Source organism: Streptomyces sp. NPDC086989, from assembly GCF_044745505.1.
In the GTDB taxonomy this organism is placed as follows: Bacteria; Actinomycetota; Actinomycetes; order Streptomycetales; family Streptomycetaceae; genus Streptomyces.
On sequence record NZ_JBIVAL010000001.1, the window covers coordinates 54,613 to 109,093 of the forward strand.

The 54,481-nt window shown below is 71.6% G+C and carries 56 protein-coding genes, 1 tRNA gene and 1 riboswitch (1 of these 58 cut by a window edge); of the genes, 32 read left to right on the top strand and 25 right to left on the bottom strand.

What is annotated here, in order from left to right:
• The first annotated feature begins 98 nt into the window (after positions 1–98).
• The 5 genes from ACIPK4_RS00290 (at position 99) to ACIPK4_RS00310 (ending at position 2,685) form a co-directional block, all read left to right on the top strand.
• The gene (locus tag ACIPK4_RS00290; RefSeq protein ID WP_402307921.1) at positions 99–542 is read left to right on the top strand and encodes a helix-turn-helix transcriptional regulator; all 444 of its coding nucleotides are present in this window, start codon (positions 99–101) and stop codon (positions 540–542) included.
• A 174-nt stretch (positions 543–716) separates the two neighbouring features.
• Positions 717–1,133 carry a VOC family protein gene (locus ACIPK4_RS00295; protein ID WP_402307925.1) on the top strand — a complete coding sequence of 139 codons (417 nt, stop codon included), beginning with the start codon at positions 717–719 and terminating at the stop codon, positions 1,131–1,133.
• A gap of 80 nt (positions 1,134–1,213) precedes the next feature.
• Positions 1,214–1,606: a helix-turn-helix domain-containing protein gene (locus tag ACIPK4_RS00300; protein WP_054225774.1), complete on the top strand. Its 393-nt coding sequence runs from the start codon at positions 1,214–1,216 to the stop codon at positions 1,604–1,606.
• A gap of 25 nt (positions 1,607–1,631) precedes the next feature.
• Entirely contained in the window at positions 1,632–2,213 is a 582-nt protein-coding gene (locus ACIPK4_RS00305; protein ID WP_402307928.1) for a hypothetical protein, read from the top strand.
• Between the two features lie 124 nt (positions 2,214–2,337).
• The gene (locus ACIPK4_RS00310) at positions 2,338–2,685 is read left to right on the top strand and encodes a DUF2516 family protein (protein WP_054225772.1); all 348 of its coding nucleotides are present in this window, start codon (positions 2,338–2,340) and stop codon (positions 2,683–2,685) included.
• A gap of 39 nt (positions 2,686–2,724) precedes the next feature.
• Here the strand turns inward: ACIPK4_RS00310 and ACIPK4_RS00315 are convergent, their stop codons facing one another.
• The 3 genes from ACIPK4_RS00315 to ACIPK4_RS00325 all read right to left on the bottom strand — a co-directional run bounded on the left by ACIPK4_RS00315 (position 2,725) and on the right by ACIPK4_RS00325 (position 6,446).
• Complete coding sequence (locus ACIPK4_RS00315) at positions 2,725–4,077, bottom strand: PP2C family protein-serine/threonine phosphatase (RefSeq protein ID WP_402307931.1); 1,353 nt, start codon at positions 4,075–4,077, stop codon at positions 2,725–2,727.
• Between the two features lie 265 nt (positions 4,078–4,342).
• The gene (locus tag ACIPK4_RS00320; protein WP_402307934.1) at positions 4,343–5,434 is read right to left on the bottom strand and encodes an NlpC/P60 family protein; all 1,092 of its coding nucleotides are present in this window, start codon (positions 5,432–5,434) and stop codon (positions 4,343–4,345) included.
• A 202-nt stretch (positions 5,435–5,636) separates the two neighbouring features.
• Positions 5,637–6,446 (bottom strand): class I SAM-dependent methyltransferase, encoded by an 810-nt coding sequence (locus tag ACIPK4_RS00325; protein WP_376202372.1) that lies wholly within the window; start codon positions 6,444–6,446, stop codon positions 5,637–5,639.
• A 182-nt stretch (positions 6,447–6,628) separates the two neighbouring features.
• On the opposite strand from ACIPK4_RS00325, the gene mshA reads away from it, so the two are divergent.
• The 3 genes from mshA (at position 6,629) to ACIPK4_RS00340 (ending at position 10,064) form a co-directional block, all read left to right on the top strand.
• The gene (mshA, locus tag ACIPK4_RS00330) at positions 6,629–8,011 is read left to right on the top strand and encodes a D-inositol-3-phosphate glycosyltransferase (protein WP_402307937.1); all 1,383 of its coding nucleotides are present in this window, start codon (positions 6,629–6,631) and stop codon (positions 8,009–8,011) included.
• Complete coding sequence (locus ACIPK4_RS00335; protein WP_402307940.1) at positions 8,004–8,492, top strand: YbjN domain-containing protein; 489 nt, start codon at positions 8,004–8,006, stop codon at positions 8,490–8,492. Before mshA ends, ACIPK4_RS00335 begins: the two co-directional genes overlap by 8 nt.
• 111 nt (positions 8,493–8,603) lie before the next feature.
• The gene (locus ACIPK4_RS00340; RefSeq protein ID WP_402307943.1) at positions 8,604–10,064 is read left to right on the top strand and encodes a hypothetical protein; all 1,461 of its coding nucleotides are present in this window, start codon (positions 8,604–8,606) and stop codon (positions 10,062–10,064) included.
• A gap of 94 nt (positions 10,065–10,158) precedes the next feature.
• Here the strand turns inward: ACIPK4_RS00340 and ACIPK4_RS00345 are convergent, their stop codons facing one another.
• A complete protein-coding gene (locus ACIPK4_RS00345) occupies positions 10,159–11,442 on the bottom strand; it encodes an MDR family MFS transporter (protein ID WP_402307946.1) in 1,284 nt (427 codons plus the stop codon).
• Between the two features lie 152 nt (positions 11,443–11,594).
• Here ACIPK4_RS00345 and ACIPK4_RS00350 point away from each other — a divergent pair, with 152 nt between their 5' ends.
• Complete coding sequence (locus tag ACIPK4_RS00350; RefSeq protein WP_402307948.1) at positions 11,595–12,356, top strand: phosphoglyceromutase; 762 nt, start codon at positions 11,595–11,597, stop codon at positions 12,354–12,356.
• Positions 12,357–12,459: 103 nt separating this feature from the next.
• Here ACIPK4_RS00350 and ACIPK4_RS00355 read toward each other — a convergent pair whose 3' ends face one another.
• From ACIPK4_RS00355 to phoU, 3 genes are all read right to left on the bottom strand, one after another.
• Positions 12,460–12,669 carry a hypothetical protein gene (locus tag ACIPK4_RS00355; RefSeq protein WP_402307950.1) on the bottom strand — a complete coding sequence of 70 codons (210 nt, stop codon included), beginning with the start codon at positions 12,667–12,669 and terminating at the stop codon, positions 12,460–12,462.
• A 249-nt stretch (positions 12,670–12,918) separates the two neighbouring features.
• Positions 12,919–13,068, bottom strand: a complete 150-nt coding sequence (locus ACIPK4_RS00360; RefSeq protein ID WP_376202382.1) for a hypothetical protein — start codon at positions 13,066–13,068, stop codon at positions 12,919–12,921.
• A gap of 117 nt (positions 13,069–13,185) precedes the next feature.
• Positions 13,186–13,863: a phosphate signaling complex protein PhoU gene (gene phoU / locus ACIPK4_RS00365; RefSeq protein WP_402307953.1), complete on the bottom strand. Its 678-nt coding sequence runs from the start codon at positions 13,861–13,863 to the stop codon at positions 13,186–13,188.
• Positions 13,864–14,076: 213 nt separating this feature from the next.
• On the opposite strand from phoU, the gene ACIPK4_RS00370 reads away from it, so the two are divergent.
• Both ACIPK4_RS00370 and ACIPK4_RS00375 read left to right on the top strand, forming a co-directional pair.
• Complete coding sequence (locus ACIPK4_RS00370) at positions 14,077–15,303, top strand: cell wall metabolism sensor histidine kinase WalK (RefSeq protein ID WP_054225762.1); 1,227 nt, start codon at positions 14,077–14,079, stop codon at positions 15,301–15,303.
• Between the two features lie 52 nt (positions 15,304–15,355).
• Positions 15,356–16,036, top strand: coding sequence for a response regulator transcription factor (locus tag ACIPK4_RS00375; RefSeq protein WP_007265514.1), 681 nt, complete (start codon positions 15,356–15,358; stop codon positions 16,034–16,036).
• 160 nt (positions 16,037–16,196) lie between these two features.
• On the opposite strand, the gene ACIPK4_RS00380 is transcribed toward ACIPK4_RS00375, so the two are convergent.
• The gene (locus ACIPK4_RS00380; RefSeq protein WP_402307955.1) at positions 16,197–16,886 is read right to left on the bottom strand and encodes a DUF461 domain-containing protein; all 690 of its coding nucleotides are present in this window, start codon (positions 16,884–16,886) and stop codon (positions 16,197–16,199) included.
• 625 nt (positions 16,887–17,511) lie between these two features.
• On the opposite strand from ACIPK4_RS00380, the gene ACIPK4_RS00385 reads away from it, so the two are divergent.
• From ACIPK4_RS00385 to ACIPK4_RS00410, 6 genes are all read left to right on the top strand, one after another.
• Positions 17,512–17,994, top strand: coding sequence for a CarD family transcriptional regulator (locus ACIPK4_RS00385; RefSeq protein WP_003953493.1), 483 nt, complete (start codon positions 17,512–17,514; stop codon positions 17,992–17,994).
• A gap of 243 nt (positions 17,995–18,237) precedes the next feature.
• Positions 18,238–18,984, top strand: a complete 747-nt coding sequence (ispD, locus tag ACIPK4_RS00390) for a 2-C-methyl-D-erythritol 4-phosphate cytidylyltransferase (protein WP_054225760.1) — start codon at positions 18,238–18,240, stop codon at positions 18,982–18,984.
• On the top strand, positions 18,974–19,507 hold the full coding sequence (gene ispF / locus ACIPK4_RS00395; RefSeq protein WP_402307957.1) for a 2-C-methyl-D-erythritol 2,4-cyclodiphosphate synthase: 534 nt from the start codon (positions 18,974–18,976) through the stop codon (positions 19,505–19,507). The genes ispD and ispF overlap by 11 nt, the downstream gene beginning before the upstream one ends.
• Before the next feature lie 117 nt (positions 19,508–19,624).
• On the top strand, positions 19,625–21,025 hold the full coding sequence (gene cysS, locus ACIPK4_RS00400; RefSeq protein ID WP_402307958.1) for a cysteine--tRNA ligase: 1,401 nt from the start codon (positions 19,625–19,627) through the stop codon (positions 21,023–21,025).
• Between the two features lie 95 nt (positions 21,026–21,120).
• On the top strand, positions 21,121–22,092 hold the full coding sequence (gene rlmB, locus ACIPK4_RS00405; protein WP_376204655.1) for a 23S rRNA (guanosine(2251)-2'-O)-methyltransferase RlmB: 972 nt from the start codon (positions 21,121–21,123) through the stop codon (positions 22,090–22,092).
• A gap of 155 nt (positions 22,093–22,247) precedes the next feature.
• Positions 22,248–23,843: a DoxX family protein gene (locus tag ACIPK4_RS00410; RefSeq protein ID WP_402307960.1), complete on the top strand. Its 1,596-nt coding sequence runs from the start codon at positions 22,248–22,250 to the stop codon at positions 23,841–23,843.
• Positions 23,844–23,946: 103 nt separating this feature from the next.
• On the opposite strand, the gene ACIPK4_RS00415 is transcribed toward ACIPK4_RS00410, so the two are convergent.
• From ACIPK4_RS00415 to ACIPK4_RS00425, 3 genes are all read right to left on the bottom strand, one after another.
• Positions 23,947–24,726, bottom strand: coding sequence for an NDP-sugar synthase (locus tag ACIPK4_RS00415; protein ID WP_402307962.1), 780 nt, complete (start codon positions 24,724–24,726; stop codon positions 23,947–23,949).
• Between the two features lie 47 nt (positions 24,727–24,773).
• Positions 24,774–25,187, bottom strand: a complete 414-nt coding sequence (locus tag ACIPK4_RS00420) for a hypothetical protein (protein ID WP_054225754.1) — start codon at positions 25,185–25,187, stop codon at positions 24,774–24,776.
• 198 nt (positions 25,188–25,385) lie between these two features.
• The gene (locus tag ACIPK4_RS00425; protein WP_402307964.1) at positions 25,386–26,474 is read right to left on the bottom strand and encodes an ABC transporter ATP-binding protein; all 1,089 of its coding nucleotides are present in this window, start codon (positions 26,472–26,474) and stop codon (positions 25,386–25,388) included.
• A gap of 230 nt (positions 26,475–26,704) precedes the next feature.
• Between ACIPK4_RS00425 and ACIPK4_RS00430 the strand changes: the two genes are divergently transcribed.
• A tRNA-Thr gene (locus tag ACIPK4_RS00430) sits at positions 26,705–26,781 on the top strand.
• A gap of 84 nt (positions 26,782–26,865) precedes the next feature.
• Here ACIPK4_RS00430 and ACIPK4_RS00435 read toward each other — a convergent pair.
• On the bottom strand, positions 26,866–28,245 hold the full coding sequence (locus ACIPK4_RS00435; protein ID WP_402307966.1) for an NAD(P)/FAD-dependent oxidoreductase: 1,380 nt from the start codon (positions 28,243–28,245) through the stop codon (positions 26,866–26,868).
• 152 nt (positions 28,246–28,397) lie between these two features.
• On the opposite strand from ACIPK4_RS00435, the gene ACIPK4_RS00440 reads away from it, so the two are divergent.
• The gene (locus ACIPK4_RS00440) at positions 28,398–28,877 is read left to right on the top strand and encodes a GNAT family N-acetyltransferase (RefSeq protein ID WP_402307968.1); all 480 of its coding nucleotides are present in this window, start codon (positions 28,398–28,400) and stop codon (positions 28,875–28,877) included.
• Positions 28,878–29,014: 137 nt separating this feature from the next.
• On the opposite strand, the gene ACIPK4_RS00445 is transcribed toward ACIPK4_RS00440, so the two are convergent.
• On the bottom strand, positions 29,015–29,518 hold the full coding sequence (locus tag ACIPK4_RS00445) for an FBP domain-containing protein (RefSeq protein WP_402307970.1): 504 nt from the start codon (positions 29,516–29,518) through the stop codon (positions 29,015–29,017).
• 61 nt (positions 29,519–29,579) lie between these two features.
• Positions 29,580–30,572, bottom strand: a complete 993-nt coding sequence (locus ACIPK4_RS00450; protein WP_402309039.1) for a zinc-binding dehydrogenase — start codon at positions 30,570–30,572, stop codon at positions 29,580–29,582.
• A 100-nt stretch (positions 30,573–30,672) separates the two neighbouring features.
• On the opposite strand from ACIPK4_RS00450, the gene ACIPK4_RS00455 reads away from it, so the two are divergent.
• Positions 30,673–31,347, top strand: coding sequence for a pentapeptide repeat-containing protein (locus ACIPK4_RS00455; RefSeq protein ID WP_402307973.1), 675 nt, complete (start codon positions 30,673–30,675; stop codon positions 31,345–31,347).
• Between the two features lie 36 nt (positions 31,348–31,383).
• On the opposite strand, the gene ACIPK4_RS00460 is transcribed toward ACIPK4_RS00455, so the two are convergent.
• The 3 genes from ACIPK4_RS00460 to ACIPK4_RS00470 form a co-directional block, all read right to left on the bottom strand.
• Positions 31,384–31,887: a hypothetical protein gene (locus tag ACIPK4_RS00460; protein WP_054225793.1), complete on the bottom strand. Its 504-nt coding sequence runs from the start codon at positions 31,885–31,887 to the stop codon at positions 31,384–31,386.
• 110 nt (positions 31,888–31,997) lie between these two features.
• Positions 31,998–32,621: a response regulator gene (locus ACIPK4_RS00465; RefSeq protein WP_402307977.1), complete on the bottom strand. Its 624-nt coding sequence runs from the start codon at positions 32,619–32,621 to the stop codon at positions 31,998–32,000.
• A complete protein-coding gene (locus ACIPK4_RS00470) occupies positions 32,618–33,739 on the bottom strand; it encodes a sensor histidine kinase (RefSeq protein ID WP_402307980.1) in 1,122 nt (373 codons plus the stop codon). Before ACIPK4_RS00470 ends, ACIPK4_RS00465 begins: the two co-directional genes overlap by 4 nt.
• A gap of 523 nt (positions 33,740–34,262) precedes the next feature.
• On the opposite strand from ACIPK4_RS00470, the gene ACIPK4_RS00475 reads away from it, so the two are divergent.
• Together ACIPK4_RS00475 and ACIPK4_RS00480 are read left to right on the top strand one after the other, a co-directional pair.
• Positions 34,263–34,820, top strand: coding sequence for a heme-binding protein (locus ACIPK4_RS00475; protein ID WP_054225746.1), 558 nt, complete (start codon positions 34,263–34,265; stop codon positions 34,818–34,820).
• Between the two features lie 91 nt (positions 34,821–34,911).
• Complete coding sequence (locus tag ACIPK4_RS00480) at positions 34,912–36,345, top strand: M1 family metallopeptidase (RefSeq protein ID WP_402307983.1); 1,434 nt, start codon at positions 34,912–34,914, stop codon at positions 36,343–36,345.
• Here ACIPK4_RS00480 and ACIPK4_RS00485 read toward each other — a convergent pair.
• Positions 36,342–36,857 carry a GNAT family N-acetyltransferase gene (locus ACIPK4_RS00485; protein WP_402307986.1) on the bottom strand — a complete coding sequence of 172 codons (516 nt, stop codon included), beginning with the start codon at positions 36,855–36,857 and terminating at the stop codon, positions 36,342–36,344. The genes ACIPK4_RS00480 and ACIPK4_RS00485 overlap by 4 nt on opposite strands.
• Before the next feature lie 341 nt (positions 36,858–37,198).
• A complete protein-coding gene (locus ACIPK4_RS00490) occupies positions 37,199–37,774 on the bottom strand; it encodes a TerD family protein (RefSeq protein ID WP_054225743.1) in 576 nt (191 codons plus the stop codon).
• Between the two features lie 168 nt (positions 37,775–37,942).
• On the opposite strand from ACIPK4_RS00490, the gene arfB reads away from it, so the two are divergent.
• Complete coding sequence (arfB, locus tag ACIPK4_RS00495) at positions 37,943–38,368, top strand: alternative ribosome rescue aminoacyl-tRNA hydrolase ArfB (protein WP_402307989.1); 426 nt, start codon at positions 37,943–37,945, stop codon at positions 38,366–38,368.
• A gap of 23 nt (positions 38,369–38,391) precedes the next feature.
• On the opposite strand, the gene ACIPK4_RS00500 is transcribed toward arfB, so the two are convergent.
• Positions 38,392–38,961, bottom strand: a complete 570-nt coding sequence (locus ACIPK4_RS00500) for a flavin reductase family protein (protein ID WP_402307991.1) — start codon at positions 38,959–38,961, stop codon at positions 38,392–38,394.
• A 314-nt stretch (positions 38,962–39,275) separates the two neighbouring features.
• Here ACIPK4_RS00500 and cdgB point away from each other — a divergent pair, with 314 nt between their 5' ends.
• Both cdgB and ACIPK4_RS00510 read left to right on the top strand, forming a co-directional pair.
• Positions 39,276–40,991 (top strand): diguanylate cyclase CdgB, encoded by a 1,716-nt coding sequence (gene cdgB, locus ACIPK4_RS00505; RefSeq protein ID WP_402307994.1) that lies wholly within the window; start codon positions 39,276–39,278, stop codon positions 40,989–40,991.
• Between the two features lie 68 nt (positions 40,992–41,059).
• Positions 41,060–42,067 (top strand): CBM35 domain-containing protein, encoded by a 1,008-nt coding sequence (locus tag ACIPK4_RS00510; RefSeq protein ID WP_402307996.1) that lies wholly within the window; start codon positions 41,060–41,062, stop codon positions 42,065–42,067.
• A 13-nt stretch (positions 42,068–42,080) separates the two neighbouring features.
• Here the strand turns inward: ACIPK4_RS00510 and ACIPK4_RS00515 are convergent, their stop codons facing one another.
• From ACIPK4_RS00515 to ACIPK4_RS00525, 3 genes are all read right to left on the bottom strand, one after another.
• The gene (locus tag ACIPK4_RS00515) at positions 42,081–42,998 is read right to left on the bottom strand and encodes a 1-phosphofructokinase family hexose kinase (protein ID WP_402307999.1); all 918 of its coding nucleotides are present in this window, start codon (positions 42,996–42,998) and stop codon (positions 42,081–42,083) included.
• 93 nt (positions 42,999–43,091) lie between these two features.
• A complete protein-coding gene (nagA, locus tag ACIPK4_RS00520; protein WP_402308002.1) occupies positions 43,092–44,243 on the bottom strand; it encodes an N-acetylglucosamine-6-phosphate deacetylase in 1,152 nt (383 codons plus the stop codon).
• Positions 44,243–45,175, bottom strand: a complete 933-nt coding sequence (locus ACIPK4_RS00525; RefSeq protein WP_402309041.1) for an ROK family protein — start codon at positions 45,173–45,175, stop codon at positions 44,243–44,245. Before ACIPK4_RS00525 ends, nagA begins: the two co-directional genes overlap by 1 nt.
• A 199-nt stretch (positions 45,176–45,374) precedes the next feature.
• Here ACIPK4_RS00525 and ACIPK4_RS00530 point away from each other — a divergent pair, with 199 nt between their 5' ends.
• The 3 genes from ACIPK4_RS00530 to otsB all read left to right on the top strand — a co-directional run bounded on the left by ACIPK4_RS00530 (position 45,375) and on the right by otsB (position 47,922).
• Entirely contained in the window at positions 45,375–46,676 is a 1,302-nt protein-coding gene (locus tag ACIPK4_RS00530; protein WP_402308005.1) for an extracellular solute-binding protein, read from the top strand.
• Positions 46,677–46,737: 61 nt separating this feature from the next.
• Positions 46,738–46,974 (top strand): DUF3263 domain-containing protein, encoded by a 237-nt coding sequence (locus ACIPK4_RS00535; RefSeq protein ID WP_402308008.1) that lies wholly within the window; start codon positions 46,738–46,740, stop codon positions 46,972–46,974.
• A 99-nt stretch (positions 46,975–47,073) separates the two neighbouring features.
• A complete protein-coding gene (otsB, locus tag ACIPK4_RS00540; protein WP_402308011.1) occupies positions 47,074–47,922 on the top strand; it encodes a trehalose-phosphatase in 849 nt (282 codons plus the stop codon).
• 68 nt (positions 47,923–47,990) lie between these two features.
• Here otsB and ACIPK4_RS00545 read toward each other — a convergent pair whose 3' ends face one another.
• Together ACIPK4_RS00545 and ACIPK4_RS00550 are read right to left on the bottom strand one after the other, a co-directional pair.
• A complete protein-coding gene (locus ACIPK4_RS00545) occupies positions 47,991–49,457 on the bottom strand; it encodes a trehalose-6-phosphate synthase (RefSeq protein WP_402308014.1) in 1,467 nt (488 codons plus the stop codon).
• A 45-nt stretch (positions 49,458–49,502) separates the two neighbouring features.
• Positions 49,503–50,480 (bottom strand): glucosyl-3-phosphoglycerate synthase, encoded by a 978-nt coding sequence (locus tag ACIPK4_RS00550; protein ID WP_402308017.1) that lies wholly within the window; start codon positions 50,478–50,480, stop codon positions 49,503–49,505.
• A 195-nt stretch (positions 50,481–50,675) separates the two neighbouring features.
• Positions 50,676–50,825, top strand: a riboswitch (SAM riboswitch).
• Between the two features lie 17 nt (positions 50,826–50,842).
• Here ACIPK4_RS00550 and thrC point away from each other — a divergent pair.
• From thrC to groL, 4 genes are all read left to right on the top strand, one after another.
• On the top strand, positions 50,843–52,132 hold the full coding sequence (gene thrC, locus ACIPK4_RS00555) for a threonine synthase (protein ID WP_402308020.1): 1,290 nt from the start codon (positions 50,843–50,845) through the stop codon (positions 52,130–52,132).
• Between the two features lie 36 nt (positions 52,133–52,168).
• On the top strand, positions 52,169–52,447 hold the full coding sequence (locus tag ACIPK4_RS00560; RefSeq protein WP_054225731.1) for a MoaD/ThiS family protein: 279 nt from the start codon (positions 52,169–52,171) through the stop codon (positions 52,445–52,447).
• Between the two features lie 380 nt (positions 52,448–52,827).
• Positions 52,828–53,031 (top strand): cold-shock protein, encoded by a 204-nt coding sequence (locus ACIPK4_RS00565; protein WP_005315736.1) that lies wholly within the window; start codon positions 52,828–52,830, stop codon positions 53,029–53,031.
• A 343-nt stretch (positions 53,032–53,374) separates the two neighbouring features.
• A protein-coding gene (gene groL, locus ACIPK4_RS00570; protein ID WP_376197820.1) for a chaperonin GroEL crosses the window boundary here: on the top strand, positions 53,375–54,481 show its 5' portion. 516 nt of this gene lie beyond the right edge of the window; 1,107 of the gene's 1,623 nt are visible here — the first part of the coding sequence; its start codon is at positions 53,375–53,377; its stop codon lies beyond the right edge, outside the window.

Consider the following 54,481-nt stretch of genomic DNA (forward strand, 5'->3'; position numbering starts at 1 on the left):
CCGACGGCCGTTTCCGGCGGCGGCGACGGGGTCCCGCCGCCGCCGGAAACGGCCGCGACGGGGTCCCGCCGCCGTCGTCGGCGGCTTACGCTGGCCGGGTGACGCTCGACGACCTCCGGCGGCTGCGCCGTGCCCGGGACACGATGGACCGCGACTACGCGCAGCCCCTGGACGTCGCGGCGCTGGCGCGCGTCGCGCTGATGTCGCCGGGGCACTTCTCCCGCAGCTTCCGGGCCGCCTTCGGGGAGACCCCGTACAGCTACCTGATGACCCGGCGCGTCGAGCGGGCGAAGGCGCTGCTGCGGCGGGGCGACCTCAGCGTCACCGAGGTCTGCTTCGAGGTCGGCTGCACCTCGCTGGGCTCCTTCAGCTCGCGCTTCACCGAGCTGGTCGGTGAGAGCCCGAGCGCGTACCGGGCCCGCAGCCATGAACCGGGTGCGGCCATTCCGGCGTGCGTCGCCAAGATCCTCACGCGGCCGGTCAGGAACGGACCGACCGAGAGCGGTCCCGGCGCAGGAGCGGAGACCGCCGGCCGCGCTTAAGGGCTGTCCCGTAATCCCCGGCGGGCGCGCGACGCCGGCCACGGCACCTCGCCGCGTTGTCGGAACGCCCGGATACGCCCAGTATGCGGACGTCCCTCCGCCGTGCGGTGCACCGCATCCGACACCGCGCGCTGATCCACCGGGGATCACGGGACAGCCCTTAGCGTCGGACGCATGGAAATCAAGCTGTCCCAGTGCTTCATCGCCGTAGCCGACCACGACGCGGCACTGGCCTTCTACCGTGACGCCCTCGGCCTGGAGGTCCGCAACGACGTCTCGTTCGAGGGCATGCGCTGGGTGACCGTCGGCTCGCCCGCGCAACCGGACGTGGAGATCGTCCTCGAACCGCCGGCCGCGAACCCGAACGCCGCGCCCGCCGACCGGCAGGCGATGGCAGAGCTGCTGGCCAAGGGGATGCTGCGCGGCGTGATCTTCTCCACCGACGACGTCGACGCCGCGTTCGAGCGCATCCGGGCCGCGGGCGGCGAGGTGCTCCAGGAGCCGGCCGACCAGCCGTACGGCGTCCGCGACTGCGCCTTCCGCGACCCGGCCGGCAACATGCTGCGCTTCAACCAGCCGCGAGCCCGGTGAACCGGCCCGGCGGAACCCGCCATGGGTGATTTTGCAAGCAGGCGCTTGCAATAGTTAGCAAGGTCCGGCAGGATCGGGGCATGGCATCGCTCAACGTCGGAAATCTCGGCGAATACCTCCGTGAACAGCGGCGGCAGGCGCAGCTCTCGCTGCGGCAGCTCGCCGATGCGGCGGGGGTGTCGAATCCGTACCTGAGCCAGATCGAACGCGGGCTGCGCAAGCCGAGCGCGGACATCCTCCAGCAGCTCGCCAAGGCGCTGCGGATCTCCGCGGAGACGCTCTACGTGCAGGCCGGGATCCTCGACGAGCGCGATCGCGACGAGGTCGAGACGCGGGCCGTCATACTCGGCGACCCGTCGATCAACGAGCGGCAGAAGCAGGTGCTGCTCCAGATCTACGACTCGTTCCGCAAGGAGAACGCGACCGAGGCCGACCCGGCCGGCGCGGACGACGAGATGCACCCTACGAACTGAACTGTGATCCGGGAGGACCAGCCACATGGCCATCGCCGATGACCTGAAGAAGACCCTCACCGACCCGACTCCGCTCTACTTCGCCGCCGGCACCGCCGACCTCGCGGTGCAGCAGGCCAAGAAGGTGCCCGGGCTGATCGAGCAGCTGCGCGCCGAGGCCCCCGCGCGCATCGAGGCCGTGAAGAACACCGACCCGAAGATCGTCCAGGAGAAGGCCAAGGAGGCGCAGGAGGCGGTCACCGCCAAGTTCGCCGAGGTGCTGACCGCGATCGACCCGAAGAAGCTCGGGGAGACCGCCCAGGACCTGGCGCTGCGCGGGGTCGGCGTGGCCGCCGAGTACGCCGTGCGCGCCAAGGAGACCTACGACAAGGTCGCCGAGCACGGCGAGCAGGCCGTGCGGACGTGGCGCGGCGAGGTCTCCGAGGAGATCGTCGACATCGCGGTCGCCGTCGAGCCGGCCGCCGCGACCCCGGCCGGGGCTTCGGGCGGGACGTCCGCCGAGGAGGAGGCCGCGGGCTCCGACGAGGAGAAGCCCGCCGCCCGCCGGACCGCGGTGCGCAAGAACAACACGAAGAAGGCCGCCACGGTCTCGGCCGACGAGAGCTGATGCGGTGAGGGCGGGCCGGGCACCTGCGAGGTGTCCGGCCCGTTGTTCTCGGCGAGAGCCGCTCTCCCGGTAGCGTGGGGAGCGGCGGCACCGGACGGGCGAGCGGGAAGAGGCGGTCAAGGCGATGTTGATGAACGGGTTCGACAACGGCGTGCTCCCGCTGCTCGGCTACGCCATGCTGGCCCTGGCCGTCGTGGCCCTCGTCTTCGCGCTGCTGGCGCGGGAGGACGCGTACCGGGCCGCCGACAAGCAGACCAAGACGTTCTGGCTGGTCATCCTCGGCGTCACCGTGGTCGTGGACTTCTTCCTCGGGATGCTGTTCCTGCAGATCGCCGGCCTCGTCGCGACCATCGTGTTCCTCGTGGACGTACGCCCGGCCCTCAAGCAGGTCTCGGGCGGCGGACGGGGTGGCCGCCGCAGCGGCGGCAGCAGCAGCGACGGCCCGTACGGGCCGTACAACGGCGGCCGCTGACCCCCGCCCCCCCCCGCCCTCCCGCCGGGCTGCGAGGGCCTAGCCGTCCGCGCGGGAGAGCAGGACCACGGCCACGTCGTCGGTGAGTTCGCCGCCGTTGAGGCGCCGGGCCTCGGTGACGGAGGCCTCCAGCAGTCCCTCGCCGCTCAGGCCGCGGTCGAGGTGCCGGTTGATCATCTCGACCAGGCCGTCCTGTCCGAGCCGCTCCCTGCCTTCGCCGATGCGGCCCTCGATCAGGCCGTCGGTGTACAGCATCAGGCTCCAGGCGCCGCCCAGTTCGACCTGGCGGCGCGGCCAGCGGGCCTTGGGCAGCAGCCCGAGCGCCGGGCCGCTGTTCTCGTACGGGAGCAGCTGCGCGCGGCGGCCCGGCCGGGATATCAGCGGGGCCGGATGGCCGGCCAGGCACAGGCCCGCGCGGCGGCCGTCGGGGGAGATGTCCACCGTGCACAGGGTCGCGAAGATCTCCTCGCAGGGACGCTCCACCTCCAGGACCTCCTGGAGCGTCGACAGCAGGTCGTCGCCGCACAGCCCGGCCAGGGTCAGGGCGCGCCAGGCGATGCGGAGCTCGACCCCGAGGGCGGCCTCGTCGGGGCCGTGGCCGCAGACGTCGCCGATCATGGCGTGGACGGTGCCGTCGGGGGTGCGGACGGTGTCGTAGAAGTCCCCGCCCAGCAGGGCGCGGCTGCGGCCGGGGCGGTACCGGGCGGCGAAGCGGAGGTCGGAGCCTTCGAGGAGCGGGTTGGGGAGCAGGCCGCGTTCCAGGCGGGCGTTCTCCTGGGCCCGAAGTTTCGATTCTGCAAGCTTGTACTGGGCGATGTCCGCCCGTTTTCTCTCCACCGCGTAGCGGATCGCCCGGCTGAGCAGACGGCCGTCGAGCTCGTCGCGGAAGAGGAAGTCCTGCGCGCCGACCCGTACGGCCTCGGCGGCGCGCTCGGCGTCGGCCTCGGCGGTGAGGACGAGGACGGCGTGGCGGGGCGCGATCCGGAGCACCTCGCGGAGGATGGCCAGCTGGTCGGCGGCGGCGGTGCGCGAGCCCGCACCGCCGACCGTGGCCGCACCGCCGACCGTGCCCGCACCGCCGAGGCCCGCACCGCCGAGGCCGGCGCCGGAGCCTCCCGGTGTCCCGGCGAGGGAGAGGTCGAGCAGGATGCAGTGCACGTCCTGGGTGAGCAGGCGCGCGGCCTCGGTGAGGTTGCGGGCGGTGCGGAGCCGGATGCGGTGCCCGTCGGAGTCGAGGATCTCGGGGACGGTGAGCCCACCCGCCGGGTCGTCCTCGATCACCAGCAGGGTCAGGGACGCCTGGGGCGCGGTGGCGTGCGCGACTGCAGGCGGCGTCGCCTGAGTGCTCTCCGTGGCGGGGGTGTCCCTCTGCCGCGGTACGGGTACGGCCATCGTCTCCGGTTCCTTCCCTCCCCCCGAGGGTGCGTCCGGCCGACCCTAGCGGTCGGTGGCCGCAGAGTGGAATGGCGTTCCGGGCCAGGCCACCGTCATATGCCGCTATCGCGGGGGAAAATCGGCCTCACTGCCGGACCGCTGAATGACGAACGTCACGGCGGCGGCCGTCCACGTCCCGCCTACCGAGACGTCCCGGAGCCCCCCCGGGGTTGCCCGGCCCGGTCCCCGGCGCGGCGTCGGCCCGGCGCCCGGCCCCGCCCGATCAGGCGTCGGGGCGCACCACGGCCTTGATCGGCATCGAGCCCGCGCCCGTCAGGGTGACGTTGCGGCCCGGGCGGGGGGCGTGGACGATCGCGCCGTCACCCACGTACATCCCGACGTGGCTCGCGTCGTCGAAGTAGATGATCAGGTCGCCCGGCCGCATGTCCTTGATCGCGACCTTCGGCAGCAACCGCAGCTGCTCCTGCGACGTGCGCGGGATGTTCCTGCCCGCCGCCCGCCAGGCCTGGGACGTGAGGCCGGAGCAGTCGAAGGAGTCCGGGCCCTCGGCGCCCCACACGTACGGCTTGCCCATCTGCCCGGTGGCGTACTGGACCGCCCTCTTGCCCGACTCCGACGCCGAGCTGTTGATCTCCTTCAGCACGCCCGTCGACAGCCACGCCGTCTGCGCCTTGTACTGCGCTTCCTGCTCCAGCTGGATCAGCCGGGCCTTCTCCTCGGCCTGCAGCTTGCTCTCCAGCGCCTCGGCCGTCTTGATCTTCCCCTCGATCTCCTTCTTCGCGTTCTCCTGCTTGATCCGGTTGGCTTCCAGCTTCTCCCACTGCGCGGTGGCGTCCTTCGCGTACTGCTGCAAGTCGCTCTGCGTGCGGTTCATTTCGGACAGCAGGTCCGTCGTCGCCTTCTCGCCCTGCCTGATCCGGTCCGCCCCGTCGAGGAACTGGCTCGGGGTGCCGCTCAGGGCCAGCCGCGCGCCGGCCGGCATCCCGCCCGAGCGGTACTGGGCGCGCGCGGCGGCCCCCGCGCGGTCCTTCAGCGCCGTGATCCGGTCCTGGCCGGCCACCACCTGCTTCGCGATCTCGACGATCTTGGCGGACTGGGCCTTGGCCTCGCCCTCCGCGAGGTTGTAGGCGTCCGTCGCCGTGCCCGCCTGGCGGTACAGCTCCTCGATCTCCTTGCGCACCTGCTCGAGGGACTTGGCGCCCGGCTCGGGCGCCGCCGGCGCCGCCGGCGCCGCCGGCGCCGCCTGCGCCACCCCCGTCACGCCCACCGCGCCCGACACTGCCAGCAGCGCCGCCGCACACAGCAGCGCAAGAGTGGACACGCCGCCGCGCCGCCTACGCTCCACGGTCCCCATGGTCCCCCCAAGGTGCCCCGAGTCCGATCCTCTATCAGATCTGACTATTCATCAGTAACTTTGCGCTGCCTTCGGGATGGTGCCACGAGTAGGCGAATTCCAACACCCTCACGGGACGCCCCTCGATCTTGTCCAGTCCCCCACACCGGTCCCCGCCGACTCAACGGGCCACCCCGGCGACCGGTTCCCCGCAGCGCCACATTCACCCCGCCGGGCGCAACGCCTCCCAGCGCACCGTCAGTTCGCCCTGCCGCCAACGCCCCGGCCCGTCCGCGAGCGGCCAGTCCGCAGCCAACGCCCGCGCCGTCCGGATCCAGCGCTGCCGCGCCCCGTACGAGGCGTACGGGGCCGCCGCCGCCCACGCCCGGTCGAAGTCCCGAAGGAACGCGTGCACCGGCTCCCCCGGCACATTGCGGTGGATGAGCGCCTTCGGCAGCCGCTCCGCCAGGTCCGAGGGGCGCTCCAAGGAGCCCAGCCGGGTCGCGAACGTCACCGTCCGCGCCCCCTCGGGACCCAGCGCGACCCACACGTGACGCCGCCCGATCTCGTCACAGGTCCCCTCGACGAGCAGGCCCTCCGGAGCCAGCCGCGCGCACAGCCGCTCCCAGACCGCCGCCACCTGCTCCTCGTCGTACTGACGCAGCACGTTCGCCGCCCGGATCAGCGCAGGCCGCACCCCGCCCTCCAGCGGCACCTCGAACCCGCCGTGCCGGAAGCCGAGCCCCTCCCGCTCGTACGGCTTCGCCGCCGCGACCCGCGCCGGCTCGATCTCGATGCCCACCACTCGTACCCGCGGCGCCGCCTCCCGCAGCCGGGCCAGCAGCTCCACCGCCGTCCACGGCGCCGCCCCGTAGCCGAGGTCCACCGCGACCGGCGCCTGCGCACGCCGCAGCGCCGGCCCGTGCACGGCCGCGATCCAGCGGTCCATGCGGCGCAGCCGGTTCGGGTTCGTCGTCCCGCGCGTGACCGTGCCCACAGGGCGACGCGGGGGCGGGGCGGGGCGGGAGGGCATGCGCCGAGCGTAAGCGGAGCGGCCCCGCCGGAAGAAAAGCGGACACCGGGAAAAAAGAACCCCTCCCCCCGGAATGCGGGACGCGGCCATCCGGGTTGCACTCCTAGAAGGGCGCCCCGTGCGCTCCGTCCGTCATGCCCGCCCGCGGTCCGAGAGTCGTCCGAGCGAGAGGAACTGCTCCCTTGAGCCAGTACGTGTCCCGCCTCGGCGGCAGCCTCGGCGGCCGCATCGCCGCCGCCCGCAGCACCCGCCTCGACCCGCCCCGCCTGCGCCTGCCCGCCGTCGGCCACCACCGCAAGCCGCGCCGCGTCGCCATGCTCAGCGTGCACACCTCGCCGCTGCACCAGCCCGGCACCGGCGACGCCGGCGGCATGAACGTGTACATCGTGGAGCTCGCCAAGCGCCTCGCCGCCATCAACATCGAGGTCGAGATCTTCACCCGCGCCACCGAGGGCGGCCTCCCGCCCACCGTCGAGCTGGCCCCCGGGGTCCTCGTACGGCACGTGGACGCCGGCCCGTACGAAGGCCTCGCCAAGGAGGAGCTCCCCGCCCAGCTGTGCGCCTTCACCCACGGCGTCATGCAGGCCTGGGCCGGCCACCGGCCCGGCTACTACGACCTGGTCCACTCCCATTACTGGCTCTCCGGCCACGTGGGCTGGCTGGCCGCCGAACGCTGGGGCGTCCCCCTCGTGCACGCCATGCACACCATGGCCAAGGTGAAGAACGCCGCACTGGCCGAGGGCGACACCCCGGAGCCCGCCGCCCGCGTCATCGGCGAGACCCAGATCGTCGCCGCCGCCGACCGGCTCATCGCGAACACCACCGAAGAGGCCGACGAACTCGTACGGCACTACGAAGCCGACCCCGGCAAGGTGGCGGTCGTCCACCCCGGCGTGAACCTCGACCGCTTCACCGTCGCCGACGGCCGCGCCGCCGCCCGCGCCCGCCTCGGCCTGCCGCAGGACGCCGTCATCCCCCTCTTCGCCGGCCGGATCCAGCCGCTCAAGGCCCCCGACATCCTGCTGCGCGCCGTCGCCGAGCTCGTCGACCGCGACCCCACGCTGCGCCGGCGCCTGTTCGTCCCCGTCGTCGGCGGCCCCAGCGGTAGCGGGCTGGCCAAGCCGGAGGGCCTCCACAAGCTCGCGGCCAAGCTCGGCATCGCCGACCTCGTCCACTTCCACCCGCCCGTGCGCCAGGACGCCCTGGCCGACTGGTTCCGGGCGGCGTCCGTGCTGGTCATGCCCTCGTACAGCGAGTCGTTCGGGCTCGTCGCCATCGAGGCCCAGGCCACCGGCACACCGGTGCTGGCCGCCGAGGTCGGCGGTCTGCCGGTCGCCGTCAACGACGGAGTGACGGGCATCCTCGTCCCCGGGCACGACCCGGTGGACTACGCACGGGAGCTGCGGCGCTTCGTCGACGACCCGGCCCTCGCGGACCGGATGGGCGCCGAGGCCGCGCGGCACGCGCAGTTCTTCGGCTGGGACACCGCGGCGAGCGGCACGGCGGACGTGTACACCGCGGCGATGCACGATCACCGCCGTCGCGTACGCTCCCACCATGGCTGACACCGCCGCGATCATCGAGTCCACGCTGGCCGGCGCCGAGCTGAGCTGGGAGAGCCCCGAACCGGGCTCCTACGTCGTCCAGCTCCCCGGCACCCGCAAGCTGAGCACCACCTGCTCGCTGCGCATCGGCCGGCACTCGCTGTCCGTGAACGCGTTCGTGATCCGCCACCCCGACGAGAACGAGGCGGGCGTCCACCGCTGGCTGCTGGAACGCAACCTCAAGCTGTACGGGATGGCCTACGCGGTCGACCGCCTCGGCGACGTCTACCTCACGGCCCGGCTCCCGCTGTCGGTGGTGAACCCGGAGGAACTGGACCGGCTGCTCGGCACGGTCCTGGAGGCGGCGGACGGCGCCTTCAACACCCTGCTGGAGCTGGGCTTCGCGAGCGCGATCCGCCGCGAGTACGAATGGCGCGTCTCGCGCGGCGAGCCGACGTACAACCTGGACGCCTTCAAGCACCTGACGCAGCCGTCGTCCTGAGCGGGACGGGTCCGCCTTGGTCCACGACCTCCGGTTCAGTCGAATGCAGCAGCTCTGCGTGCACATGGCGGGCGGGGAACCGAGCCTGGTCCCATGGGTATACGACCATGGGTGGTCGTCGAGCCGCCTGATCGGCGTGGTCTGCGCCGGATCACCATCCAGGACAAGACGGTCGGTAGCGCGTGGTCTCTCCGCGAGTTGCGGAAGGTACTTCGGCGCCTCGGCTACCCCGACGACATGGACCTCGAGGACCGCTCGCGTATCTACTGGCGTGGCGGCGACAGCAGCGTCTGGCCCGATGACCGAGGCCTGAGACGCCGTGTGGTCATCGCCCTCATGCTCGTGGGGCTGCTGGGCTCGCTGGCTCTGCACGCCGTCATCGGCTGGGCGGACGCCATGGGAGCACTGACTTTCGCCCAACGCCTGGTCGGAGTCCTGTTCCTGTTGGCGGCTGTCGTTCAGGGCATCGCGTTGCCTGCGGCCGTCGACTACTGGGGGCGCAGGAAGGTCAGGCATTCCGGAGCAGTGGTCCTTCTCGGCGTGCTCATGACGCTGGCCACCACGACCCTTCTCCTCTTCCTGTGGCTGCAGGAACGGGAATTCATAGTCACCGTCCTGCTTTTCCTCGCCTTGTGGATCTGGTCCCTGTGGGCCCTTCGCCTCCTCATCCACGAAAGAGTGTGGAGAGGGATACCACACCCCAGGAGGTTCGCTGCAGGGGTTACCGTAACGGCGCTCCTGACGGCGATCAGCCTGGGATACTCAAGTATCTATCAGCCCCTTGTCGAGCCCTACCACTTCGTCTTGAGAGCTACATTCGGCACACCTCAGACGGACGCCGATTCCCCCTACATTCACGTCCCCCTCAAACTCTACGCAAAGAACGACGGAGGGATTCCGGTCTACATCGTCGTCGACGACTACACGGTCTGGGGACACTTGGCCGAGTTCTCCAAGTCCGGCAAAGGGACAGAGGAATGGCGCGGCAGTGAGGAGGGCGGGTGGTGGAGAACTGATGCGGAGGCGTTCGAGAGCAAAGTGAACGACGAGGTCGTTGCGTCCGGACAGTTTCAAGGCCCTGGGTCGACACTGGACTCCGGGGAAGAATTCGGAATGGAGAGGATAATCACGCTCCCCAAGGACACCAAGTACGAGACGCTGAACGCCACTCTCCGATTCTCCATGCTGAGGCAGGATCGCGGAAAGCTCGACGACAAATTCTCTGACGCGAGACTCTCCTGGATGGCAACCGAAGGGAAATACTACTGCCCACCCAACGGGTGCGGTGAGCATCTCATTTACCACGGCCGGGTGCGCTACAACGACAACTTGATCAACATCACTCGAAAGCCGCGGTACGTTGCAGCCTTCTGGTCGCCGAAAGAGGAGCCGCAGGTCTTCATTTCCTCATTCAACTTCAAGAAGAACAAGAAAAGCGAATCGATCTACGACATATATACAGGCCTGGATGAGAAAGAAATTGATCTGGAGGCGCAGAGATACGGCCTCAGTTGGGTCTCCGCCAACTCGGAAGTTTCCGTCAAGGGGCTGCTTAAGCAGGCGAATCACTGAGTTACGCGCACGGTCCTGCTATCGGCATCTCGGGATGTATTCCGTGCGGCAGCCGCTCGCTCTCCGCGGAGCGTCAAGGAGATACGGGATGGGTCTAGGTGACGGTCGGGACCGCAGCCGGGGCCGGGCCTTCGGCCGGGGCCGCGACCGGGGTCACCGGCGGCGCGGGCTCGCTCTGCGCCAGGTTCCGCATCAGCAGCCAGTAGCCCAGCGCCGCCACGGTGCCCAGCAGCGCCACGGACGCCCACAGCCAGCCCGCGCCCCACCGGTCGATCATGAAACCGGCCATCAGCGGAGCCACCAGCGCGGCCACCGCCCACGACATCGTGTACATGCCCTGGTAGCGGCCGCGCCCGTGCACCGGCGAGAGCCGGGCGACCAGCCCCATCTGCGTGGGCGAGTTGACGATCTCGGCCAGCGTCCACACGCAGACCGTCAGCCCCAGGCTCCACACCGACCCGGCGAACTCCGTCAGCCCGAACCCGTACCCGGCCAGCAGGGCCGACACGACCAGCAGCTTCTGCGGGTCGCCCTTCTCGATGAACCGGGTGACCGGGATCTGCAGCAGCACGATCAGCACCCCGTTGACCGCGATGACCAGCCCGTAGTCCCCGGCGGAGAAACCGCCCGAGCCCATCGCCAGCGGCAGCCCGAACGACCCCTGTGTGAAGATCAGCGAGACCAGGAACGACAGTCCGACCACACCCATGAAGCGCCCGTCGCGCAGCACCGTGCCGAGCCCGGTCCCCGGCTCGGCGGCGGCCACCTCCGCGGCAGTCCGCTCCGGACGCGACTCCGGCAGCTTCACGTACACGAGCACTGCGCACAGCAGCGTCAGCGCCGCCTCGCCGAGGAACCCGGCGAGGTAGCTGTACTCGGCGACGAAGCCGGCCGCCGTCGCCGAGACGGCGAAGCCGAGGTTGATCGCCCAGTAGTTCAGCGCGAACGCCCGGACCCGGTCCTGCGGCCGCACGATGTCCGCCATCATCGCCTGCACCGCCGGCCGCGAGGCGTTCGAGGTCATGCCGACCAGCAGCGCCACCGCCGCGATCGCCGCCGGATGCTCCATGAAGCCGAGCAGCGCCACGGAGAACGCCGTCGAGGCCTGGGCCGCCAGCATCGTCGGGCGCCGGCCCAGCCGGTCGGTCATCACCCCGGCGACCAGCGAGGACACCACACCGCCGAGTCCGTGCAGGGCCACCACCAGTCCCGCGAACGAGGCCGAATAGCCCCGGTCCACGGTCAGGTACAAGGTCATGAACGTGGCGACGAAGGCCCCGAGCCGGTTCACCAGGGTGCTGGTCCACAGCCACCAGAACTCCCGGGGGAGGCCGGCCACGCTCTCGCGCGCCGCCCGTCTGAGACTGGCAACGGACATACGGAATCCCCCCGGCTATGTAAGTGGCTCTCCTGCTCACCGCACCCTACGGGCGGGGGGTCCGCGAAAGCCACCGGATTGACGCGCACCGTCAATCCACGGCCGTGGACACCCCGCGCACGCGCGCCCGCGCGTCCACTAGGCTCGTACGCATGGCCGACGCACCGTACAAGCTGATCCTCCTCCGCCACGGCGAGAGCGAATGGAACGCGAAGAACCTGTTCACCGGCTGGGTGGACGTCAATCTCAACGAGAAGGGCGAGAAGGAGGCGGTCCGCGGCGGTGAGCTGCTCAAGGACGCCGGCCTGCTCCCCGACGTCGTGCACACCTCGCTCCAGAAGCGCGCGATCCGCACCGCGCAGCTGGCGCTGGAGGCCGCCGACCGCCACTGGATCCCGGTCCACCGCTCCTGGCGCCTGAACGAGCGCCACTACGGTGCGCTCCAGGGCAAGGACAAGGCCCAGACGCTCGCCGAGTTCGGCGAGGAGCAGTTCATGCTGTGGCGCCGCTCGTACGACACCCCGCCCCCGGCCCTCGAGGACGGCACGGAGTTCTCCCAGTCCGACGACCCGCGCTACTCCACCATCCCGCCGGAGCTGCGCCCCCGGACGGAGTGCCTGAAGGACGTCGTCGTCCGCATGCTCCCGTACTGGTACGACGGCATCGTCCCGGACCTGCTGGCCGGCCGCACGGTCCTGGTCGCCGCGCACGGCAACTCCCTGCGCGCCCTGGTCAAGCACCTGGACGGCATCTCCGACGCCGACATCGCGGGCCTGAACATCCCGACCGGCATCCCGCTCGCCTACGAGCTCGACGCCGAGTTCAAGCCCCTCACCCCGGGCGGCACCTACCTCGACCCGGACGCCGCGGCGGCCGCCATCGAGGCCGTCAAGAACCAGGGCAAGAAGAAGTAAGTCTCGTGATCATGCCTCCCACCTGCGCGTATGGTGCGGGTGGGAGGCATTTTTCATGCTCGGGGGCGCCCCGCGGCGCCTGGCCGCGGGGGCGTATTGCGGGTCAGTCGATCGCCTGCCCGTCGTGCGTGCCGCCCTTGCAGACGTTGTTCGTCAGGTCGGGCGTTCCGCCGCCCTGCTTGCACTCGGAAGGGGTGACGTAGGTCGCGGCACCCTGTGTCGTGGCGGCGGTTGCGGTGGCTGCGCCTGTGAGGCCGAGTCCGGCGAGGGCTGCCGTGGCGATGACGGCGGCGAGGGTTCGTCGAATGCGCATGTGGTTTCCCTTTCACGGATTGCCTCGGTTGGGGCACTAGCCAGCCTGATCTTCACCCAAGTGGGTGGCACGTCATATTGGGCCGTTCGGGTGACAGTGGCGCCGGGTGTCGGGTCGGTGTGCGACCCCCGCAGAGCCCTCGGGTCCGGCCACGGCGAAAGGCCCCCTGCGCGCGGATCTCCGCGGACAGAGGGCCTCTCCTCGTTCCTGGGTGCCGTGACGGCCGGGCCGCCGAGCCGGTCGGCGGGGTCAGCCGCCGCACTGGCAGGGCGCGCCGGACTGGCAGCCGCAGCCGCAGCCCGAGCCGCAGCCGCAGGCCGCGAGCAGCGGGAGCCGCAGCGGTTCAGGCCGGGGCTGCTGCTCCTGGTCCGGGGTGATGGGAACGGGGGAATCGGGCATGGGTCCTCCTCGCAGGCGGCGTGCGTGGCGCTGTACGGACTTCTTGCCTCTTACTGCCTTCGCCTCATTCATGCCCAGCCGGACCGGCGCGTCAACGGCGCACTGGGGCAGAACGGCTCAGGCGCCGTCGACCTGCGTGGGCGCCTGCAGCTCGTCCGCGTGCTCGCCCGTCACCAGGTACACCACGCGCTTGGCCACGGACACCGCGTGGTCCGCGAAACGCTCGTAGTAGCGGCCCAGCAGCGTCACGTCCACCGCGGTCTCGATGCCGTGCTTCCAACGGTCGTCCATCAGGTGCTGGAACAGCGTGCGGTGCAGCTGGTCCATCTCGTCGTCGTCGTGCTCCAGCTGGAGCGCGAGGTCGACGTCCTTCGTGATGATGACCTCCGCCGCCTTCGCCATCAGGCGCTGCGCCAGCTGCCCCATCTCCAGGATGGTCGCGTGCAGGTCGCGCGGAACCGCCGTGTCCGGGAAACGCAGCCGGGCCAGCTTCGCCACGTGCTGCGCCAGGTCACCCGAGCGCTCCAGGTCCGCGGACATGCGCAGCGAGGTCACCACGATGCGCAGGTCGGTGGCGACCGGCTGCTGGCGGGCCAGCAGTGCGATGGCGCGGGCCTCCAGGTCGTGCTGGAGGTCGTCGACCTTCTGGTCGGCGGCGATGACGCTCTCGGCGAGCTTCAGGTCGGCGTCGAGCATGGAGGTCGTGGCCCGCCCGATCGCGGAACCGACCAGCCGGGCCATCTCGACCAGGCCTTCCCCGATCGAGTCCAGTTCCTCGTGGTACGCGTCACGCATGGGTTGTCCCTCTCTTGCCTACAGCCTCTACTGCCCGTGGGCCGGGCCTGGCGGCCTCATGCCCCCACGTTGACACGGTGGGCCGCGAACGCGTCGGTCTCCGGCACCACAAGTGAATCAACCCCGTCGCCACGGTGAACTCTGGGCGACGACTGTTCGAGGTGCCACCCGAACGGCTGTGGAAGTGCCGTCGTGCCTGCTTAACCTGGATCCATGGACGTGAACGCGGCGGTCGCCGCAGCTGCAGCGATCGCCGGTCTGTGCACCGGTGTGATCGCGATGCTGGCGTTCCGCTGGAGCGAGCGCGACCAGGCCCGCCCCACCCGGAGCTCCATGCGCCCCGACATCAACGCGGTGCTCCCGCCCGGCGTGGACACCGTCCTCTCCGTACTGCGCTCCTCCGCCGTCGTGCTCGACGAGGGCGACGCGGTGGTCAAGGCCAGCTCGGCGGCCTACGCCCTCGGACTGGTCCGCGGCGGCAAGCTGGCCGTCGAGCCCATGCTCCACATGGCCCGCGACACCCGCCGCGACGGGGAGATACGCCAGGTCGAGCTCGACCTGCCCCGGCGCGGCACCGGCCGCGGCGAGGCCCTCGCGGTCTCGGCGCGCGTCGCCCCGCTCGGCTCCCGGCTCGTCCTGCTCCTCGTCGAGGACCTCACCGAAGCCCGCCGCATCGAAGCGGTGCGCCGCGACTTCGTCGCGAACGTCTCGCACGAGCTGAAGACACCGGTCGGGGCGATCTCCCTGCTGTCCGAGGCCGTCATGGACGCCTCGGACGACCCCGAGGCGGTCAGCCGCTTCGCCGGCCGCATGCAGATCGAGGCCACCCGCCTGATCAACCTCGTACAGGAGCTCATCGACCTCTCCCGGGTACAGAACGACGACCCGCTGGAAGACGCCGAGCCCGTACGCGTGGACACGCTGGTGGCCGAGGCGATCGACCGCTGCCGCCACACCGCGTCCTCCAAGCAGATCACCATGGCCGCCGGCGGCACCGCCGACCTGCGCGTCTGGGGCCACCGCGGACAGCTCGCGGCGGCCCTGGGCAACCTCGTCGAGAACGCCGTCAACTACAGCCCCGCCCGCACCCGCGTCGGCATAGCCGGGCGCAGGGTCGCGGCCCCCGGGGGAGACTTGATCGAGATCGCCGTGACCGACCAGGGCATCGGCATCCCGGAAAAGGACCGCGAGCGCATCTTCGAGCGCTTCTACCGCGTGGACCCGGCCCGCTCCCGCGCCACGGGAGGCACCGGCCTCGGACTTGCGATCGTGAAGCACGTAGCGGCCTCGCACGGCGGGGAGGTGTCCGTGTGGAGCTCCGAGGGTCAGGGCTCGACGTTCACCCTGCGCCTGCCGGAAGCAGCCGCTCCGGCCCAGGCTCCCGCGGCCGCCCCGGCCGCCGGACCCGCCACCGAACCCAGCCACCCCACCCCTGCCTGAACCCCGCTTCCCCAAGAACCACGCCAGCCATCCCTGCCCCGGAGGTCCTTCCGTGACCCGAGTGCTCGTCGTCGAGGATGAGGAATCCTTCAGCGACGCCCTGTCCTACATGCTCCGCAAGGAGGGCTTCGAGGTCGCGATCGCCGCGACAGGCCCCGACGGGCTCGACGAGTTCGAGCGCAACGGCGCCGACCTCGTCCTCCTCGACCTGATGCTGCCCGGCCTGCCCGGCACCGAGGTCTGCCGGCAGCTGCGCGGCCGCTCCAACGTGCCCGTCATCATGGTGACGGCCAAGGACAGCGAGATCGACAAGGTCGTCGGGCTGGAGATAGGAGCCGACGACTACGTCACGAAGCCCTTCTCCTCGCGGGAGCTGGTCGCCCGCATCCGCGCGGTCCTGCGCCGCCGCGGCGAGCCGGAGGAGGTCACCCCGGCCGCGCTGGAGGCCGGACCCGTACGGATGGACGTCGACCGCCACGTGGTGACGGTGGCCGGCGCCAAGGTCGACCTTCCGCTGAAGGAGTTCGACCTCCTGGAGATGCTGCTGCGCAACGCGGGCCGCGTGCTCACGCGCATGCAGCTGATCGACCGGGTCTGGGGCGCGGACTACGTCGGCGACACCAAGACCCTGGACGTCCACGTCAAGCGCCTGCGGGCCAAGATCGAGCCGGACCCGGGCGCGCCGCGCTACCTGGTCACGGTCCGCGGCCTGGGCTACAAGTTCGAGCCGTAGGCCTCCGGCGGCCGCGCGGGCGCCCGGTGCCGGCCGGTGGCCGGCACCGGCGCAGCCTTCCGGAGCCCGGGAGGCGCCCCGGCGGTCGCGCGCGGATGTGAAAAAAGGGCCCCCGTCCGCAGGAGCGGACGGGGGCCCTTTCGTACGTGTGCTGCCGGGATCAGTGGCCGGCGCTGTGCGACGGGGAACCCGACGGGCTGCCCGAAGGGGCGCCCGCGGCGCCGGACGCGGCGCCCGAGGGGCTGCCCGACGGGCCCGCGGCCGGGGAACCGGACGGGCTGCCCGACGGCGCGCCCGCGGGGCTGCCCGACGGGGTGGCGCCGGCCGCGGGGACCGGGGCCTCGGTCGGGCCGAAGCCCGCGTACATGCCGGTGTTCGGGACGACGAACGCCGCGATCTCCACGTCACCCGCATTGCTCAGCTGGAAGACGACGGGCTGCGCGTTGCCGTTCTGCACGCCCTCGCCGCCCTCGATCACGGCGGAGGCGTTGCCCTTGCCGCCCAGGACGACGGAGCCGCCGGCGGGCACGGTCACCTTGCCCGCACCCTCGGCGGGCTTCAGCACGACCTTGGCCTTGCCACCCGGGAGGGTGATGGCGTCAAGCGTCTGCGGCTTGGTGCCGCTGTTGAAGACCGTGGCGGAGACGGCGGCGGAGCCCTTCTTGTCCTTCTCGCCCTGGGTGATCACCAGAGCGTTCTGGATCTTGATGTCGCCCTTGGTGACGGCGGCGTTGTCCGGCTTGATCTGGAGCGTCTCCGCGTCCTTGCCTGCACCGCAAGCGGCCAGCGAGGCGATCGAGAACACGATGGCGGTGGCGGCGAGGGCGCCGCGTCGAAGGCTGCGGCTCACGGCGGCGGCATCTCCTTGGACGTACGGAACGGAAGGGTGGGCAGTCCCAGGGCGACCGAGGTAAAGCCGCCCTAAGGGTGTGTCAGCGGGCTTAGGTTACCGAGCCGCCACCCCGCCCCCGCACCCGACCCTCCGCAGCGCACGGGCGGCCCTGCACCGGCTCCACGATCTTGCATTCCGCCCGCGCGCGCGGGGGCCCTTCCGCGTGCCACTTCCCGCCGCGTTCATCTGCCGATCATGTGCCGCCCGCATATCGTCGGCCGCGCCCCCGGTGATCAATTCCGGGATTCCTTCGAACGGTCCCCGGTGATCAATTCCGGATTGGGCCGGAACCGCTCCGTACGGATGCCCGCCAGTCGAACGGAGTAGTTCGGTTTCCCGGCTTCGAACCCGGCAAAACGGGACGTACGTCACACTGACGGGGTCGTCGCCCAGGTGTAACGTGGCCGTTTCGCCCGGTCCGCACAACACCTCCGACCTGCGAATACCCCCCTCCGGAAGGCCTCCGCAGCACGTTCCTGTCGCTGTTGTCAAGCCCCGAGATGTGCCCTGACCTGCGAAAACGCCATTCATAACAGTCAGTTCTCGTGTTACCCTGGATAGCCACGGAAGGGGTACCTGTCACATGACGTTCAAGGTTGGCGACACCGTGGTCTATCCCCATCACGGGGCCGCGCTGATCGAGGCCATCGAAACTCGCCAGATCAAAGGCGTGGACAAGACCTACTTGGTGCTCAAGGTCGCCCAGGGCGACCTGACGGTTCGTGTGCCTGCGGACAATGCGGAGTTCGTCGGCGTTCGCGACGTAGTCGGCCAGGACGGGCTGGACCGGGTCTTCGAGGTGCTTCGTGCACCGTATGCCGAAGAGCCGACGAACTGGTCCCGGCGCTACAAGGCAAATCTGGAGAAGCTCGCTTCTGGCGATGTCATCAAGGTCGCCGAAGTGGTGCGTGACCTGTGGCGTCGTGAGCGTGAGCGCGGGCTTTCCGCGGGTGAGAAGCGCATGCTCGCGAAGGCGCGCCAGATCCTGGTGAGCGAGCTCGCGCTCGCTGAAAACACCAACGAGGACAAGGCCGAGGCCCTCCTCGACGAGGTTCTCGCGTCCTGACGCGAAACACCGTCTACACAGTTGTGCCGCGGTGCCCGATGACAAGCCCTCTCCTCCACGAGAGGGCTGTTGCCGGGCGCTGCGGCATGTCTGTACCCACACCTCTTGCACGTATCCACCGGCATGCCGGGTCCGGACAGCCTGCTCGACCGGTCGTCACGGAAGGGGCGAGGGCGTCGCACCCGGCACCCTTCAGGCCATACCCATGTCGGCCGAAGTCACAAACCTGGCTCGGAGCTACTGATGTCTGACGAATCGCGGGCCCACCGCACCGCCGCGGTGATCCCGGCCGCCGGCCGCGGCGTACGCCTCGGCCCCGGCGCCCCCAAGGCCCTGCGGGCCCTCGGCGGCACCCCCATGCTCATCCACGCCGTCCGCGCGATGGCCCGTTCCCGGGCCGTCTCCCTCGTGGTCGTCGTCGCGCCGTCCGACGGCGCCCCCGAAGTACGCCGCCTCCTCGACGAGCACGCCCTGCCCGAACGCACCGAGATCCTGGTCGTCCCCGGCGGCGACACCCGCCAGGCTTCCGTCCGCGCCGGCCTCGCCGCGCTCCCCGCGGACATCACCTCCGTGCTCATCCACGACGCCGCCCGCCCGCTCGTCCCCGTGGACACCGTCGACTCCGTCGTCGAGGCCGTACGCGACGGCTCGCCCGCCGTCGTGCCCGCCCTGCCACTCGCCGACACCGTCAAGGAGGTCGAGCCCGCCGCGCCCGGCGAGCCCGAGCCGGTCGTCGCCACCCCCGAGCGCGCCCGGCTGCGCGCCGTGCAGACCCCGCAGGGCTTCGACCGCGCCACCCTCGTCCGTGCGCACGAGACCATCGCCGTCAACGGCGAGGGCGCCACCGACGACGCCGGAATGGTGGAAAAGCTCGGCGTCACCGTCATGGTGGTCCCCGGCCACGAAGAGGCCTTCAAGGTCACCCGCCCGCTCGACCTGGTCCTCGCCGAGGCCGTACTCGCCCGCAGGAGGGCCACCGATGCCTACTAGCCCCGCAGGTCCCGGGCCGTCCGCCGCGCCGGGCGCCGGGCCCGTCATCCCGCTCGTCGGCATCGGCACCGACGTCCACGCCTTCGAGGCCGGCCGCGAGCTGTGGTGCGCCGGCCTGCTCTGGGAGGGCGAGGACGGCCTCGCCGGCCACTCGGACGGGGACGTCGCCGCCCACGCCGCCTGCGACGCCCTGTTCTCCGCAGCGGGTGTCGGCGACCTCGGCGCGCACTTCGGCACCTCCCGCCCCGAATGGTCCGGCGCCGCCGGCGTCACCCTCCTGGCCGAGGCCGCCCGCATCGTCCGCGCCGAGGGCTTCGAGATCGGCAACATCGCCGTCCAGGTCATCGGCGTCCGCCCGAAGATCGGCAAGCGGCGCGACGAGGCGCAGAAGACCCTGGCCACCGCCGCCGGCGCGCCCGTCTCCGTCTCCGGCACCACCACCGACGGCCTCGGCCTCACCGGCCGCGCCGAAGGCCTCGCCGCCATCGCCACCGCCCTCGTGTACCGCACGAACCCGGCCTAGGGTCTTGCCGTCCGGATCGGGCCGACCGATCCGGAGGGCGTCACTCCGGCAACAAAGCGCCCCCGCGCCCCGGAAAGGGGCGCGGGGCACTGCCACCGGCCCACTACCCTGGATGCCGTGACTATTCGCCTGTACGACACCAGCGCCCGGCAGATCCGCGACTTCACCCCGCTCGTCCCGGGCTGCGTCTCGATCTACCTCTGTGGCGCCACCGTCCAGGCGGCCCCGCACATCGGGCACGTCCGCTCGTACCTGAACTTCGACATCGCCCGCCGCTGGTTCACCTACCGCGGGCTCGACGTCACCTTCATCCGCAACGTCACCGACATCGACGACAAGATCATCGCGAAGGCCGAGGACCAGGGCCGCCCCTGGTGGTCCATCGGCTACGACAACGAGCGCGCCTTCAACGACGGCTACAACGCGCTGGGCTGCCTCCCGCCCACGTACGAGCCGCGCGCCACCGGCCACGTGCCCGAGATGATCGAGATGATGCGCGGGCTCATCGAGCGCGGCCACGCCTACGAGGCCGACGGCAGCGTCTACTTCGACGTGCGCTCGTTCCCCGGCTACCTGCAGCTGTCCAACCAGGACATCGACGACCTGCGCCAGCCCGCCGAGCAGGGCATCACCGGCAAGCGCGACCCCCGCGACTTCGCCATGTGGAAGGCCTCCAAGCCGGGCGAGCCCGACTGGGAGACCCCGTGGGGCCGCGGCCGCCCCGGCTGGCACCTCGAGTGCTCCGCCATGGCGCACAAGTACCTCGGCAGCGCCTTCGACATCCACGGCGGCGGCCTCGACCTGATCTTCCCGCACCACGAGAACGAGATCGCCCAGGCCAAGGCCTACGGCGACGACTTCGCGCAGTACTGGGTCCACAACGCCTGGGTCACCATGTCCGGCGAGAAGATGTCCAAGTCCCTCGGCAACTCGGTGCTCGTCTCCGAGATGATCAAGGCCTGGCGTCCCATCGTCCTGCGCTACTACCTCGGCACCCCGCACTACCGCTCGATGATCGAGTACAGCGAGGAATCGCTGCGCGAGGCCGAGTCCGCGTTCGCCCGCATCGAGGGCTTCTACCAGCGCGTCATCGAGAAGGCCGGCAAGACCGTCGACCCGGCCCCCGAGGTCCCGCCCGCCTTCGCCGAGGCCATGGACGACGACCTGGGCGTCCCCCAGGCCCTCGCGATCGTCCACACCACCGTCCGCCAGGGCAACAGCGCCCTCGCCGCCGACGACAAGGACGCCGCGATCGCCCGGCTGTCCGAGGTCCGGGCCATGCTCGGCGTCCTCGGCCTCGACCCCCTCGACCCGCACTGGGCCGAGGAGACCGACCGCGGCGAGGACCTCCACGGAGCCGTCGACACCCTCGTACGCCTCGTCCTGGACCAGCGCGAATCGGCCCGGGCCCGCAAGGACTGGGCCACCGCCGACGCCATCCGCGACCAGCTCCAGCAATCCGGCCTCGTCATCGAGGACAGCCCGGCCGGACCCCGCTGGACTCTCGGACCCCGCTGAGCCACGGGCGGCAGGGTTTGGTGGCCGCCCGGCGCTCCGGGCGGCACACTCTTCATACGTACATATCGCAGCACCAACGAAAACAGGTAGAGGTCATGGCCGGGAACAGCCAGCGCAGGAACCGCCGCACGTCCAACAAGAAGGGCGCGACGATCGGCAGCGGTGGCCAGCGGCGCAAGGGCCTGGAAGGCAAGGGCCCCACGCCCAAGGCCGAAGACCGCAAGAAGCACAAGGCGAACCGCATCGCCAACGCCATGGCCCGCCAGGCGGCGAAGCGCCGCCCCGCCCCCCGCCGCGGCGGCCCCAAGGGCACCAGCGAGATGGTCGTCGGCCGCAACCCGGTCTTCGAGGCGCTGCGCGACGGCGTCCCCGCCACCACCCTCTACGTCCAGCAGTTCATCGACAACGACGAGCGCGTGCGCGAGGCCCTCAAGCTCGCCGGTGAGCGCGGCAACATCAACCTGATGGAAGCCCCGCGCCCCGAACTCGACCGGATGACCAACGGGCTCAACCACCAGGGCCTGGTCCTCCAGGTCCCGCCGTACGAGTACGCCCACCCCGAGGACCTCACCGACGCCGCCCACGACAACGGCGAGGACCCCCTCATCGTCGCCCTCGACGGCGTCACCGACCCGCGCAACCTCGGCGCGATCGTCCGCTCCGTCTCCGCCTTCGGCGGCCACGGCGTCGTCATCCCCGAGCGCCGCGCCGCCGGCATGACCGCCGGCGCCTGGAAGACCTCGGCCGGCACCGCCGCCCGCACCCCGGTCTCCCGCGTCACCAACCTGACCCGCGCCCTCCAGGAGTACAAGAAGGCCGGCATCGCCATCGTCGGCCTCGCCGCCGAGGGCACCCACGAGGTCCAGGACCTGGAGGCGCTGGCCGGCCCGGTCGTCATCGTCGTCGGCTCCGAGGGCAAGGGCCTCGGCCGCCTCGTCGGCGAGAACTGCGACTACCTCGTCCGCATCCCGATGCCCGGCGGCGCCGAGTCCCTCAACGCCGGCGTCGCCGCGGGCGTCGTGCTCTACGAGGCCGCCCGCCGCCGCGCCACCACGCCCCGCACCTGACCCCTCCACCGGTCCGCGCTCTGCCGAACGGCCTACGGACCGTGACCCGTGAGCGTGCCACCCCGCCCGTTTCGGGCGGGGTGGCTTGATCTTGACGGGTCTCGGACACATCCCTGCTGTCAAGGCAGTGTCCTAAACACTGATCACTCGGTTAGATGAGTGTGGACACCAGAACGTCAGGGTTCGACGACCAGCCCGCGCTGAGCATGGTCAAGGTGCCGTGCGACCCCGCACAGGTCATCGTCAACCACGCCAGCTTCCGCGTGCGGCTCGCACCGAGCCCGAGCGCGCGTTCCAAGCCCGCGAACGCCCCCGGCCGCGTGCCCGTCCTCGGCGGCGCCGTGGTCGCCGCCGCCGGCGCCGGCCGCCGCAGGGCCCCCGTCGTCTGGAGCGGCAAATCCGCCCCCGGCGACACCGCAGCCATGGGAGGACTCCTCCAAGCCGTACGCGAACACGGTCGCGGCCACACGGGGTACGACGGCTACGGCGGCGGCGACGGCGGCGCCACCCAGACCATCCCCCGCGTCGACCTCGCCCACGACCTCGCCGAAGACACCCTCGCCACCCCCACCGTCATCGGCCAGCGCACCTACGGCGACCCGGACGAAACCCGGCCCCTCGCCCCCGTACGCGGCCTCCCGTACGACCAGCCCTACGCCGGCGGCCCCGGCACCCACCACGGCACCCACCACGGCACACCCCCCGCCGACACCCGCCGCACCCCGAACGACACCCGCGGACAGGCCTCGTACTATCCCGGCCGCCGCATGAACCTCGGCGTCGTCCTCCTCCCGCTGCGCGTCTTCCTCGGCTTCATCTGCATCTACGCCGGCATGGGCAAACTGTGCGACCCCGTCTACTTCGACGGCGGCGAACGCGGCTCCATGGTCACCTGGCTCCGCACCCTCCACCCCTGGGCACTCGCCGAACCCCTGCGCGACTTCGCCCTCGCCCACCCCGTCGGAGCCGGACTCAGCGTCGCCTTCCTCCAGGTCATCGTGGGCGTACTGACCGTCCTCGGCCTCTGGCAGCGCTTCGCCGCCTGCATCGGCGCCCTGCTCTCCGCCGCCCTGCTGATGACCGTCAGCTGGAAGACGGTCCCCGCCTACGACGCCCCCGACATCATCTACCTCGCCGCCTGGAGCCCGCTGATCATCGCCGGCGCCCCCGTCTACTCCCTCGACGGCCGCCTCGCCGGCGAAGCCTGGCGCACCCTCGGACCCCGCTCCGAGGTCTGGCGACTGCGCCGACGCGTCCTGCGCCGCGGAACCATCATGGCCACCGTCGTCTGCGGACTCACCCTCCTCATCGGCTCCCTCCTCGGCAGCGCCGTCCGCTCCACCACCGTCGTCACCGTGCCCGGACCCGGCCAGGCCCCCAGCAACTACCTGCCCGGCTCCCCGCTCCCACAGCCCCCCGCCAAGCAGCAGCAGCCCCAGCAGCGCCAGTCCACCACCCCCCAGCCCTCCAAGCCCGCCGAACCCACCGCCAGCGCCTCCGCGGCCACCGCCAAGTCCGGACGCGGCACCACCGGTACCACCAGCAAGGAAACCGCCGGCACCGGCTCCCAGTCACCCACCGCCACCCGCGGCTCCGGCACCAGCACCAGCCAGCGCTCGGGCAGCACCCCCAGGCAGTCCACCCCCAAGCCGCCGGCCTCCGGCTCCGGCAGCTCGGGCGGCACCGGCAGCAGCGGCGGCGGCGACGCCCCGTCGAAGAGGCCCGGGCTCGTCGGCGGCCTCCTCGGCTGACCACGCCCGACAACGCGGAAGGGGCCCGGAGCGCGACCAGCGCTCCGGGCCCCTTCTCCATGCGCCGGACCCCCGCACACCGGAGCCCCCGCCCAGGACGGCCTCACACGCCGCTCTGAGCCGCCAACTCCCGCGCCGCCTCGGCCAAGTCCTTCGCCGTGTCGATGGCCCGCCAGTAAGCCCCCTGCGGCAGCGGGAAACCCGCCAGCCGCCGCTCCCGCGCCAACCGCGGAAACGTCGTCCGCTCGTGATCCCCCACATCCGGCAGCAACGCCGCGAATTCGGCACCGAAGACGTACACGCCCGCATTGATCAGGAAGGGCGACGGCGGCGACTCGATGAAATCCAGCACCTGCCCGAACTCGTTGGTCTCCACCGCCCCCCACGGAATCCGCGGCCGCGCCAGCGCCAGCGTCGCCGCCGCGCCCCGCTCCGCATGGAAGGCCGCCATCTCGCGCAACGAGAACCGCGTCCAGACGTCCCCGTTCGTCGCGTACCACCACCGGCCCGGATACGGCAGGTGCCGGGCCGCGTACTTCAACCCCCCACCCCGTCCCAGCGGCTCCTCCTCCACCACCGTGCTCACCCGCAACGGCAGATCCGCCCCCGCCAGCCACTCCTGCAACACCTCCGCGAGGTGCCCGCACGACACCACCGCATCCGTCACCCCCTCCGCCGCCAGCCACGCCAGCTGGTGCCCGATGATCGGCACCCCCGTCCCCGGGATCTCCACCATCGGCTTCGGCCGGTCATCCGTATACGGACGCAGCCGCGAACCCTGGCCACCCGCCAGCACAACCGCCTGAACAGGCGCCTGAGTCGACGAAGCCGGGTCCGCGGCCACGGAAACGGAAGAAAGGGATACGGGGGGCACATCGGTCATGGCCGTCAGCGTAGAGGCCCCGACCCGAGGAAGGACGACGACGCCCGTCAGCCCATCGAGGCAACACCGGTCGCGTACGCCGTGTCACACACGGGACGCGCATACGACTGCGCCTTCGTCGGGCCGTACACGTCCACCGCCGCACGTCCCAGCGCCCGCGCGATCCCCACGCAGTGCTCGGCCAACGACGGCCGCCGGTCCACCTCCTGCTGGAGATGCGTCAGGACATCGCCCGGCGCCTCACCCTGCTGGAGCTCGGCCAGCAACTTGTCGCGCAGCACGTCCTGCGCGGCGCGCGGCTTCGCGGGGACGGACACGTCCTCGGCGGAGGCGGTCAGGATCTGGGAAGGAGTGTTGTCCGCCCAGGGGACCATGGTGACCGCGAGGGTCCCGGACAGGACCAGGACGACGGGCAGGACCAGGGCGAGGGAACGGCCGATACGGCGGGCAGTGTGGGTCACGAGGGCGAGAGTAGCGCTCGGTGAAGATTTGGCGACATTTAGTCACCCGGTCGGGGGATGGTTCGACGTGGCTTTTCGAATTATGGGTTGACGGGTGGACCCGAATGGCCCGGTCTGCCCCAAAGGCGAACAGGGGCGCCCCCACGACAGGGGCGCCCCCACGACAGGGGCGCCCCTCGTCCACCGACCCGCGACCCGTCAGTCGGAGAGCCGCTCACCCGACGACGTCGAGAACACGTGGATCTCGCCGGCCCGCGGCACCACGTGCAGCGTCGAACCCTTCTCCGGCACCTGGCGGCCGCCCACGCGCACCACGATGTCCTGCGCACCCTCGGCCTCGGTCGTCCGGCCGTACACGTAACCGTCCGCGCCCAGCTCCTCGACGACGTTGACCGTGATCGTCAGACCGCCCTCGGAGCCGACGTCGAAGTGCTCCGGACGCACGCCCACCGTGACGGTGCGGTCGCCCGCGTCCGCCGCGGCCGACAGCGCCTCGCGCGACACCGGGACCACGGTGTCACCGAACTTCACACCACCATCGGCGATCGGAACCTCCACGAGGTTCATGGCGGGCGAACCGATGAACCCGGCCACGAACAGGTTCGCCGGCCGGTCGTACATGTTCCGCGGGGTGTCGACCTGCTGCAGCAGACCGTCCTTCAGCACCGCCACCCGGTCACCCATCGTCATGGCCTCGACCTGGTCGTGCGTCACGTACACGGTGGTGATCCCGAGGTCGCGCTGGAGCGCCGCGATCTGCGTACGGGTCGACACGCGCAGCTTCGCGTCCAGGTTCGAGAGCGGCTCGTCCATGAGGAACACCTGCGGCTTGCGCACGATCGCGCGGCCCATGGCCACACGCTGGCGCTGGCCACCGGAGAGCGCCTTCGGCTTGCGGTCCAGGTACTGGGTGAGGTCCAGCATCTTCGCCGCGTCCTCGACCTTCTTGCGGATGGTCGCCTTGTCCTCACCGGCGATCTTCAGCGCGAAGCCCATGTTGTCGGCGACGGTCATGTGCGGGTACAGCGCGTAGTTCTGGAACACCATCGCGATGTCCCGGTCCTTGGGCGGCAGGTGCGTGACGTCACGGTCACCGATGCGGATGGCACCGCCGTTGACGTCCTCCAGGCCGGCCAGCATGCGCAGCGAGGTGGACTTGCCGCAGCCGGAGGGCCCGACGAGGACGAGGAACTCGCCGTCCTCGATGTGCAGCTCCAGCTCGTCGACGGCGGGCTTGTCGCCGCCGGGGTACAGCCGGGTCGCCTTGTCGAAAGTGACAGAAGCCATGGTGATGAATCCCTTCTACCGGCAGGAACGTGCCGGACGATCCGAGTGGAAGGTCTAGTCCAGTGAGCAGGACTTCCGCCCGACGCTACCCGCCGCCCCGCCTCCTGTCAGCACCCCCCAGCCCGTGACTTCGAACTCTGTGCGATCTGTCGGCTGGAAAGCTCTTCGCCGGGAAGTCTGGTCGCTGTGTAAAGTGAAGGCGATTCTGTGCACTGCGCAGCATCACGTGTGCCGCCTTAGCTCAGTTGGCTAGAGCGCTTGACTTGTAATCTTGAGGTCGTCGGTTCGATTCCGACAGGCGGCTCCATCCCGGGTCAGAGGTTTGCGGCCCAGGGAATTCATACAGAAGCGGAAGGCTCCGGATGATCATCCGGAGCCTTCCGCTTTGTCGTCAGTGGCGGCCCGAGATGCGGTTGGCCAGGCGGGCCAGGGGAGTTGTCGTCGGGGTGTGGGTTGCCGCTTCGTGACGGTCCGCCTCGCGGTACGCCGCGTAGAGGGCCTGGACGCCGAGCCAGCGGAAGGGTTCCGGCTCCCAGCGGCGGACGCGGTGGTTGACCCAGGGGAGGGTGGTCAGCTCCGTGGTGTCCTCCAGGACCAGGTCGCGCAGGGTGCGGGCCGCCAGGTTGGCGGTGGCGACCCCGGAGCCGACGTAGCCGCCGGCCCAGCCGAGGCCCGTCGTGCGGTCCAGGGTGACCGTGGCGCACCAGTCGCGGGGGACGCCGAGGACGCCGGACCAGGCGTGGGTGATCTCCACTCCCGTGAGGATCGGGAAGAAGGAGGTCAGGAGCCGGGTCAGGGAGTCGATCGTGGACTGCTGGGTGGTGCCGTCGGTGTCGGTGCGGGAGCCGTAGCGGTAGGGGACGCCGCGGCCGCCGATGGCGATGCGGTCGTCGGCGGTGCGCTGGGCGTACATGTAGGCGTGGGCCATGTCGCCGAGGGTGCAGGCGTCGGACCAGCCGAGGCGGGACCACACGTCGGGGGGCAGGGGGGCGGTGGCGATCATCGACGAGTTCATCGGGAGCCAGGAGCGCTTCTGGCCCTTGAGGGCCGCGGTGAAGCCCTCGGTGCAGCGCAAGACGTGCGGGGCGCGGACGGTGCCGTAGGGCGTGAGGGCGCGGCCGGGCGCGATTTCGGTGACGGGGGTGGATTCGTGGATGACGACGCCGAGGCGTTCGCAGGCGGCGGCGAGGCCCTTGACGAGTTTGAGGGGGTGGATGCGGGCGCCGTGCGGGGTCCAGGTGGAGCCGACGGCGTCGGCGACGTCGATGCGGGCGCGGGTGTCGGTGGCGTCGTAGAGCTCGCGGTCGGTTTCACCGAAGGCGAGTTCGGCGGTGTGGAAGGCCTTGAGGCGGGTGAGCTGGGCGGGGGTGCGGGCGACTTCGAGGACGCCGCCGCGGTGGAGGTCGGCGTCGATGCCCTCCTTGGCGGCGGTGTCGATGACTTCGGTGACGGTGTCGTTCATGGCCCGCTGGAGGCGGAGTGCGGCTTGGTGGCCGTGGAGTTCGGCGTAGCGGTCGCGGCCGGCGATGCCGTTGTAGAGCCAGCCGCCGTTGCGGCCGGAGGCTCCGTAGCCGCAGAACTTCTGCTCCAGGACGGTGACGCGGAGGTCGGGGGCGGAGGTCTTGAGGTAGTAGGCGGTCCACAGGCCGGTGTAGCCGCCGCCGACGATGACGACGTCCGCGGTGGCGTGACCGGTGAGGGGGGCGCGGGGTGGCCGGCCGGCGGTGTGGTCGGTCGCGTACCAGAAGGAGATGCCGCCGTTGATCGTCATGGGTGAGTTGGTACACGGGGTCCTGGAGGGGTGTCCAGGTACGGGGTGCCGGGTTTCGCGGTGGGAGAGGCGGCTCTTTGGCTGATGTGGCGGGGGTGGTGGGGTCCGTAGGCTGCCGGTGGGGGCGCGTGGCGGGGTTCTAGGCTGCGCGCATGATCCGTAGCGCTGTTGTCGAGGACGTGCCCGTCATCCACGCGATGATCCGTGAGCTGGCGGAGTACGAGAGGGTGCCGCATGAGGCGCGGGCCACGCCGGAGCAGTTGCGGGAGGCGCTGTTCGGGGAGCGGCCGGCGGTGTTCGCGCACGTCGCGGAGGACGGCGACGGGGAGGTCGTCGGCTTCGCGGTGTGGTTCTTGAATTTTTCGACGTGGCGGGGGGTCCACGGGATCTATCTGGAGGATCTGTACGTGCGGCCGGGCGTGCGGGGCGGTGGGCACGGCAAGGCCCTGCTGGGGGAGCTGGCGCGGATCTGCGTGGAGCGCGGGTACGAGCGGCTGGAGTGGTCGGTGTTGAAGTGGAACGAGCCGTCGATCGCGTTCTACGAGGCGTTGGGTGCGCGGCCGCAGGAGGAGTGGTCGGTGTACCGGCTGGCGGACGGGGCGTTGCGGCGGTTGGGCTCGGCGCAGGGCTGAGCGCGCTGCGCCGGGCCCTCGCGCAGGGGGCGTGCCCGGGTACTCACGCCGGGTCCTTGCGTGGGGTCTTCGTGCCGGGTCGTCGCGCCGGATCCTCGCGTGGGTCTTCGTGCCGGGTCGTCGCGGTGGGTCGTGCGTCAGGCGGTGATCCTGTTGGTGAAGGCGTCGAGGTTGGTGCGGGCGCGGTCGATCTTCTCGGTGAGGGTGAGGGTTTCCTCGTGGCGGCCGGCGCGGAGCCTGGGCTGTCGTTTGCCACGCATGTAGAGGGAACAGGCGAGGTCGGCGCAGACGTAGATGCCGACGGTGTTTCCTTCGCGGCCGCGGGTTCCGGCGAGGGGGGCGACGAGGAGGGAGACGCCGGAGGCGGCGTGGCCGGTGAGGCAGATCTGGCAGACGCTGGACTTGAGGGCGCTGGTGCGGCTGGTGCCAGGGACGCGGAGGGTGATGCCGAGGGGGGCGCCGTCGGTGTCCCGGCGCACGAGGTGGGCGCGGAGGGGGGCGCCGGGGTCGACCCAGCCGAGGAAGTCGAGGTCCTCCCATGGGAGTTCGGCGAAGTCCAGGGGGAGTCTGAGGCGTGCTGCCTCGCCCTTGGTGCAGTTCACGAAGGACGATCGGATCTGTTTTTCGGTGAGCGGGTCCACGGGGGTGGACGGTACGTGGGGGTACGGGCTGCTGTCATCCGATATTGCCGGGCGGGTGTTCTCAGGGTTCGAGGATGACTTTGCCGGTGGTGGCGCGGGTTTCGAGGTCGTGGTGGGCGGTGGCGGCTTCGTCGAGGGGGTAGCGCTGGAGGGCGGGGCGGAGCCGGCCGGCGGCGGCTTCGGCGAGGGCGCGGGTTTCGAGGAGGCGCAGGGGGTTGTCGCCGCCGGCGCGCCGGAGCATGGCGGGGCCGAGGACGTGGGTGGTGGTGACGGCGCGGGCGGTGAGGGTGGCGCGGTCGGTGTCGGTGAGGGGGATGGGGCCGGCGGACCAGCCGAAGACGAGGTGCTGGGCGCCGGGGGCGAGGAGGCCGAGGGCGGTGCGGGCGGTGGTGCCGCCGACGGAGTCGAAGAGGACGGTGGCTCCGGCGGGGTGGTGGGTGCGTACGGCTTCGGGCCAGTCGGGGCGGGTGTAGTCGAGGGCGAGGTCGGCGCCGTTGGCGGTGGCGAGGGCGGTTTTGGCGGGGCCGCCGGCGAGGGCGATGACGGTGGCGCCGGCGTGTTTGGCGTACTGGACGAGGAGGGTGCCGATGCCGCCGGCCGCGGCGGGTACGAGGGCGACGGAGCCGGGGCCGAGGTCGGCGAACTGGAGGATGCCGAGGGCGGTGCGCCCTGTGCCGATCATGGCGACGGCTTGGGCGGGGTCGAGGCCTGCGGGTACGGGGTGGAGGCGGTCGGCGTCGGCGACGGCGTATTGGGCGTATCCGCCGGGGGCGAAGCCGAGGTGGACGACCACGGGGCGGCCGAGCCAGTGGGGGTCGGTGCCGGGACCGAGGGCGTCGACGGTGCCGGCGACTTCGCGGCCGGGGATGGTGGGGAGCGGGGGGAGGGCGGGGGCGGGGCCCTGGATGCCCTGGCGGAGGGTGGTGTCGAGGAGGTGGACTCCGGCGGCGGCCACGGCGATGCGGACCTGGCCCGCGGCGGGGACGGGGGTTTCGGTGCGTTCGGGGGTGAGGTTTTCGGCGGGGCCGAAGGCGTGGAGGCGGATGGCGCGCATGGTGTCCATGGGGTCAGGCTCGGACCTGAAGCGCGGTTGAGGTCAAGGGGTGCGGGTGCTGCTGCCGGGGGTTGTCAGTGGGGAGGGGGAGGATGGGGGAATGGCGCGCAAGGGGCAGCGGGAGACGGTGAAGGCGGCGCGGCGGCCGGAGGTGCGGTTGCCGGAGCTCGGTGTGTGGGAGGGCGGTGGGCTGGAGCCGGACGGGGATTACGACGGGCTGGAGTTCACCGATCTGGATCTGGCGGGGCAGGAGGGCGTCGGGGCGCGGTTCATGGACTGTGCGCTGCGGCGGTGTGCGCTGGACGGGGCGGGGCTGGCGAAGGCGCGCTTGCTGGACTCGGTGTTGGAGGGGGTCCGGGGGGTGGGGACGGACCTGTCGGGTGCTTCGCTGCGGGACGTGGAGGTCGTGGAGGCGCGGCTGGGGGGTGTGCAGTTGCACGGGGCGGTGCTGGAGAGGGTGGTGTTCCGCGGCGGGAAGATCGACTACTTGAACCTCCGGGAGGCGCGGCTCAAGGACGTGGTGTTCGAGGGGTGCGTGCTGGTGGAGGCGGATTTCGGGCGTGCGGTGCTGGAGCGGGTGGAGTTCCGTGGGTGCACGCTGCGGGGTGCGGATTTCACGGGGGCGCGGATGACGGACGTGGATCTGCGGGGGGCCGCGGAGCTGGACATCGCGCGGGGGGTGGAGGCGCTGTCGGGGGCGGTGATCAGTGCGGCGCAGTTGTTCGACCTGGCTCCGGCGCTGGCGGCGCAGCTGGGGCTGCGGGTGGTGGCGTAGTCCCGGGGGCGGGCGGAGCAGGTCGAGGTCGCGGGGTCAGGCGGGGACGCGGGGGAAGCGGGCCTGGAGGGTCCAGATGGCGGGGTTGTCGGCGAGCCCGTCGTGCATGTCGATGAGGTCGGCGACGAGGTCGTGGAGGAAGTCGCGGGCTTCGCGGCGCAGCAGGCGGTGGCTGAAGGTCAGCGGTTCCTCTTCCGCCGGCATCCAGTCGGCTTCGATGTCGACCCAGCCGAAGCGGCGCTCGAAGAGCATGCGGTCGGTGGATTCGGTGAAGTCGAGTTCGGCGTACTGGCGGTGGGCGGAGCGGCTGCCGCGGGGGTCCTGGTCGAGTTGTTCGACGATGTCGCAGAGTGCCCAGGCGAAGTCGAGCACGGGCACCCATCCCCAGGCTGTGGACACTTCCCGGTCCTTGGTGGTGTCGGCGAGGTAGACGTCCCCGCAGAACAGGTCGTGGCGCAGGGAGTGGACGTCCGCCGAGCGGTAGTCGGTCTGCGGGGGGTCCGGGAAGCGCCGGGAGAGGGAGTAGCCGATGTCGAGCACGTACCCGATGGTGTCACGGTGGGGCGGGTACGGGGGACGGGGTGCCGGCGGGGGCGGGCGCGGGCGGGGTTGTCCGGACACCCCCGCTTGCTGTCCGGATCCCGCTGCCGTCAGGGCAGGAGGCGCTCCTCCTTCGCCACGGAGACCGCCCCCGCGCGGGTGTCCACGCCGAGTTTGTCGTAGATGCGCCCCAGGTGGGTCTTGACCGTGGCCTCGCTGATGAACAGCGCCCGGGCGATGTCCCGGTTGCCCAGCCCCCGCGCCAGCTGGCCCAGGATGTCCAGCTCGCGGTCCGTCAGCGTCGGGCGCGAACCCCGCATGCGGGCCATAACGCGGCTGGCCACCGGCGGGGACAGCGTGGTGCGGCCCGCCGCCGCCGAGTGGATCGCGGAGAACAGCTCCTCCGGGCGCTCCGCCTTCAGCAGGTAGCCGGTGGCGCCCGCCGCGATGGCCCGGGTGACGTCCGCGTCCGTGTCGTACGTCGTGAGGACCAGGACGTGCGGGGGGTCGGTCACCGCCGTGATGCGGCGGGTGGCCTCGACCCCGTCGATGCCCTCGCCCAGCTGGAGGTCCATCAGCACCACGTCCGGGCGCAGCTTCGCCGCCAGGGCCACCGCCTCCTCGCCGCTGCCGGCCTCGCCCAGGACCTCGATGCCGGGCGCGCTGGCCAGCAGGGCCAGCAGGCCGGCGCGGACCACGGCGTGGTCGTCGCAGAGCAGGATCGTCGTCGTCATCCGGTGGGCTCCAGGGGGATCGCCGCGGAGAGGACCGTGCCCTCGCCGGGGGAGGATTCGAGGGTCAGGGTGCCGCCGAGCTGGCGGACGCGGGCGCGCATCGCCGGGAGCCCGTGCCCGCGGTCCCCGGCCGGTCCGGCGCCGCGCGGCTCGGTGAGGCCCTCGCCGTCGTCGGCGACGTCGAGGACGACCTGGTCCCCGAGGAAGCTGAGGGTCAGGGCCGCGGTGCGGGCGTGGGCGTGCTCGCGGACGTTGGCCAGCGCGCCCTGGGCGATGCGTAGCAGCGCGGACTGGACGCGGTCCGGCAGCGGGGCCGGGGTGCCCTCCAGGTGGAAGCGGACGTCGATGCCGGGGCCGGCGTCGAGCGCGCGCAGGGCGTCGGCGAGCCCGCCGCCGCCTTCGAGTTCCGGCGGGGCCAGGTCGTGGACGAGCCGGCGGGCCTCGGCGAGGCCGCGGGCCGCGATGCCGGTGGCGGTGCGGACGTGCGCGCGGGCGGTGGCCGGGTCGCTGTCCCAGGTGCGGTCCGCGGCCTGGAGCAGCATCTGCTGGCTGGACAGGTGCTGGGCGAGCGTGTCGTGGATCTCCATCGACAGGCGCTGCCGTTCGGCGAGGGTGCCCTCACGGCGTTCGGTGGCGGCCAGCTCGCGGCGGGTGCGGATCAGGTCGTCGATCAGGGCGCGCTGGGACTGGGCCTGGCGCTCCATGTGAACGAAGACGGCGGTGGCGAGGGCGGCGATCGCGGGCGGGGCCAGCAGGAGGTTCGGGTCGAAGGCGTCGGAGAGCTTGAGCTGGGCGGCGACGACGAACACCGTCAGGAGGGCCACGAGGACGATCGCCGCGCGGGGCGGCAGGGTACGCAGCGCGGTGTAGAAGAGGGGGACCGCGCACCAGGCGAAGCTGGGTGCGAGGACGACCAGGACCACCCAGGTGGCCACGACCAGTCCGAGCCAGATCAGGCGGCGCAGGGTGGGGGCGGCGCCGAGCGCCGGGCCGAGTACGTACAGCAGGGCCAGGGTGATGCTGAGGGCGATGATCCACGGGGTGCTGGGCGAGCCGGGGTGGCGCAGCAGGAAGCGGGCCACGGAGGCGCCGAGGAGCAGGAAGAACGCGGTGTGCATGACCGCTGCGAGGACCCGCGTATCCGCCTTCCGCGCACCGGCCCCGAGCGCTCCGGGCCCGCCGGCCGCTCCGGGCCCGTCGGCTGCTCCTGGTGTGCCGGCTGCCCCGGGCCCGTCGGCTGCCCCGGGCCCGTCGGCTGCTCCTGGTGTGCCGGCTGCCCCGGGCCGGTCGGCCGCACCCGGCGTGCCGGGTCCGCCGGGATCTCCTGCCCGGTCCCGGTCCCGGTCCCGGTCCCGGTCCCGGTCCCGGTCCCGGTCCGAGGCCGGGGGCGGTTCGTGGGTCACAGTGGGCTCCCGGGTCGGTGGCTGGCTCCTCCATCGTGCCCGGTCGGGCGCGATGGCGCTGACCAGCCAATCCGTACCCGTACCCGGTCCGCATCGACCGATCGGATGACCCCCGGGTCATCCGGTCCGGCAGCCGCCGCGAGCCGGTACGGGGACGGGCGGGCGCCGGGTACCGCCCCAGGCTTGGAGCAGCACAACGAGCCGACGTACTCAGCCGACGCACCCAGGAGCAGCAGAGATGAACACCCGCACCCGCATCCTCACCGGTACCGCCCTCGCCGTTGCGCTCGGCGCCGGGACCTTCGGCGCGGTCAGCGCCAGCGCCGCGCAGGCCGAGACCGCCCCGGCCGCCGCCTCCGCGAAGAAGGACGGCGGGGCGGACGAGAAGAACTTCACCACCACGACCCACCTCACCGTCGACGCCGCCACCCGCGCCGCCCAGGCCGCGCTGGACGCCGCGCAGAAGGAGAACCAGAAGGTGACGGTCGCGGTCGTGGACCGCAACGGCAACACCATCGTGACCCTGCGCGGCGACGGCGCGGGCCCGCAGTCCTACGAGTCGGCGCAGCGCAAGGCCTTCACCGCCGTGTCCTGGAACGCCCCGACCTCGGTGCTCGCGGGCCGTCTCGCCCAGACCCCCAACCTGAAGGACATCCCCGGCACCCTCTTCCTCGGCGGTGGCACCCCGGTGCAGGCCAAGGGTGCCCCGGTGGCCGGCATCGGCGTGGCCGGCGCCCCCAGCGGCGACCTGGACGAGAAGTTCGCCAAGGCCGGCGCCGACGCGCTCGACAAGTAACAGCCACCCGACAGCCACCCTTCCCGCGGCATCCGGCCTTCCGCGGGAAACCGCCCGAACCGTCACATCGGGCCCCCATAGGATCGGGCGCGTGGAACACCGCGCGCTCTCCCGCCTCGCCGTCCCTGCCGCCGCCGCCTTGCTCGCCCTCACCACGGCGTGTACGGCCGGCACGGTGCAGGGGCGGCCGGGTGCGTCCGGGCTGCGCGACCCTTACTTCCCCAAGGCGGGCAACGGCGGCTACCAGATCGAGCACTACGGCCTGGACCTCGACTACGACCCCGCCGACGGGCAGTTGGACGGCACCGCCGTCATCACCGCCCGCGCGGAGCAGGGGCTGAGCTCCTTCAACCTCGACCTCGCCGGCCTGGACGTCGAGGGCGTCACCGTGCAGGGCAGGGGCGCCCGGTTCAACCGCACCGGGCGGGAGCTGACGGTGCGTCCCGCCACGGACCTCAAGAAGGGCGAGGTCTTCCGTGCGGAGGTCGACTACCACGGGAAGCCGAAGCCGATCACGGATGCCGACGGGTCCCACGAGGGCTGGATCACCACCGCGGACGGCGCCGTCGGGGTCGGCGAGCCGATCGGGTCGATGGCCTGGTTCCCCGGGAACCACCACCCCAGCGACAAGGCCACGTACGACATCACCCTGACCGTGCCCAAGGGGTACGAGGCGGTTTCGAACGGCGAGTTGCGCTCCCGCACCGACAGCGCCGACGGGCGCCGGACCGAGTTCGTGTGGCACAGCCCGGAGCCGATGGCGAGCTACCTGGCCACCGCCGCGATCGGGAAGTTCAAGGTGACGACCGGGCGCACCCCTTCGGGGGTCGCGCTGTGCGAGGCCGTCGACCCGGCGGAGGCGGCCGCCAGTGCCCCGGCCCTGGCCCGGCTGCCGGAGATCGTGGAGTGGGGCAGCCGCAGGTTCGGCCCGTACCCGTTCGGAACGGCCGGCGCGATCGTACTGCCGGCCGAGTCCCTCTCGTACGCGCTGGAGACGCAGACGAAACCCGTCTTCTCCGGTGCGCCCGACGAGAAGCTGGTGCTGCACGAGACGGCCCACCAGTGGTTCGGTGACTCGGTGTCGCCGAAGTCCTGGAAGGACATGTGGCTCAACGAGGGCTTCGCGACGTACGCCGAATGGCTCTGGTCGGAGGACCACGGCGGGACCACCGCGCAGCAGCACTTCGACGCCTTCCTCACCGGTGACACCGCGGTGGACAAGGACGCCGGCTCCGACTGGGCCGCCTTCCCGCCCGCCGATCCGCCCGGGGCGAAAGACATCTCCGAGGCGCCGGTGTACTACCGGGGCGCGATGGTGCTGCAGCGGATCCGCCAGGAGGTGGGCGACGAGAAGTTCTTCGCCCTGCTGCGCGGCTGGGCCGCCGACCACCGGTACGGGAACGCGAGTACGGCCGATTTCACCGCGTACGCGGAGCGGACGACGGGCCACGACCTGAAGAAGATCTGGGACGTGTGGCTGTACGGGGAGGGCCGGCCCGGGCAGCCGTCCGCCGGGCACCCCTAGAGCGCCTTGCGCAGCACCGTGCAGTCGCGGCCGTGTTCGCGGTCCTTGGCGTGGCGCAGGGCGGTGTAGCCCTGGGCCTGCCAGAACGCCAGGCCGGCGGTGTTGGCGTCGAGCACGGCGATCCGCAGGCCGGTGCGTCCGACGGCGCGGAAGCCGTCCTCGACGAGGGCCACGAGGGTGCGTCCGTATCCCGCACGGTGCGCGGTGGCGTCGACGAGGAGCAGGCCGATCCACGGGTCCGGGTCTGCGGAGGCCGGGTCGGGGTGGTGGGCGAGGGTGGCGGCCAGGCCGACCAGACGGCCGGCCGAGCGGGCCAGGAGCACCTGGGCGCCGTCGTGGGCGAGTTCGTCGGCGAGGGCCGCGGCGACCTGCTCGACGGTGATGCGGGCCGGGTCGGGGAAATCGCCGCTGAGCTCGAAGAAGGCGCGGTTGGTGGCGTAGATCGCGGCGATCTCGGTCAGGACCGGGCCGGGCAGGGCGCCGTCCACGGGGACGAGCGGTTGGAGGATCACCCGCCGAACCGTAGCGAAGCCGAAGCCAAGGCCGCGCCCGAGGCCGCGCCCGAAGCCGGGCCCTAAGCCGAGGCCGGGCCCGAAGTCGCGCGCGAGGCCGCGCCCGAGGCCGCGCCCGAAGTCGAGGCCGGGCTTGAAGTCGCGCCCGCGCCCAAGGCCGCGCCCGAGGCCGCACCCGAAGCCGGGCCCTAAGTCGAGGCCGGGCTTGAAGTCGCGCCCGCGCCCGCGCCCGAGGCCGCGCCCGAGGCCGCGCCCGTGCCCGAAGTCGGGCCCGAGGCCTGGCCTGAGGGCGAAGTCCCCTCCACGGACGGCCGGGAGGGGGCTTCGATCCCGGTGAGGACTCAGACGTTGACGCCGAAGTCCTGGGCGATGCCGGTCAGGCCCGAGGCGTAACCCTGGCCGACCGCGCGGAACTTCCACTCGGCGCCGTTGCGGTAGAGCTCGCCGAAGACCATGGCGGTCTCGGTGGCCGCGTCCTCGGAGAGGTCGTAGCGGGCGATCTCGGCGCCGCCGGCCTGGTTCACGACGCGGATGTACGCGTTGCGGACCTGGCCGAAGTTCTGGCTGCGGGCTTCGGCGTCGTAGATGGAGACCGGGAAGACGATCTTGTCGACGTCGGCCGCGAGGGCGGCGAGATTGACGTTGATCGACTCGTCGTCGCCGGAGCCCTCGCCGGTGCGGTTGTCACCGGTGTGGACGATGCTCTGGTCCGGGGTGGACTTGTTGTTGAAGAAGACGAAGTGACCGTCGGAGACGACCTTGCCCGTCGCGTTGACCGCGATGGCGGAGGCGTCCAGGTCGAAGTCGACACCGGTCGTCGTACGGACGTCCCAGCCGAGGCCGACCGTGACCGCGCTGAGGCCCGGGGCCTCCTTCGTGAGCGAGACGTTGCCGCCCTTGGACAGGCTTACTGCCATTTTGACTGGTGTCCCTTCCTCTTCGCATGGCCGCGAGATCGTGGCCAAGGTACCGCTGACCTTCATAACGCAGGGAGGGGGCCGCCAGGTTCCACCGCCCGCGTTTCGTCCTGCGGTCGGTGCGGAAATACGCGTGACGGGCACCGCGCGGGGCGGGATCATGGGGGCATGCCTGGTCCCTATGTCATCCGCGGTTCGGTCGTGCTCCCCGAGGCGGAGCTCGCCTGGCGCTTTTCGCGGTCCTCCGGGCCGGGCGGCCAGCACGTGAACACGTCGGACTCCCGCGTGGAGCTGCTGTTCGACGTGGCGGCGACGAAGGCGCTGCCCGAGGTGTGGAAGGAGCGGGCGCTGGAGCGCCTCGCCGGCCGGCTGGTGGACGGGGTGCTGACCGTACGGGCCTCCGAGCACCGGTCGCAGTTCCGCAACCGGGAGATGGCGCTGGTCCGGATGGCGTCCGTGCTGGCGGAGGCCACGGCGCCGCCGCCCAAGGCCCGCCGGGCCACGAAGATCCCGCGGGGGATCAACGAGCGGCGGCTGCGCGAGAAGAAGGCCCGGGCCGAGACCAAGCGGGGACGCACCGGCCGCGACTGGTAGGCCCCCGTCCCCGGGCCGGGGGCTCAGCCCGACAGGTGGCGGTAGCGGCCGCGGAAGTAGGTCAGCGGCGGGGAGTCGGGGTTCGGCAGGGCCGAACCGAGGACGCGGCCGATGACCAGGGTGTGGTCGCCGGCCTCGACGCGGTTCTCCGTACGGCATTCGAGGGTGGCCAGGGCGTCCGAGAGCAGCGGGGCGCCCGAGATCTCACCGCGGACGTGCGGGAGGTCCGCGAAGAGCAGCCGGTCGCTGATGCGGTTCTTCATCGAGAAGCGGCTCGCGACCTGCACCTGGTGGTCGGCGAGGACCGACACCGCCCACAGGGGCTGCTCGGCCAGCAGGTCGTCCATCCGGGAGCCCTCGCGCAGGCTCACCAGGACCAGCGGCGGGTCCAGCGACACGGACATGAAGGCGGTGGCCGTCATGCCGACGTCCTCGCCTCCCGGGCCGTCCGGCGTCAGCGGGACCTCGTGCGCGGTGATCAGGCACACGCCGGCCGCCAGTCGGGACATCGCGGCCCGGAACTCGTCGTTGCTCACGCCCTCAGGATGAGGGGTGGAGGGGATCGTCAGGGGTACGGGGGTCGTCTTCGGCACGTTCGGAACGCTAGTCTCGCCCTCCCGCGCCGCACATCGGGCCCGAGTCCGAGCCGTGTCCCGGCCCGTTGACCTAGGCCGCCCCGGGCCCCGGGCGTATCGTTCGCTTCCGGGAATGTGGGGGAGCGCTCCCAGGCGTCGAAGGCCCCATCGCTTACCTTTATTCATCTCATGTGACTTGAGTCACAGAGGGCAAGATTTGTTGACCCTGCGTACCTGTCGCACAGCTCACTGTGATTCAGTGGACGGGACACCGCAACGAAACGCCGATGACAAACCTGGAGTTGCTGTCGAGGTCTCGGGGAGAGCGAGCAATGGAGACCGAGTCGGAGCCGTACGTCCGTCTTGCGACCCTGCGGCAGCTTCACCAGGTGGTGGCCGAGCTCAACACGGCCAGGAGCCTGGCGGACACCCTGCAGACCGTCGTGGACGGCATCGTCGTGGGCCTCGGCTACGAACTCGCCTGTGTCAACCTCGTACGCCCTGACGGGGATCTCGTCGTCGCCGCCTTCGCGGGCGACCCCGCAGCAGAGGCCCTCATCACCGGCCGCGTCGGCTCCCGCGCCTCCTGGGAGCGCCGCCTGATGATGGGTGAGAGCTGGGACGGGCTGCGCTTTATCCCGCACACCGAGGGCTGGGTCCTGCTGGAGGACGACGTGCCCCAGTGGCACACCGACGGCCCCGATCCGCGCTTCGAGGACGAGTGGCACCCCGAGGACCGGCTCTACGCCCCCATGTATGCGTCCGGCGGGGAACTTCTGGGTGTCATTTCGGTGGACAGACCGCGCAACGGGCGCCGGCCCGGCGCGTGGGGCCGCGAAGCGCTCCAGATGTACGCCTTCCAGGCGGCGATTGCGATCAGCAACGCACGGCTTCGCGCGAACATGCAGCGGGCCCTGGTCCGGCTGGAGCGTGAACAGCAGGCGCTGCGCGCGAGCGAGGAGTCGTTCCGGCAGGCCTTCGAGTACGCGCCCAGCGGGATGGCCATCGCCGAGATGGGCGGGGACCAGCACGGGCGGCTGCTGCGGACCAACGACGCGCTGTGCCGGCTGCTGGGCCGGCCCGCCTCCGTGCTGCGGCGCTACTCCTTCTCCGACCTGGTCCACCCCGAGGACATCGGAACCCTGCTGCGGACCTCCGCCGAGGGCGGGCGGGCCGAGCTGAGGCTGGGGCGGCGCGACGGCACGTACGTATGGGTCTCGCTGCGCAACTCCGTCGTCGCGGACGCCGCCGACGGGCCGCGTTTCCTGCTCACGCACGTCGAGGACATCGAGGAGCGCAAGCGGCACGAGCTCCAGCTCGCCCACCGGGCCAGCCACGACTCGCTGACCGGCCTGCCCAACAGCGCCGAACTGCGCTCCCGGCTGGGCGCGCGGCTGTGCCGCAGGCCGCAGTCGGTGCGTGCCACCGCCGTCGAGGCGCTCGACGCGGCCTACGAGGGCCACGGCGGCGGGACGGGCGGCGGGACCGCCACCGGTGAGCACGGCTTCCAGCCCGACGCCTTCCCCGAGCCGTTCGAGTTCCCGGCCGCCCCCGGGGTGCCCGGCGCTCCCGGGACGCCCGGCGCCGGCGTGGGCCCGTACGACCACCACGTGCACACGGTGGCGCCCGCGAGTGACGTCGACGACGGGACGAAGGGGCTCGCGGTGCTCTTCTGCGACCTCGACGGGTTCAAGTCGATCAACGACCGGTTCGGGCACCACACGGGTGACGCGGTCCTGATCGAGGTGGCCCGGCGGCTGACGACGGGCGTCAGGGACGGTGACACCGTCGCTCGGCTGGGTGGTGACGAATTCGTCGTCCTCGCGGACGGCCTGGGCGCAGCCGACGCCGCCGACCTGGCCGTGCGGCTGCGCAACGCGATCATCCCGCCGATCCGGGTGGACGGCCGCGCGGTGCGCGTGGGCGCGAGTTTCGGCATCGGCTGGGCCAGCTGCGGCATGTCCGCGGACGAAGTCCTGCGCTCGGCCGACCAGCGGATGTACATCGAGAAAAGGTCCCGCTCCAAGGCGCACCGCCGGGCCGGCTGAGGCGATCGGCCGCCCGTGGGTGCACGTGTTCGGGGTAGGCTCCCGTGGGTCGAAAGGAGTGACCTGCGATGACGACGCCCGCGAACCACGGCCCGAACAGTGGGGCGAACCAGCCCGAGGACGACGATCCGTTCGGCTATCTCTACGCGGACGGCCAGGCCGCCGGAGCCACCCCGCCCACGCAGGGCGGTGGATACGGCTACCCCGGCCCGACGGGCGGTGGGCAGCCCGGTGTCCCCCGTACCTCGTACAACCAGGTGCGCACCGTCGGGGAGCGGACGTACGGCGGTCAGCGCGGCCAGGTTCCGGCGCAGCCGCAGCCGCAGCCGCCGGCCTACCAGGCCCAGTACCAGGCCCCGGAAGCCCTCCAGGCGGGCGGCTACGGGGTTCCGCCGCAGCAGGGGCAGACCACCACGACGATCCCCGCTCCGGGCGGTCACGGCGGAAGCGGCGGTTCCAGCCGCAAGGGCCTGCTCATCGCGGCTGTTGCGGTGGTCGCCGCGGTCGTGATCGGCATCGGTGCGGCCCTGGCCTTCGGCGGCGACGACAAGGACAAGGCGAAGGACAGCGGCGGCACGGCGGGTGGGCAGCAGTCCGCGCAGCCGCAGAACTCGCAGTCCGCGCAGCCGAGCACCTCGGCGTCCCCGGACGCGCCGCTGCCCAAGGCGGACGCCTCGGGCGCGGGCATGTCCCTGACCGGCGGCGCGCACCTGGAAGGCACGGTGGCGGGCGCCAAGAGTACGGGCGGCCAGTACGTGGGCGGCCTGAACGCCCCCGGTGCCGCGGCGACTTGGACCGTGGACGTGGCCAAGGCGGGCCAGTACAAGCTGAAGATGGTCTACGGGGTGCCGGGCAAGGACGCCAGCACCACGCTGACCGTCAACGGCGAGGCGCAGTCCCGGCCGATCAACATGAAGAACTTCAGCCAGGCCAAGCCGGGTGAGTGGGACAAGGGCTGGACCAACACCTGGTCGCTCGTGACGCTCAAGCAGGGCACGAACACGATCAAGATCTCGTGCGAGGCCGGCAACCAATGCGAGGTCAACCTCGACCAGCTCTGGCTCGAGAAGGGCTGAGCGGCCCGGCGGCTCAACGCGTCGTCAGCGTCACCGACCCCCGTACCTGTTCGTAGGTGCGGGGGTCGAACTCTCCCGCCGTCGGGGCGTGCACGGTGGCGGCGGACAGGGCCACCGCGCGGGTCAGCCGGTCCGGCCAGTCCAGGCCCTCCGTGAGGGCCGACAGGAGGCCCGCGACGGCGGAGTCCCCGGCTCCGGTCGGGTTGCCCGTCAGGGCGCGCGGTGGGGCCGCCTGCCAGGTTCCGTGGGCGGTGGCCGCCAGCAGCCCGCCGGGGCCGAGCGAGGTCACCACGGCGTGCGCGCCGCGGCGGCGGGCGTCGCGGGTGGCCTGGAGCGGCTCGCGGGAGCCGGTCAGCTCGGCGAGCTCGGCGGCGTTCGGCTTGATCATCTCGGGGCGGGCGGCGACCCCGCGGCGCAGGGCCTCCCCGCTGGTGTCCAGGAGGACCGGCACGCCGGCCGCGCGGGCCGACCGTACGAGGGTGGCGTACGCGCCGACGGGCACGCCGGGCGGGAGGCTGCCGCAGAGGGCGACCGCGGCGGCGCCGGTCAGCAGGGCCTCGTAGCGGCCGAGGAAGGCGGTCCACTCCGCGGAACCGATCTGCGGGCCGGGCTCGTTGAACTGCGTGGTGTCACCGGAGGTCCGGTCGACGACGGCCAGTGTGCGCCGGGTGGAGCCCGCGCAGGGCACCAGAGCGTCCGTCACCCGCGGTGACTCGGCGAGCAGTTCGCGTACGACGGCGCCCGTGCGGCCGCCCGCGAAGCCGGTCGCGGTGACCTCGTGGCCGAGGGCGGCCAGTACGCGGGCGACGTTGAGGCCCTTGCCGCCGGCCCGCTCGGTCACGGTGGTGACCCGGTGCGAGGCGTGCGGAATCAGCTTCGGTACATGGTGGGTGACGTCGAGTGCGGTGTTGAGCGTCACGGTGAGGATCATGGCAGGCCCCGGTCTCGGTGTGTGCCGGGATCATGCCAAACAGGAGTGCGGGCGGCCCAGTCCCGGGGCTGCCCGCTTGCCTGCGGTACCCGCTCAGACCAGCGGGTCGACGATCCATTCGCCGCGCCGCATGACGCCCTTGACGTCGAACTCGGCGTCCAGGACGACCAGGTCGGCGTACTTGCCGGGCTCCAGCGAGCCGACCTCGTCGTACAGGCCGATCAGCTTGGCGGGGTTGGCGGAGATCGCCTGGACCACGGATTCGACGGGCAGCCTGTCCAGGGTCACCGACCGCTTGAAGGCGGTGTCCAGGGTCAGCGTCGAGCCGGCGATGGAGCCGCCCTCGACCAGGCGGGCCACGCCCTCCTTGACCTCGACCTCCAGCGGTCCCAGGTGGTAGATCCCGTCGCCGAAGCCGGCCGCGTCCATCGCGTCGGTGATCAGCGCGACGCGGTGCGCGCCCGCGTGGTGGAAGGCCAGTTCCAGCATGGCCGGGTGCAGGTGCGTGCCGTCGTTGATCAGCTCGACGGTGACCCGCTCGTCCTCCAGCAGTGCGGCGATCGGGCCCGGGGCGCGGTGTTCCATGGCGGGCATCGCGTTGTACAGGTGGGTGGCCACGGTCGCGCCGGCGTCGATGGCCTGGCGCGTCTGGTCGTACGTGGAGTCGGTGTGGCCGATCGCGGCGATGACCCCGTGTTCGGCCAGCAGCCGTACGGAGTCCAGGCCGCCCGGGAGTTCGGTGGCCAGGGTGAACATGCGGGCGGCGCCGTGGGCGGCGTCGATCAGCTTGCGGACCTCGGCCGGGTCGGGGTCGCGCAGCAGTTCCTCCTTGTGCGCGCCCTTGCGGCAGGGGTTGATGAACGGGCCCTCGAAGTGGATGCCCGCGATCTCGCCCTGCTGGGTGAGTTCGGCGAGCAGGCCGGCGCGGCGGGCCAGTTCGTCGAGGTCGCCGGTGACGGTGGAGGCGACGAGGGTGGTGGTGCCGTGCTCGCGGTGGGTGCGTACGCCCTTGAGGACCTCCTCGGCGGTGCCGGAGGTGAAGGAGGCGCCGCCCCCGCCGTGGTTGTGCATGTCCACGAAGCCGGGGACGAGCCAGTGTCCGGACAGGTCGACGGTGCTCGCGCCCTCGCCGGCGCTGCCGGCGATGCGGTCACCGTCGACGATGACGCGGCCGCCCGCCACGGTCCCGGTGGGCAGGACCACCCTGGCGCCGGAGAGAACGGTGCTGTGTGCGCTTCCGGACATCAGGCAGGTACCTCCGTGGCGAGTAGGTCCCAGGCGAGCAGCCCTGCGCCCAGGCATCCGGCGGTGTCCCCGAGGGCCGCCGGAACGATGTCGGGCAGCCGCTGGAACGTCACGCGTTCCTCCACGGCCTTCCGTAGTGGTGTGAACAAGGTTTCCCCCGCCTCGGCGAGGCCGCCACCGATGATCAGCGTGCGCGGGTCCAGCAGGGTGATCGCGGTGACCAGGCCGTCGGCGAGGGCGCCGACCGCGGCGAGCCACACCTCGCGGGCGCGCCCGTCACCGGATTCGACGGCCTTGGCGCAGTCCGCGGCGTCCGCGTCGGGGTCGCCGGAGGCGCCGGCCCAGGCGCGGCTGACGGCGGACGCGGAGGCGAGCGTCTCCAGGCAGCCGTACTGGCCGCAGCCGCAGGCGGGGCCGCCGGGGCGGACCACGATGTGGCCGATCTCGCCCGCGTAGCCGTGGGCGCCGGCCTCGATGCGGCCGGCGATGCCGATGGCGCCGGCGATGCCGGTGCCCAGGGGGACGAACAGGAACCGGTCGGCGCCGCGGCCGGCGCCGATGCGGCCCTCGGCGAGTCCGCCCGTGCGCACGTCGTGGCCGAGGGCCACCGGGATGCCGTGGAGGCGTCTGCTGAGCAGGGCGCGCATCGGTACGTCGCGCCAGCCCAGGTTCGCCGCGTAGACGGCGATCCCGTTCTCGGCGTCGACGATGCCGGGGACGGCGACGCCGGCCGCGCAGGCGGGCACGCCGAAGCGTTCGCGGCCGAGTTCGCAGAGCTCGGCGGCGAACTCCAGGATCGTCTCGACGACGGCGTCGGGGCCCCGTTCGCGGCCGGTGGCGCGGCGCGCTTCGTGGAGCAGGGTGCCCTCGTCGGCGATGAGGGCGGCCTTCATCCCGGTGCCGCCCACATCGAGGGCGATGACGTGTTTCACGGGTTTCACAGGTGACAGTCTCGCGTGTTCGGCGGGGAAAGGTCTAGTCCATTGGAGGGGATTGTTGAGCTGCCATACAAATTCGGGAGCGCGGCTGCGCCACCGGCCGGACACGGTGCGTTCCCGGATGTGGACGAGGCGCCAAAGTGGTGTAGACCTTACGTGGATCGTACGTACAACAAGGGGTGGATCGAGAACTGTGAAGGGCCGTTACCTGAGCCTGGCCGCGACCGGAGCCGCGCTGAGCCTGACCGCCGCGGCACTGACCGGCTGCGGAGCCGTGGGGAGCCTCACCGGGGACAACGAGGTGACCCTGCGGGTCGTGGCGGCCGACTACGGGGACAATCCGCAGAACTCCTCCTCGGGGTACTGGAAGGACCTGGCCGCCGGCTTCGAGAAGGACCACCCCGGCGTCAAGGTCGAGGTCAGCGTCTACTCCTGGTCCGAGGTCGACGCCAAGGTCGCCGCCATGGTCAAGGCCGGCAAGGCCCCCGACATCGCGCAGATCGGCGCCTACGCCGACTACGCGGACGCCGGCAAGCTCTACACGGCCGACGAGCTGCTCTCCGTCACCACGGAAGCCGACTTCCTGGCACCGCTCGCCGACGCGGGCAAGGTCAAGCGCGTCCAGTACGGCATGCCGTTCGTGGCCAGCACCCGCCTGCTCTTCTACAACGAGAAGCTGCTCACGGACGCCGGTGTCATCGCCAAGGACGCCAAGGCCGGCTGGCAGCCCAAGAGCTGGGCCGACCTGGAGGCCGCCGCGAAGAAGCTCAAGGCGGCGGGCGTGGCGACCCCCTTCGCGCTGCCGCTGGGCCGCGAGGAGGCGCAGGCCGAGACGATGATGTGGATGCTCGCGGGCGGCGGTGGCTACACCGACAACGAGGAGGCCTACGCGATCGACTCCCCGGAGAACGTCAAGACCTTCGAGTTCCTGCGCGACAAGATGGTCGGCCAGGGGCTGACCGGCCCCTCGGAGCCGTCGAAGACGGACCGCCAGGCCGCGTTCGACGCCTTCACGCGCGGCGAGGTGGGCATGCTCAACGGCCACCCCACGCTGGTCAAGCAGGCGGCGGCCAAGGGCGTGAAGTTCGGCATGGTGGCCCTGCCGGGCGAGGACGGGACCGACCACCCCGCGATGGGCGTCGCGGACTGGGTGATGGCCTTCAAGAACGGCCACCGCAAGGAGTCCGGCAAGTTCCTCGACTACCTGTACCAGGCGAAGAACGTGACGGCCTTCACCAACAAGTACGACCTGCTGCCGGTCACGACCAGCGGCTACCGGGCTATGGACTCCAGCACCGGCGGTGCGGCGCCCCAGCTCAAGACGTTCCTGCAGGCCCTGCCGAACGCCCGCCTCTACCCGGTCGGCAAGAAGTCCTGGGCCGGTGTGAGCGAGGACGTCAAGCAGAACATCGGCAAGACCGTGCAGCCGGGCGGGCAGCCGGCGAAGGTCCTGGAGAACATCGCCGAGTCGGCCCGCAAGGCCGACGCCCACTGACCGGCCGGGGCCGGGGCGCCCGCCCCGGCCCGCTGTCGGAGGGCGGCGTTAATCTGGCGGTATGACGGACGACGAGGGGCTGACGGCCACCGAGGCCGCGGTCCTCGCGTACGAGGCACGCACCTGGCCCGGGCCCGGGGCCAAGGAGCGCGCGATACGGGAAGGGCTGGGGATGACCCCGGTCCGCTACTACCAGTTGCTCAACGTGCTGATGGACGACCCGCGGGCCCTGGCCCACGCCCCCGGCACCGTCAACCGGCTGCGCCGCATCCGCGAAGCACAGCGGGCCCGGCGCTGACTCCGGGGCGCCCCCCGCCAGGTCCGGGGCGCCACCCCCGCCAGGTACGGGGCGCGCGCGCCGTAGCCGTGACCCGGCGGGTTCGTTAGGGTCGTCCCCATGGGGAGCCATCCGCACAGCATGCCGATGCCCGTCACCGCCGCCGGGCGCGAGGGACTCGAAGCCATCCTCCGTGTACCGCGCCGTTCCGTGGTCGCACTCGACTTCGACGGCACCCTCGCCGACATCGTCCCGGACCCGGACCAGGCACGGGCCCACCCCGGAGCCGTCGCGGCGCTGTCCGCCCTGGCCCCCAAGGTCGCCTCCGTGGCCGTGATCACCGGCCGCCCGGCGGGGGTCGCGGTCCGCTACGGCGGCTTCGCCGGCGCCGCCGGACTGGAACACCTGGTGGTCCTCGGCCACTACGGGGCCGAACGCTGGGACGCGGTGACCGGCATCGTCCACGCCCCGGCCGAGCACCCGGGGGTCGCCGCCGTCCGGGCGGAGCTGCCCGGCTTCCTGGACTCCATCGGGGCCTGGCGCGGCACCTGGATCGAGGAGAAGGGCCGGGCCCTGGCCGTCCACACCCGGCGGGCCTCCGACCCGGACGCCGCCTTCGCCGCGCTGCGCGAACCACTGGCCGAGCTGGCGGCGCGCCACGGGCTGATGGTGGAGCCGGGACGGGCGGTGCTGGAGCTGCGCCCGCCGGGGATGGACAAGGGCGTGGCCCTGACCGAGTACCTGGCCGAGACGGGCGCCGAAGCCGTGCTCTACGCGGGGGACGACCTGGGCGACCTCGCGGCGTACGCGGCGGTGGAGAAGCTGCGGACGGACGGCATGCCGGGACTGCTGGTCGCCAGCGGATCGGCCGAGGTCCCCGAACTCGCCTCCCGCGCCGACCTGGTCCTGAACGGCCCGTCCGAGGTGGTCGCCTTCCTCTCCGCGCTGGCCGAGGCCATCCGCGACTGACGGACCGGGCGCGGCGCCGCCCGGGGGGCGCATGCGCGGGGGCGCCGCCCCCGCGCATGCGCCGGTCCTCAGGCCCCGCACAGAGCGGACAGCTGGGCCGTGAACCAGTCCGTCGGCGGGAGCGCCGTGGCCGCGGCCGCCAGCCGCTTCGTACGCTCCAGCCGCTCGCCCGCCGGCATGGACAGCGCCGCGTGCAGGGCCTGGGCCGTCGCCGTGACGTCGTACGGGTTCACCGTCAGCGCTTCCTCGCGGAGCTCCTCGTACGCCCCCGCCCCCGACGACAGCACCAGCGCGCACCCCGCCTCCGACACCACCGGGATCTCCTTCGCCACCAGGTTCATCCCGTCCCGCACCGGGTTGACCAGCGCCACGTCCGCCAGCCGGTACACGGCCAGCGAGCGCGCGAAATCGTCCTCGACGGACACCAGCACCGGCTGCCAGTCCGCCGTCCCGAACTCCGCGTTGATCTCCGCCGCCAGCTCCCGCACCGACTGCGTGTACGCCCGGTAGACCTCCAGGTCCTGCCGTGACGGGTACGCCGAGGCCAGGTGGACCACCCGCTCGCGCCACTCGGGGTGCGTGATGAGCAGTTCCCGGTAGGCCAGCAGCCCGCGCAGGACGTTCTTCGACAGCTCGGTGCGGTCCACGCGGACGATCGTCGCCCGGTCGCCGACCTCGGCCCGCAGGGCGGCCAGCTTGTCGTCCACCACCGGCCGGTGCGCGAGTGCGCGCAGATCGTCCGCGTCGACGCCCAGGGGGTACTGCCGCACCTCCGTGAAGCGCCGCGGACCGAGGCCGGACCCGTCGGCGGCGTAGGTGCGGTGCCACACCCCGCGCTCCGGGGAGCCGCTGGGCAGGTGCGGCTGCGCGATGCCGACCGCGTCGTCCCGGTCCGCCCCGGCGATGAACTCCGCCGACCAGCGCCAGCTGTGGAAGCCCAGCTGGTCCGCGCCGAGCATGCCCCACACGAGCTGCCCGCGCACGTCGTCCGGCAGCATGGCGAGGAAGTCACGCGAGGCCCACGGGGTGTGCGTGAAGTGCGCGATGCGCAGGTCGGGCCGCAGCTCGCGCAGCTGCCCCGGCACCAGTGCCAGGTGGTAGTCCTGCACCAGGACCGAGGCGCCCTCGGCGGCCTCCTCGGCCAGGGCCTCGGCGAAGGCCCGGTTGTAGGCGGTGTACGAGTCCCAGCGCCGCCGGAACCCCGCGTCGAAGACCGGCTCGCGCGGGACGTCGTAGAGGTGGTGGTGGGTGAACCACAGCACCGAGTTCGCGATGCCGTTGTACGCGTCGTCGTACGTGGTGGGATCGATGTCCAGCATCCGGACACCTGGCTCGGAGACGCCCCGGCCGACCGCCTCCCTGTCGGCGTCCGACAGCGCCGCGCAGATCCACAGCGCCTCCGGCTGCCGGGCGAGGGCGGCGGAGAGGCCGGAGACGAGACCGCCACCGCCGCGCCGGGCCGTGAGGGTGCCGTCGTCGGCGAGGACGTAGGAGAGCGGGCCGCGGTTCGCTGCAACGAGTACCTGGGAAGCCATGCCGCGAACCTAGCCCGGGGCCCACCCGCTCAAACGTCCGTTCCCTCACGCCACCCTGCGGCCGGAGTACTCCTTGACCTCGGCCATCGGCGGCCGCTCCTCCGTGTCCACGGGGTACGTCCGCGGCACGAACCCGTTCGGCCCGCGCTCGAACTGGGTCAGTTCCGGGCGCACCAGGTGCCCGCGCGAGAGGCGCAGCTGGGCCGTGCGGTAGATCGCCGCGGCCATGCGGCCCAGCGCCCGGCCGTCCTGATGGCGGTGCAGCCGTACGCCGACGTCCACCTGGGCCAGCGCGTCCAGCCCGACGGTGTGCAGCGCGTCGACCAGCAGGCCCAGCTCGACGCCGTACCCGACGGGGAAGGGCAGGCGCTCCAGCAGGGAGCGGCGCACGGCGTACTCGCCCCCCAGCGGCTGCACGAACCCGGCCAGCTGCGGCCAGTGCAGGTTGAGCAGCGGCCGGGCGACCAGCTCGGTCACCCGGCCCCCCTGGGCGGGGACCTTGCCGGGGGCGGGCCCGTCGGCGTCCGCGCCGAAGGGGCGGTCGTACATCGCCTTGACGAACTGCACGTCCGGCTCCGTCAGCAGCGGGCCGACGATCCCGGACACGAACGCCGACGAGAAGTCCCGCAGGTCGGCGTCCACGAAGCAGACGACGTCGCCGGTGGTCACCAGCAGCGAGCGCCACAGCACCTCGCCCTTGCCGGGCAGGGCCGGGATCCGCGGCAGGATCTCGTCGCGGTGCACCACCCGGGCCCCGGCCTTCGCGGCCACCTCCGCGGTCCGGTCGGTGGAGCCCGAGTCGATCACGACCAGCTCGTCGACGAGCGGCACCGCCGGCCCGTCGATCAGATCGCGCCGGATCACCTCGACGATGGCGCCGACCGTCTCCTCCTCGTCGAGCGCGGGCAGGACGACGCTGACCGTGGTGCCCGCCGCCCGCTTGGCGGAAAGCAGCTGGTCGAGCGGTCGGTCGGCCGCGGACCAGGAGCGGTCCGCAAACCAGCGCTCCACCTCTTCCAGCACGTTCGGCACTCCTCGGTCATCGTCGGCGCTCGGCATTTTCAGCCGAAAAGTGATCCATCTCGCGGTTCGGACGGCTGTCTCAACCACCCGGACCTTCAGTTACAGTCTTGAACAACGCGAAGGACCACCGCATGCCGGGGGTCCCCGCGGACAAACGCCCGGCCGCGCCATGGAGCGCGCGATCCGGTGCCATACCGCTCATCCAGAGGGGCAGAGGGACACGGCCCGTTGAAGCCCCGGCAACCCTCCAGTCGGTTCTCACGCCTGCTTGCGGCAGCGGGGTCCCCGGCTAGGGAAGGTGCCAATTCCGTCTCATGGCGAAGTGCGCCATGGGGAAGATGAGGAGAAAGGGCCTCGCCATCATGGCTGCACAGACTGTTGCCACCTCTGTCGACCTCGGACCTGCCACCGGCCTCTCGTGTCGGGAGTGCGGTACCCGTTTCGAACTCGGACCCATTTTCGCCTGCGTCGAGTGCTTCGGTCCGCTGGAAGTCGCCTACGACCTCCCCATCGGTACCGGGTCCCCCGAGGACGTCGAGGCGCTGCGCGCCGCGATCGAGGCCGGCCCCGACAACATCTGGCGCTACGCCCCGCTGCTGCCCGTCCCCGCGGACGTGGCCTCCAAGCCCAGCCTGAACCCCGGCTTCACCAAGCTCGTCGACGCGCAGAACCTGGCCAAGGAGCTCGGCGTCACCGGCAAGCTGTACGTCAAGGACGACTCCGGCAACCCGACGCACTCCTTCAAGGACCGCGTGGTCGCGATCGCCGTCGAGGCCGCCCGCGCCTTCGGCTTCACCACCCTCTCCTGCTCCTCCACCGGCAACCTGGCCGGCGCAGTCGGCGCCGCGGCCGCCCGGGCCGGATTCCGCTCCTGCGTGTTCATCCCGCACGACCTGGAGCAGGGCAAGGTCGTCATGGCCGGTGTGTACGGCGGCGACCTCGTCGGCATCGAGGGCAACTACGACGACGTCAACCGCTTCTGCTCCGAGCTCATCGGCGACCCGCTGGGCGAGGGCTGGGGCTTCGTCAACGTCAACCTGCGCCCCTACTACGGCGAGGGCTCCAAGACCCTGGCGTACGAGATCTGCGAGCAGCTCGGCTGGCAGCTGCCCGACCAGATCGTGATCCCGATCGCGTCCGGCTCGCAGCTGACGAAGATCGACAAGGGTCTGCAGGAGCTGATCAAGCTCGGTCTCGTCGAGGACAAGCCGTACAAGATCTTCGGCGCCCAGGCCGAGGGCTGCTCCCCGGTGTCCACCGCCTTCAAGGCCGGCCACGACGTGGTCCGCCCGCAGAAGCCGAACACCATCGCCAAGTCGCTGGCCATCGGCAACCCGGCCGACGGCCCGTACGTCCTGGACATCGCCCGCCGCACCGGCGGCTACGTCGAGGACGTCACCGACGAGCAGGTCGTCGAGGCCATCAAGACCCTGGCGCAGACCGAGGGCATCTTCGCCGAGACCGCGGGCGGCGTGACCGTCGGCGTGACCAGGAAGCTCATCGAGAACGGGCAGCTCGACCCGGCGCTGACCACGGTCGTCCTCAACACCGGTGACGGCCTCAAGACCCTGGAGGCGGTGGCCGCGGACAGCGGGCAGACCGCCACCATCCGCCCGAGCCTGGACGCGTTCCGCGCCGCCGGCCTGGCCTGACCATCCCCCTCGCCCTACCGGAAAGGCAGTAGCGCCATGAGCGTCAACGTCCGCATCCCCACCATCCTGCGCACCTACACCGGCGGCCGGGCCGAGGTCACGGCCGAGGGCGCGACCCTCTCCGAGGTCATCGCGTCCCTGGAGGCGAGCCACCCGGGCATCGCAGCGCGCGTCCTGGACGACCAGGGCAAGCTGCGCCGTTTCGTGAACGTCTACGTCAATGACGACGACGTGCGCTTCGAGGGCGGTCTGGACGCGGTGACGCCGGACGGCGCGGGTGTGTCGATCATTCCCGCCGTCGCCGGCGGCTGCTGACGCAAGAACCTGAATTACCCCCTCCGGTAAAAGCGGAGGGGGTAATTCTGCTTGGTTGGGCGCGGTAGAGTTGGGGAAGTCCCCTCCGCTGGACTTGCCCGCCGCATATGAGCGGGTCGCGTGAGGGTTGACATTGAGTCAATGTGCGCGTGCGGTATGGGGCTTTGGCGAGATATGCCGGGTCCGAGTTGCCCGGGAATATGCCAACTTTTCACTCTATTTCAATGTATCCCCATGTCCAGATTTCTCGTCGGATTGACCTGTTGCAGACAGCAGCGGTGCAGATACATTCAGCCCCGGTCGAGGCGTTCCGGCGCAAGTTCTGACCCGGGACCGCGAAGTGCGGTCCCGCGCAAGGGCCAGTAATAGGGGAGTTAGGCATGGCTCAGGGCACCGTCAAGTGGTTCAACGCGGAGAAGGGCTACGGCTTCATCGCGGTCGACGGTGGTGCGGATGTGTTCGTCCACTACAGCGCCATCCAGATGGACGGGTACCGCACCCTTGAAGAGGGTCAGCGGGTCGAGTTCGAGATCTCGCAGGGCCAGAAGGGTCCGCAGGCGGACATGGTCAAGCTCGCCGTCTAGTCCCGGCGCGATCGACCACCGACGCATACACACGAGGGCCCGCATCCTTGAGGAGGGATGTGGGCCCTCGTGGCGTGTCCGCTGCCGGGCGCGGGTGAACCGTCCCCGCTGCCCGAAGCCGCTTGCACTCGGAGGGGTCGAGTGCTAATCATTGGCGTTAGCACTCTCGTGCTGAGAGTGCTACTACACAGGACCGGGTCGGTGAGGCCCGCAGGGTCCGGCGGGAAGGAACCGCCGGGCACGCAGGCCGTCCGTCGCGGGCGCGGGCGCGGTCCGGAGCAATCCAACCCTCCCCTCGCGCCGTCGGTGCAAGGGGAACCCCAGTCCTGGAGGACCACTTCAGATGGCCAAGATCATTGCGTTCGACGAGGAGGCCCGGCGCGGTCTCGAGCGCGGGATGAACCAGCTCGCCGACGCCGTCAAGGTCACCCTTGGCCCCAAGGGTCGCAACGTCGTCCTTGAGAAGAAGTGGGGCGCCCCCACGATCACCAACGATGGTGTCTCCATCGCCAAGGAGATCGAGCTCGAGGACCCGTACGAGAAGATCGGCGCCGAGCTGGTCAAGGAAGTCGCCAAGAAGACGGACGACGTCGCGGGCGACGGTACGACCACCGCCACCGTGCTCGCCCAGGCGCTCGTCCGCGAGGGCCTGCGCAACGTGGCTGCCGGCGCCAACCCGATGGCCCTCAAGCGCGGCATCGAGAAGGCCGTCGAGGCCGTCTCCGGCGCCCTGCTGGAGCAGGCGAAGGATGTCGAGACCAAGGAGCAGATCGCTTCCACGGCCTCCATCTCCGCCGCTGACACCCAGATCGGCGAGCTCATCGCCGAGGCGATGGACAAGGTCGGCAAGGAAGGCGTCATCACCGTCGAGGAGTCCCAGACCTTCGGTCTGGAGCTGGAGCTCACCGAGGGCATGCGCTTCGACAAGGGCTACATCTCGGCGTACTTCGCCACCGACATGGAGCGTATGGAGGCGTCCCTGGACGACCCGTACATCCTCATCGTCAACTCCAAGATCGGCAACGTGAAGGACCTCCTTCCGCTGCTCGAGAAGGTCATGCAGTCCGGCAAGCCGCTGCTGATCATCGCCGAGGACGTCGAGGGCGAGGCCCTGTCGACCCTGGTCGTCAACAAGATCCGCGGCACCTTCAAGTCCGTCGCCGTCAAGGCTCCGGGCTTCGGCGACCGCCGCAAGGCCATGCTCGGTGACATCGCCATCCTCACGGGCGGCACGGTCATCTCCGAGGAGGTCGGCCTCAAGCTGGAGAACGCGGGCCTCGACCTGCTCGGCCGCGCCCGCAAGGTCGTCATCTCCAAGGACGAGACCACGATCGTCGACGGTGCCGGTGACAGCGACCAGGTCCAGGGTCGCGTCAACCAGATCCGCGCCGAGATCGAGAACTCCGACTCGGACTACGACCGCGAGAAGCTCCAGGAGCGCCTCGCGAAG

What these genes read in the sequence shown, in the direction of transcription:
- ACIPK4_RS00295 (WP_402307925.1), top strand. Translation starts at nt 717, where the DNA reads ATGGAAATCAAGCTGTCCCAGTGCTTCATCGCCGTAGCCGACCACGAC.
- ACIPK4_RS00300 (WP_054225774.1), top strand. Translation starts at nt 1,214, where the DNA reads ATGGCATCGCTCAACGTCGGAAATCTCGGCGAATACCTCCGTGAACAG.
- ACIPK4_RS00305 (WP_402307928.1), top strand. Translation starts at nt 1,632, where the DNA reads ATGGCCATCGCCGATGACCTGAAGAAGACCCTCACCGACCCGACTCCG.
- ACIPK4_RS00310 (WP_054225772.1), top strand. Translation starts at nt 2,338, where the DNA reads ATGTTGATGAACGGGTTCGACAACGGCGTGCTCCCGCTGCTCGGCTAC.
- ACIPK4_RS00315 (WP_402307931.1), bottom strand. Translation starts at nt 4,077, where the DNA reads ATGGCCGTACCCGTACCGCGGCAGAGGGACACCCCCGCCACGGAGAGC.
- ACIPK4_RS00320 (WP_402307934.1), bottom strand. Translation starts at nt 5,434, where the DNA reads ATGGGGACCGTGGAGCGTAGGCGGCGCGGCGGCGTGTCCACTCTTGCG.
- ACIPK4_RS00325 (WP_376202372.1), bottom strand. Translation starts at nt 6,446, where the DNA reads ATGCCCTCCCGCCCCGCCCCGCCCCCGCGTCGCCCTGTGGGCACGGTC.
- ACIPK4_RS00335 (WP_402307940.1), top strand. Translation starts at nt 8,004, where the DNA reads ATGGCTGACACCGCCGCGATCATCGAGTCCACGCTGGCCGGCGCCGAG.
- ACIPK4_RS00345 (WP_402307946.1), bottom strand. Translation starts at nt 11,442, where the DNA reads ATGTCCGTTGCCAGTCTCAGACGGGCGGCGCGCGAGAGCGTGGCCGGC.
- ACIPK4_RS00350 (WP_402307948.1), top strand. Translation starts at nt 11,595, where the DNA reads ATGGCCGACGCACCGTACAAGCTGATCCTCCTCCGCCACGGCGAGAGC.
- ACIPK4_RS00355 (WP_402307950.1), bottom strand. Translation starts at nt 12,669, where the DNA reads ATGCGCATTCGACGAACCCTCGCCGCCGTCATCGCCACGGCAGCCCTC.
- ACIPK4_RS00360 (WP_376202382.1), bottom strand. Translation starts at nt 13,068, where the DNA reads ATGCCCGATTCCCCCGTTCCCATCACCCCGGACCAGGAGCAGCAGCCC.
- phoU (WP_402307953.1), bottom strand. Translation starts at nt 13,863, where the DNA reads ATGCGTGACGCGTACCACGAGGAACTGGACTCGATCGGGGAAGGCCTG.
- ACIPK4_RS00370 (WP_054225762.1), top strand. Translation starts at nt 14,077, where the DNA reads ATGGACGTGAACGCGGCGGTCGCCGCAGCTGCAGCGATCGCCGGTCTG.
- ACIPK4_RS00385 (WP_003953493.1), top strand. Translation starts at nt 17,512, where the DNA reads ATGACGTTCAAGGTTGGCGACACCGTGGTCTATCCCCATCACGGGGCC.
- ispD (WP_054225760.1), top strand. Translation starts at nt 18,238, where the DNA reads ATGTCTGACGAATCGCGGGCCCACCGCACCGCCGCGGTGATCCCGGCC.
- ispF (WP_402307957.1), top strand. Translation starts at nt 18,974, where the DNA reads ATGCCTACTAGCCCCGCAGGTCCCGGGCCGTCCGCCGCGCCGGGCGCC.
- rlmB (WP_376204655.1), top strand. Translation starts at nt 21,121, where the DNA reads ATGGCCGGGAACAGCCAGCGCAGGAACCGCCGCACGTCCAACAAGAAG.
- ACIPK4_RS00410 (WP_402307960.1), top strand. Translation starts at nt 22,248, where the DNA reads ATGAGTGTGGACACCAGAACGTCAGGGTTCGACGACCAGCCCGCGCTG.
- ACIPK4_RS00415 (WP_402307962.1), bottom strand. Translation starts at nt 24,726, where the DNA reads ATGACCGATGTGCCCCCCGTATCCCTTTCTTCCGTTTCCGTGGCCGCG.
- ACIPK4_RS00425 (WP_402307964.1), bottom strand. Translation starts at nt 26,474, where the DNA reads ATGGCTTCTGTCACTTTCGACAAGGCGACCCGGCTGTACCCCGGCGGC.
- ACIPK4_RS00435 (WP_402307966.1), bottom strand. Translation starts at nt 28,245, where the DNA reads ATGACGATCAACGGCGGCATCTCCTTCTGGTACGCGACCGACCACACC.
- ACIPK4_RS00440 (WP_402307968.1), top strand. Translation starts at nt 28,398, where the DNA reads ATGATCCGTAGCGCTGTTGTCGAGGACGTGCCCGTCATCCACGCGATG.
- ACIPK4_RS00450 (WP_402309039.1), bottom strand. Translation starts at nt 30,572, where the DNA reads ATGCGCGCCATCCGCCTCCACGCCTTCGGCCCCGCCGAAAACCTCACC.
- ACIPK4_RS00455 (WP_402307973.1), top strand. Translation starts at nt 30,673, where the DNA reads ATGGCGCGCAAGGGGCAGCGGGAGACGGTGAAGGCGGCGCGGCGGCCG.
- ACIPK4_RS00465 (WP_402307977.1), bottom strand. Translation starts at nt 32,621, where the DNA reads ATGACGACGACGATCCTGCTCTGCGACGACCACGCCGTGGTCCGCGCC.
- ACIPK4_RS00470 (WP_402307980.1), bottom strand. Translation starts at nt 33,739, where the DNA reads ATGCACACCGCGTTCTTCCTGCTCCTCGGCGCCTCCGTGGCCCGCTTC.
- ACIPK4_RS00475 (WP_054225746.1), top strand. Translation starts at nt 34,263, where the DNA reads ATGAACACCCGCACCCGCATCCTCACCGGTACCGCCCTCGCCGTTGCG.
- ACIPK4_RS00490 (WP_054225743.1), bottom strand. Translation starts at nt 37,774, where the DNA reads ATGGCAGTAAGCCTGTCCAAGGGCGGCAACGTCTCGCTCACGAAGGAG.
- arfB (WP_402307989.1), top strand. Translation starts at nt 37,943, where the DNA reads ATGCCTGGTCCCTATGTCATCCGCGGTTCGGTCGTGCTCCCCGAGGCG.
- cdgB (WP_402307994.1), top strand. Translation starts at nt 39,276, where the DNA reads ATGGAGACCGAGTCGGAGCCGTACGTCCGTCTTGCGACCCTGCGGCAG.
- ACIPK4_RS00510 (WP_402307996.1), top strand. Translation starts at nt 41,060, where the DNA reads ATGACGACGCCCGCGAACCACGGCCCGAACAGTGGGGCGAACCAGCCC.
- ACIPK4_RS00515 (WP_402307999.1), bottom strand. Translation starts at nt 42,998, where the DNA reads ATGATCCTCACCGTGACGCTCAACACCGCACTCGACGTCACCCACCAT.
- nagA (WP_402308002.1), bottom strand. Translation starts at nt 44,243, where the DNA reads ATGTCCGGAAGCGCACACAGCACCGTTCTCTCCGGCGCCAGGGTGGTC.
- ACIPK4_RS00535 (WP_402308008.1), top strand. Translation starts at nt 46,738, where the DNA reads ATGACGGACGACGAGGGGCTGACGGCCACCGAGGCCGCGGTCCTCGCG.
- otsB (WP_402308011.1), top strand. Translation starts at nt 47,074, where the DNA reads ATGGGGAGCCATCCGCACAGCATGCCGATGCCCGTCACCGCCGCCGGG.
- ACIPK4_RS00545 (WP_402308014.1), bottom strand. Translation starts at nt 49,457, where the DNA reads ATGGCTTCCCAGGTACTCGTTGCAGCGAACCGCGGCCCGCTCTCCTAC.
- thrC (WP_402308020.1), top strand. Translation starts at nt 50,843, where the DNA reads ATGGCTGCACAGACTGTTGCCACCTCTGTCGACCTCGGACCTGCCACC.
- ACIPK4_RS00560 (WP_054225731.1), top strand. Translation starts at nt 52,169, where the DNA reads ATGAGCGTCAACGTCCGCATCCCCACCATCCTGCGCACCTACACCGGC.
- ACIPK4_RS00565 (WP_005315736.1), top strand. Translation starts at nt 52,828, where the DNA reads ATGGCTCAGGGCACCGTCAAGTGGTTCAACGCGGAGAAGGGCTACGGC.